The following is a 57,671-nucleotide window of genomic DNA, read 5'->3' as shown; positions in this document are numbered from 1 at the left end:
TAATGGGCAACGTAGCGAACTGAGTATTTCCCGTAAAGTTGATCCCGAAAAATGGAATACTAGAACGGGAAAAATGCGCGGAACAAACCTCGAATCAAACGAATTGAATTCGTATTTAGATGCTGTCAGAAACAAAATAAATAAGATTCATGCTCGACTTGTTGACGAAGGCAGATCCTTTAATTCTTCGGACATAAAAAACCTTTACGTAGGCAAAGGAGAAAAAATTAAAATGCTGGTACAGCTCTTTGAGGAACATAACCTGCAGATGGAAAAATTGGTCGGGGTTGAATTTGCCCTTGGTACTTGGAAGAGATATCACACCACCAAAAAACATGTGAAGGAGTTCTTAAGGACCGAGTACCGGAAGGACGATGTTCCAGTTCGTGATGTCAATTTAAGATTTATCAAAGGGTTCGAGTACTTTTTAAAAATAACCAAAGCCTGCAATCATAATTCGGCTTTGAAATATGTCAACAATTTTAAAAAGATCATCCGAATGGCAGTCGCCAATGACTGGATATCCAAAGATCCATTCTATAACTACAAAGTTCAATTTAAAACTGTGGAGCGTGATTTTCTTTCCAAAGAGGAACTTCAAGACTTAAAAGAAAAAGAAATAGATGGCGATCGTTTAAATGTAGTACGTGACATGTTCGTATTCTGTTGCTACACCGGACTTTCCTATATTGATGTGCAAAAGTTGAATCAGGATAATATCGTTCGCCATATTGATGGTAGTTTATGGATTCAGGCGGAGCGCACCAAAACCAAATCGAAGCTGGGTATTCCAATTTTACTAACTGCAGAAGCTATTTTAGAAAAGTATAAAAACCATCCTAAAGTTGTCAATGGAGAATGTGTGCTTCCCGTTTTGAGCAACCAGAAATCCAATGCTTATCTAAAGGAAATAGCAAACTTATGTGGCATAGAAAAGAACCTTACGACACACCTAGCTCGGCATACCTTTGCTACTACTGTTACCCTTTCTAATGGGGTGCCAATAGAGACTGTTGGTAAAATGTTAGGTCATAAGAATTTGCGGACCACGCAACATTACGCTAAAATCATAAGCAAAAAAGTAGAGTATGATATGGGGATTTTAAAAGAAAAGTTGGCAGAGATGGATAATAAGCACATCCAAAAAACAAGTGAATCGTAAAATTCTTTTTCAACTAGAGCTTTATCAAGGAATCATTTCACCCCAAATCTTACCATAACTTAACTGCGCATGGATCCTGTGAAATTTTTGTAGCGTTCCGGCAGATAAGCGTCAAGCAAAAATTCCATAGGGCGCAGCCTACTTTCGGTTTGAAGTACTATCCTTTTTCGCTAACCATTTCCGGTACGATTCGTAATGACCGGGATTCTGGTCAAAATACCCTCTCAGGTTGGATATTACTTCCTGCTCTCCCTCGGTAAATGCCCTTTCCTGGACTTCCCCGATTCGGGAGAACTGGAGTGAAAGGTATCCTATGATGACCAAGGAAATGAACCAAATCGAGTAATGAATCAATAACTGTATTTTTGGTAGAAGTCTTGCTTTCGAAATCTGATTGCTGATATCCTGAACCGACTCCTGAAGCCTTTCGGCATTCACCTTTTCGGAATTCAGATGCTCTTGGAGCAATCGTTCGATTTCCGAAGTATCGGGTATCACTTTGATGTTGTCCGTACTCTGGGTCAACCTTTCCAATCTACCGATGGACCTGTTGAACCCATCCAACTCGTCGGTGAGCAGTTCCATTACCCCGTCCAGTTTCTTATATCCCATAGCTTATTGTTTTTAATATCCGATTCCGGTATCGATGGCCCTTTTAATGGTTTTTTTGATGATGTTCTTAGCGATACTTGTGGCTAAATTGGTGCTCATTTCTACGGTTTTCCCCATAAGCTGGACCGATTTACCGACCTCTTTTGGTTTTACAATCCCTTTGTTCTGGAAAAGTTGTGCCATGATCCTTCCTCCGGACATGGAGCGGTGTACCTCACTGGCCTTGAAGTTATAACCTTGATATTGGAACCGGAATCCCTGTAACCTGTTCGCTTTGTTAATGGTCGGGATGACCTCCACGTTCCTTTCCTGCATGACCTTGATGTAGGAGTCCAATGTTTTTGGCCTTTCGGTCTCCATTACTTTATGATGGATGTCTTTTATTTCAAGCCGGACCTTTATGGAATCGATCTCCTTTTCGAATTGTACCTCCTTGACCGTTGTCAGCCCCATTTCCTTGGCCACGTTCTCTGCGGCAAATTGGCTCCGCTTGCCTATAAAACTGTCGTTATAAGCCTTGCCATCGAAAGCGATACGGTTCACGTACAAATGGACATGGATATGTGCCTTGTCCCTATGGACAAAGGCGATGGCCTGCCGTTCCTTTAACCCCATCTCCTTGATGAACCCCTTGGTCAATTCCCCAAATTGTTGCTTGGAAAGGTTCCTACCATCCTCTTGTGTCGGACTGAGGATAAAGCTCAGGGTGTTCTTTTGACAACGGGCATTCTCTTCCTGTATCAACCTGAACTCCTCGGTTATCTCTTGGGGATTATTACCGGCCAAATGTTGGCTGAAAACAATCTCCGCATCCTTCTCTTGGTTCCAACCGTAATCGATACTTGTGCCCGTATGCGCTATGGATGTTCCTTTGCCTATCATTACTTCTTTCTTTTGAAATTATTAAGATGGGTCCGTATTTCCTCCGCCAGTTGCTCCACCTCGCTGGTCAGTTTAGGGTTGTGTTTTCTGAACATATTACTGATGCGGGTAAAGTTCCCCTTGTACTTCACCAGCATTTTATAATGGTCTAATTGTTCCTCGGTCAGACGTTCGATGACGGCATTGCCGAAAGCGGAGCTGCGGCAATATTCGGAGAGGGAAAGTCCCGCCCGTTGCGCCCTTTTCTGGAGCAGTTTTTTCTCGTAGATGGAGCACCGGAACTTGATATAGGTCCTTTTCATTTTTCTTTTACTTTGCGACCATCGGGAGTAAAGCGAGTTTGTCTTTGTGGCAACAAAGACACATCTCGCGCTTCCTGACCAATTCCCTTCTTAGCAGTATAGATGAGCCATTCGTTCATGTCCTTGAATCCTTCATAAAACTTTGATTTGTCAAGGCAGTTATTGGAACTCGCCATCAATTTTTGGGTCGTCCTTCTTCCATTCGGATCGTTGTCCAGGTAAAGGTCGATTTGCGGATAACCTTTCATTATTTGGATTGCTTTCGAAACGAAGGCAGTGGAGTTCAGCACCAGAAAATCATACTCTGCTTCCAACATTTCATTATAGCTAAGAAGGGATAGTAAGTCGAACACGCCCTCGGTAACGATAAGTTTTCTATTCCCATTTTTGATGTGGGTGCTGTCCTTGGGCGAACTACAGTTCTTACGGTATTTGTTCCTCAGTTCCCATCCCCCGGAATCGTTTTTAAAACCGATGGCGAAGTAGTTCTTATTATTAAAACTATAATGGACCTCCCGAATGAATTCCTTGGCCGTTACGATTGAAATATATCTGGAATTCAGATAACCCCGCAAAGCGTCGTGGTTAAGTTCCTTGACTTCCCTTATGGTCATCCTATCTTGATGTTCCACTTTAAAACCGGGCCGCTGTTGAAAGAAAAAAGAGCTATTTTCATCTCCGATCATTCGTAAAGCTTCTTTTACGTTGCATTGGCCCATTATGCATACTAGGTCGATAACATTTCCACCTATTCCTTCACCATGGTCGTACCATCTGTTCAGTCTCTTGGACACCTTGAAAGAGGCTTGGGTCTCTGAGCGGAAAGGGCTCAGGAACCAAGCTTCTTTGTCGTTCTCCTTGGTCGGAAAGTGCCCTAGTTTTGCCAGCGCTTTTTCGATGGGAAAAGCTCGCGCTCTTTCACACGATAGTCTATTTGTTCTTTTTTCTTTCATCAGCCTCTTTTTATCGGATTTCGGTTACCTTCCTACCTACATCCGTATTTATTGGGGTTCAGGGCTTAGGTGGGTATTAATTTGAACTTACCCATCTTACCCAATTAGGTAGGTTAGGTAATACTTAGGTAACTAGTTGTTTATATATCTTACCTTAAGGTAGCTCCCGCTAGTGTGTAGATACAAGTCTTTGAGGTAAATAGGTAGCTCCATTTTCACCTTTTCTAAAGTTCAACCTCCCAAGGTGTCTTTCCAAAAATGGGTTTGGCCAGATATCCGTACACCTGTCGTTTGGGGTGCTTTATCCTTTGAAAGTTGAATCCGGACAATGCCCGTCCCAAGTTTACCTGGTTCAGGTGAAGGTTCAAGCAGCTGAGCTTGACCAGTACATCCGAGGCGGTAACGAAATCATCGATATCGTCCGACTTTTCAAAATATTTGGAAACCAGTTCCTCTTCCGTGGTAAGCTTCGTGCACTTCTTGTTCCGCTCCTCGTTCTCTTGAATATCACTTATCGACAGTTCAGGATTGAAATCAGGGTCGGCATAGGCGAGATGGTATGCCTGTGACCAAACCCTATTAATATCAACTTCCTCAGAATACCCGAAATCTATTTTCCCTTTAAGTTCAAAGCAAAGCCATCTCACGGAACCGGTCTCATCATTTAAAAATGACGCCATATTGGTAGAGCCTACAAAGGAACAGATCCTAGGTAGCGTAGTATTCTTTCTGTCATAGGGCAATCGTTCATTGATAAAGGTTTTGGAGAAAAAGGACTTTAACGCGTTCACATCCTTTTTTGAAAGCACCGCAAGCTCGTCCAGATTATATAGGAAATTCCGGCAAAGCTGTATACGTGCATCCTTGTCGTTACTGATGTCCTCGGCCATATATTCTGACAGCTCAGTGGGACATAGGAACCGGCACCAGGTCGATTTACCGGAATTCTGACCCTGATGGGAAAGGACAAAGGCCTGTTTGTTGAAATAGTGTACCTCCAACGCACATTTTATTGTCCGCACCAGCCATTTCTTGAAATGATATTCAAAGGCTTTCTTCTCATAGGTCGGTACATAGGAGGCTAATTTTAGTATATGATCCTGACCGTCCCACTTAGGTAGGTTTTCAAAATATTCCCGGATGGGATTGCATTTTGGGATCCATTCCGACCGGATAAGGGTTTCCAATTTTCCATTGGGTATATCGATGCCCGCTTTCGCCAGTTCGATGATCAGGGAATTCAGGTTAAGATACTGCTATTCCGTGGAATCCTTGAAGGCAATCTGGAAGTCGTGCGATATTTCGTTAAATGTAATATCATACTTGCTCTCCAAATATTCCATGGTGTAGTCATATATCGTTTTTTTCTTGGCGTCCTTTACATGGTAAAGTCGTTCGCCATAGCCAAGCGAGTCCATCACCTTCTATTTTTGAAGGTGTACTCAAGTGCATCGTCGCTTATTTCGGCATGCGACTTTCTGCTGTTCTGGAGCAGCCAATCGTTGAGTTTGCGTTTCTCGAAGAAGATCATCTTACCGTTGGGCTTTGAATGCGGGATATTTCCCGAGGCCGTTAGTTTATAAAGATAGCTCCTTGATATTCCGGTATAGTCACAGGTCTCCTCGAAGGTAAGTACCTCTTTATTGGCCGTCAATAGCCTTTCCAAACGATCAAGTCGCTCAAAGATTAAAATAGTGTCCATTTGTTTCTTTTTAAGATTATTAAATGAACAAAAGCGCTTTTGTTTTCCTTTGTAGAATTCTTTGGATAAAGGTAATTGGAGGGAGGTGGTAAAGCTTGTTTATGTACGAATTTTTATTCACAAAATATTGACAAACAATTACTTATACCAAATCAATACAAATCGAACCAAATAAAATTTTGATAGTTTCATTTGGTTCCAAAACGATTTAAATGATACCATTTGATTTTTGTTAAAAAAGGAAGGATTTTGAGTTATCAACAATTGACAATTTAATTATCAAGAAAATAAGGGTACTTAGAAGGCAAAAAGCTAGTCATCTGAAAATAGTTTCAATGTATTGTCCCAAAAAAGGTTCAATTCTTAAGACCATTTCTTAAAATATGAATCCGCAAATAATTGAACGCCTGACAATCGCTGTTTTTAAAAGGTCGCCCTCTAATTGTGATATAACCCCATTATCCTACTACTTCCTTTTTCGTTATAAATGGCTGACTATAATGCCGTTGCCCCGTGGCTTTATATAAGGCATTGGCCACCGCCCCGAAAACAGGGGGAAATGGAGGTTCGCCCATACCCGTTGGGTCGATTTCATTCTGCACAAAATGCACGTCGATTTCTTTTGGCGCTTCTTTCATGCGGATCATTTGATATTGGTGGAAATTGTTTTTTTGGGGCACTCCATCTTTAAAAGTCAATTCCCCAAAAAGGGCATTACCAACACCATCGGTTATGGCACCTTCTGCCATGTTCGTGGCTGCATCGGGATTTACCACTACCCCGCAATCAATGGCGCAAACTACTTTTTCCACCACAGGTCTACCGTTTTCCATCTTTAAGTCCAGTACATGCGCTGCATAGGAATTATGACAAAAATAGGCCGCGACACCACGATGTTTCGACTCGTCATTTTGTTTCCAAGCCGATTTTTCACGTACCAATTCCAAAACTCCGGCATAGCGCTCTGCGTCGTACTGATTATCTTCCCCAACCGGGTTTTCCTTGGCACGTTTTAGCAGGTCCAACCGAAATTGGATAGCATCCTTGTTCATGGTTTCCGCAACCTCGTCCAAAAATGCCTGTTCGGCACCGGCCATAAAATTTGAACGGGGAGCGCGGAAAGCACCAACCGTAATATTGGAATCAATGGACCATTCTTCGGCCAAATAATTATCAATGGCCCCTGCTGGAAAACGATTGGCGAACAATGGGCTTTCTGGTATACCGCCCGCCTTTATATGCAAGGCAGTTAAATTGTTGTTTTCATCAAAAGCCGCGCGATAGGTTGCGTGATAGGTTGGGCGATAAACACCGGTCGTCATGTCATCTTCGCGACTATACACCAATTTTATAGGAGCATTTACTTTTTGCGAAATTAAGGCCGCTTCTACCACAAAGTGGGCATAGCCCTTTCTTCCAAAACCACCTCCCATTCTTGGCAATTCCATTTCAATATTTTCCTTCGGTATTCCTAAACTACTTTCCAGCGTTGGAATGATGAAGGATGGAATCTGGATCGGTGCCGCAATTTTAACTTTATTACCTTCCACATGCGCAAAAGCATTTATAGGCTCCATGCTATTGTGGGCAAGAAATGGGGCCGAATAGCTTCTCTCCAAAATCTTTGCTGCATTCTTGAAGGCGGCCTCCGGATTGCCATCCTTTCGGACGATATTTCCAGGTATAGCCGCAAGGGCTTCCATCTGTGCTTTGTGGCCTTGAGTGGATTCCAGTCCCGCAGGGGTATTTCTTGTTTCCTGTCCAAAAAACCCATTGACAATTTCAGTATTTGCGGTGATTGGCTTCCATTCTACATTTAATTTCTTTTTGGCCTGCATGACTTCCCAAGTAGAGTTACCTACTATCGCCACCAATTCAGGAAAAGCATTGGTATCAAAACCGTGTTTTTTAAATCCCTCCTTGAAACTTTTGATGGTTATTACATCCTTGATTCCTGGCATGGCTTTGACCGCCTCGTCATCAACCGATTTCAAGGTCATTCCAAATGCAGTAGGATGTACGATCATAGCGATCAGCATGCCGTCCTTTTGATAATCCATACCAAACATGGGTTTGCCGGTTATAATCTTTTTCGCATCCACATTTTTATGGGAACGGCTGATGAGCTTAAAGTCTTTCACTTCTTTCAATTGCACTTCTACAGGCACGTCTAGCGTTGCGGCAACCGAAGCCATTTCGCCGTAACCGGCCGATTTTTCTGAAGCTGCGTGTTGCAATACTCCTCCGTTAGTAGTGATTTCTTCTACGGGTACCTGCCATGTTTTTGCAGCCGCGGCCATCAACATCTGTTTTGCTGTTGCGCCGGCCATTCGAAGAGGTATCCATCTTGCTTTTATTCCCGTGCTGCCTCCTGTTAGTTGAAAACCATATTTTTCTGCATGATAGGGTGCCTGCTCTACCACCACGTTTTTCCAATCCACATCCAACTCTTCCGCCACCAACATGGGCATCGATGTTCTAATATTCTGACCGAATTCCGGGTTTGGTGTGTAAACGGTCACCATCCCGTTATCCCCAATTTTCAGATACGAATTCATCTCGAACCATTCGTTGGGCATTTCTGTACCGGCCATCTCTTTTGCCTGTTCCGGCTTACAGGAATTTAAAAAACTGAATCCGAGTACCAATCCGCCACTTGCCAAACTTGTATTCCTAATAAAAGCCCTACGTCCAATATGCGTGTTTATCTTTGTCATCTTCTGATTTTTTCTAATTAAACGTTTTCGGCATTTACGGCCGTTTTAATTGCCTTTTTTATTCTGGTATACGTTCCGCAGCGACAGATGTTGCCGTTCATGGCCGATTCGATTTCTTCATCTGAAGGATTTGGGGTTCTTTTTAATAATGCGGAAGCTGACATTATCTGTCCCGCTTGACAATAGCCACATTGTGGCACATCAATTTCCAACCAAGCTTGTTGAACTGGATGATCGCCATTCTCGCTCAAACCTTCAATAGTAGTAATCTCTTGCTCACCAACCGCTGAAACCGGCAGCTGGCATGAACGAACTGCATTATCACCCAAATGTACCGTACATGCCCCACATTGGGCGATACCGCAACCATATTTAGTCCCTACCAATTTTACGTGGTCCCTTAGTACCCAAAGCATAGGTGTTGTTGGGTCGACATCAACTTCCTGTGTTTGCCCATTAATTTTTAGATTGAATTTTGCCATGATTTTAGTGTAAGTGGATGAATAGACTCAAATTACGAAAAATATGTAGTTCATATAATGTATTGTTTATTAGAACAATCTGAAATCAAAAGAATTAAGCTAGTTCCTATTTTCATTTCAAATGCCTTTCCAGAAACGCCATAACTTTAGTATGAATGTTTTCTACATCGAACATTTCTCCGAAATGCGGCGCTCCTGGAACGATTATTAATTCGTTTTTCACTCCCTTTACCGTTAACCAAGCACTTAATAATTGAGATTGTCTCGGGGAAACCAAATCGTCCTTTTCACCGTGTATAATTAAAAAAGGAGGGTCGTTCTCATCCACATAATTGGTAGGGCTAGCTGTCTTTGCAAGGTCTGGTCGGTCAAGCGGTGCGGCACCTATCAGCAATGCCTCAGGTGATTTGGGGTCAATTGCACCAGGAAATAGAATTAATTCAGATGGTCCATAAAAATCTACAACCGCTTTAAATGAAAAATCATGGGATGTGCCGGGCATAAAGAAGTCGTCAACTTGGTCATTGTTCGATAGGCCTTGAAACGAAGCCAAATGTCCTCCAGCGGAAAAACCCATCAAGGCAAACCGTTCTGTGTCAAAACCATACTTTTCAGCATTATCGAATAAAAAGGAAACCGCGCGGTTACAGTCCTGAATCTGAGCCGGAAAAATGGCCTGTGTTGCAAATCGGTAATCTATGGATGCCAGGGCATATCCCTTATTTATGATTTCTGCCACGGTATTTTTCATATAACCGATGTCGGCATACTTGTCGTTACCAATCCACCCGCCACCGTGAATAAATACAATCAAAGGAACTTTGTCCTTTACATTGGGCGGTACATATATATCCAAAAGGTGCTTCGGTAAGGTATCATTGTTGTAGGCTATGTTACCATGCAATACGGTACCCTTTGGAAACAGAGAAATCACAGGATTGGATTTTTGACTATAAGACGTTTGGGAAATCTGTAAGGCCAATAGGAAAATTAAGAGATTTATTATTTTCATTGTAAGAAAGTTTTCAGTTTATGAAATTATTCTAGTTGTTATTGAATGTAATGCTCAAATTTCCGGAGCCCAAGGCTTTTTCAAGTCCGGTTATATCATCGATGCTTCCCAGTTTTGTATAACTATAAGAGGTTGGAAAGGTTTTGTAAAACAGCACCAAAGTTTTTGAACCATAGAGCATCAAGTCTCCATTTTTAATCGACTCAGGATTGGTGGAATTTGTCGGTAAACTTTTGGGCAAATCATAATATTTCTCATTGCCGTTCAGCTCGTTCATCTGTATGGTCATAGGTAAAAGTTCCTTGAAAGCTTTAGCAGTAGTATTGTCCAAAAGCGTGGCGGTAAAAATTTGTGAATTTACCGTGATTTTGATTTTTCCGTTTGCCATTGTAACGTTGTTTTCCGTTTTGATAGGGGCATTTGCTTTTTCACAAGGTGATGGATTGCCTATTATAACTGAAGTAAATATTAAAACCATCAAAAGTACAGATTTCATGATATTTATTATTTTTAAAATTCCTAATCACCCAGTCAACCGTTCTCTAGCTTCGGTATATTTTGCGCCTTACAAGTCTTTAACAGATGGATTAGCACCTACTTGATAATCTCCATTTGTTTCAATTGTTAGATGTATACTGCTCATCCGTTACAGGCTCAAGCCAGGTAACGAATCCATTTTCTGTTTTCGGCAAAATATACATCTGTGTAAGACTGTTGTTTTCAGTAGCGCCATGCCAATGCCTTGTATTTGCTGGAACCTTGATGACATCACCCTTTTTCATGGTTTCCCTTGGCTGTCCCTCCAGTTGATGATATCCCAGACCATCGAGCACGATAAGGATTTGTCCGCTTGGATGTAAGTGCCAATTTGATCTTGCGCTTTTTTCGAAATAAACATTCCCCACGAGGGTGTTGTAAATAGAATCATTTGCAACTAAACCATAATTATAAGCGTTTCCTGTGAAGTTATCGGCATTCCCAGCTTCACCCCTAGGAAAAATTTCTTGTTCCGAAGGATTTGATTTTGTATTTTCTTGTTTTTCAACTTTTGTGTTGCAGGCCTGACCTATGAATAGTAGTAAGGCAACTGCAAGTGTGATTTTTGTTCTCATTTTATCTGTTTTAAATTTTCTTGATGATTTTTGCAGGAGTACCGCCTACAACTACATTATCGGGTACGTCTTTAGAAACGACCGAACCTGCGGCGACCACCGAATTCTCTCCTATTGTTACGCCCTGTAAAATGGTGGCATTGGCACCAATCCACGCATTCTTCTTTATATGAATGGATTTAGGAACAAGCCCATGTCTTTCGCTGGGCGAAATCGAATGTCCTTCAGTAAGTAAACTCACTTTCGGTGCTATGAGCACACCGTCTTCAATGGTTATTCCTCCTAAGTCCAAAAAGACACAATTAAAATTGATGAAAACGTTTTTGCCAATTTTTGTGTGCTTTCCGTAATTGATATACAAAGGGGTAAAAACCGCAACGCTTTCGTCAATTTGGCTCCCAGTAATCTTACTCAACAAATCGTTGATTTCTTTTGGGTCTGTAGCGTTGTTCATCTGTAAGAGCAACTTTTTGGTCAGGTAAGACTCTTCACGCAATCTATAGGCTTCAGGATCGCCGGGGAGAAGGATCTCTCCATTTTTTAATCGATAAAAAATATTATTAGCTGCCTGCTTTGGACTTTCTTTTTTATTATCTTCCTTTTGCATTTTTTTAGTTTTGACTATGACGTAACTTTTAAATTTTTCGTACCGGTTTTAGTCTATTTTCACCGCCAAAGCTATATACCAATGAAATATTCCTATTAAAATCATCTTTGGGAACTATTTCGGTATCTATTGCCTTATTTCGTAACCAGAAAATAAAGGTCCAAGGCTTACCTTCCAAGTCAAAACGCATATCCGGTTCAAAGCTTAATTTTCCCTTTGTAAATTTTAAATCGATTAGAAGAGCAGGTTCTCCCAAAGAAAAAGAGGGTACCAACGAAATTCCATTATGGGTAACACTTGCCGTTCCTCTGAAATCATCTAGGAACGGTTCTTTTTTCTCTTGCGCCCATGTATTCATACTGCAAAGCAAAACTAGCAACGGTACCAATGGATTTTTCAGAATACCAAAATCTCTCGTCATAATTAGTTTCGTTCCTTTACGTACAAAATTAAAAATCCTGAATCCTTATTTATTACACCAACTACTCACATAATGTCAAATATTGCTTATTTTAGAAAAAAGAAGAGCTGGAATGAAGGATTTGGATAAAAATAGGCCGCGCATTCTGTTTTTAGAACTATCTCAGGAAAAGAGATTTCCGGTGGATTTCAGCACCTATTATCACACCCATTTATATTGTCACCAAGGAAGCATATCCTTTTTGTTCAACAACACAGAGATGAAATGCAAGGGAGGTGAATTTTTATTTTGGTTCGCAGAAAGTCATTTAAAAGATTTGGAATTTTCAAGAGCGTTCAAAGCAACTATTTTGCTTATAGAAAAAGATTTTTTAAACCAAAATATTCCTGATCAAAGTTGGAGTATCGATGCCATCCTTCATTCCCGTCAATATCCCATAAAACAGTTGAACGATAAAAGTGACAGAAAAAGGGTTTTATCGAATTTTAAATGGTTGCACGATAAATTTCAAGATAGGGAACATCGCTTTTATGAAGAAGTCTTAAAACTGCAAATGCGGTTGTTCATTCTTGATATGTGGCATACCTTTGCAAACGAATATGAGCGCAGAAAACGCACCTTGCAAAGTGGCTCATTGTACGAGCGTTTTGTTCACTTGGTCCAAGAACATTGTATGGCGGAAAGAGAAGTACGGTTTTATGCCAGTTTACTTAGTGTTACCCCTAAATATTTGAATTTTGTTTGCAAGCAGAACTCAGGTGCCACGGCGTCTGAATGGATCCAACGTTATACCAAGGAGCGTATCATAGTTTTTTTGCAGAACAAAAATCTGAACATTTCCGAAATTGCGGATAAAATGATGTTTTCAAGTCGGTCTTTTTTTACGCGCTATGTGAAAATGGTGTTGGGAATTACCCCGACGGAGTACAGAAGTCGATTGGAGTGATATTAAAATGTCTTCCCCGTCTTAATTCTATTGGTAGTCATGGTTTGGATATGTTCATACTCACAAGTGCTTTACGTAAACAGCCACAAATCAATTCAATAGTTGTTCTTTTAAATGGCCGTTTCACAGTACTATATTTAAAATATAAAAAACCTTTTTAGAGGCTGTCCTGTTCGTAGTCTATTTTATTATTTTCGTTAATTGACCTTTTACGGGACTCAAACTGTTTGTAAAAATTCAAAATATTACAACCCTAACGTTCTACTTGTCAGAGATGCGTATTCTCTTTAAATGCAGTTTAATTAATTACTACACTTTCCTTCAAAATAAAAAGATGGTGAATGGTAGATATCACCAACAATTACTGTTAACTCTTATAATTTTAGTGTCAAAATGCATCATTAGTTTACTTGGGGTCAACATATCTAGCCTCAATTTTTAATTATTTACAGCTATAAATCTGTTTGGGTTGTTAAAAAGTGAGCTATTCGGTGAGTATAAAAACTATAGGCTCTCAAAACCCCTATACATAGGCGTTTAAAGAGAAAGGTTCTAGACCCTCCGGCTCCACTTCATAAAACCACCTTTTGGGTGGTTTTTTTCGTTAGGCCTTCGGGAGTCTTACTCACACATACTCTATTATTAGAGTATAAACTGATTAATTAAAAAAAAACCTATGAATCTAGGATTCACAGGTTTTTTGTTTTAAATACTGCTTGTAATTAGGCCTTAAATTTAGGTTTACAGTTTTAAATTTAACATTATTTCATGGGTACCATTATCCATATACCTCACTGCACTATGTGTTGCAACCTCATAAGCATAACCTATTTTTAAGGAATTAGAAACTTTAAAAATTGCTAAACCACTAACGCTCTCATTTACCCTATAGGCTACTCCCAAATTAAAATACTCACCAAATTCTAACATGGAGGTAATATCAACAGATAAGGGGGAAGCATTTACATATCGCATTAAAACACTAGGTCTTAAAACCATATTTCCGTTTAAAGAAATGTTATAGCCTCCACCAAGATAAATATGTTGCATATCGGACCCAGCCCTAGCCGTACCATTTTCCTCTTCTAATCGGTCGTTTGATAAAATTTTAGGTATAGAAAGTGTTAAAAAGTATTTTTCATGGCTAAAATATGCACCTGCTCCAAAATTGGGATTAAATCGACCACTTAGGTTCATTAAATTAGGATCTTCTTGAATCCCGTACGTCACTAACCCCTCTGTATTGGCATTATAAGAATTAAACCCTGCTTTAAAACCAAAAAATAAATCATGATTTTCTGAAAGTTTTAAATGATAGGAAAAATCTGCCGCAATAGAAGTTTGTTTTTCTATAAAAGTTTTATCACTAATAATGGATAAACCTACTCCTAAATTTTTACCTACGGGAGTTCCAAAGATAAAGCTTTGCGTTTCTGGTGCTCCTTTCACATTAGACCATTGACTGCGAATATTAACACCCAAATCAGTGGAATTATCTGCCCCTGCATAGGCTGGGTTTATTAAATTCATATTATACACGTACAAGGTGTAGTTAGGATCTTGTTGAGCCGAAACCTTTATCGCCATCAAAAAGACCAAAATAACTATGATTTTATATAAATACTTCATTTTATTACTTTATTATGATTAATAATTGATAAATATCCAGCCTTTTAATGGAGGTGTACCATTCCCTAGATCTATAGTATATAGATAAGAACCTGGTGGTAACATATCGGAATTTGATTTATGTTTACCGTCCCAATTATTCTGATATTTACTTGCAATAAATACTTCATGTCCCCAGCGATTATATACTCTCACCAAATTATTTGGATAATTATTTATCCCTGGAACAACCCATGTATCGTTAATACCATCGCCATTTGGCGTAAAAGCCTGAGCTGGTATTAAAGTAGGTTCTTCTAATGTTGGGAAACTATCATCAACATCATTTACCCCGTCATTATCATCGTCTAAGTCTGTACTATCTGGAATGCCATCATTATCGTTATCATTAGGAAAATCATTTAAGTTAACAGCATCAGTACCCTCTGCTGCCTCAACCTCATCTGAATATCCATCATTATCATCATCAGTATCCGCATTATTACCAATTCCGTCGTAATCGGTATCGATTGTTTCACTAGGATCATTAGGGAAAACGTCTGCATTATCCCCAACATTATCCCCATCGGAATCAGTGTCTTCATTTGGGTCATTAGGGAAGGCATCCGTATAATCTCCTGTGCCATCACCATCGGTATCCATAATTTCATTAGGATCATTGGGCAAATCATCGGCATTGTCGCCCGTTCCATCACCATCAGTATCCGTATCCTCGGAATCGTCCAATGGGAAGGCGTCCTCCATATCGGGGGTTCCATCATTATCATCATCGGTATCGGCGTTGTCCCCAGTTCCATCACCATCGGTATCCGTATCTTCTGAATCATCTAACGGGAAGGCATCCTCCGTATCGGAGGTTCCATCATTGTCATCATCGGTATCGGCATTGTCCCCAGTTCCATCACCATCGGTATCGGTGTCCTCGGAATCGTCCAATGGAAAGGCGTCCTCCATATCGGGAGTTCCGTCATTGTCGTCATCGGTATCGGCGTTGTCCCCAGTTCCATCACCGTCGGTGTCCGTATCTTCTGAATCATCTAACGGGAAGGCATCCTCCGTATCGGAGGTTCCATCATTATCATCATCGGTATCGGCGTTGTCGCCCGTGCCGTCGCCATCGGTATCCGTATCTTCTGAATCGTCCAATGGGAAAGCATCCTCCGTATCGGGGGTTCCGTCATTGTCGTCATCGGTATCGGCGTTGTCCCCAGTTCCATCACCGTCGGTGTCCGTATCTTCTGAATCATCTAACGGGAAGGCATCCTCCGTATCGGAGGTTCCATCATTATCATCATCGGTATCGGCGTTGTCGCCCGTGCCGTCGCCATCGGTATCCGTATCTTCTGAATCGTCCAATGGGAAAGCATCCTCCGTATCGGGGGTTCCGTCATTGTCGTCATCGGTATCGGCGTTGTCCCCAGTTCCATCACCGTCGGTATCCGTATCTTCTGAATCATCTAACGGGAAGGCGTCCTCAGTATCGGGAGTTCCATCATTATCATCATCGGTATCGGCGTTGTCGCCTGTTCCGTCACCATCGGTATCCGTATCTTCTGAATCATCTAACGGGAAGGCGTCCTCAGTATCGGGAGTTCCGTCGTTGTCGTCATCGGTATCGGTATTGTCGCCTGTTCCATCACCGTCGGTGTCCGTATCTTCTGAATCATCTAACGGGAAGGCATCCTCCGTATCGGGGGTTCCATCATTGTCATCATCGGTATCGGCGTTGTCGCCTGTTCCGTCACCGTCGGTATCCGTATCTTCTGAATCATCTAACGGGAAGGCGTCCTCAGTATCGAGGGTACCATCATTGTCATCATCTGTATCACAAACATCTCCCTCTCCATCTGTATCAGTATCCAATTGGTCTGCATTTGCGATTACTGGACAGTTATCAACAGAATCCTTAATACCGTCACTATCGGCATCTTCATCTACTTCATCGGTTATGGTAATTGTTAAATTTCCTTCGTAGGTGTTCTCATCCTCGTCCGTTGTTAATATGCGGATGCTGTAAGATGATTTAGTCTCAAAATCAAATATTTCACTCGCCAATAAGTTAGTTCCAGAAATACTAAAACTATCATTATCGGTGTCGCCAGCTCCTGCAATTAATTGAAAAGTATGTGAATCACTAACATCAGCATCTGTAGCTGTTAAACTACCTACAATATCATTAATAACATTATTTTCTTCAATACTTGATGGAGTACTATTTATAGCTGTAGGCGGATTGCTAATAACAAATTCTGGCCCCATTGTAAAACTATGGTATAAGGTGCCAAAACTACCCGCCGAACCACCGTCAGTACCACCGGCACAATCAATTGAAATTTCCTGATCTCCTGTCATTGGAGGGTTTGTACCAGAACCAACAAGTACAATATAATAATCTGTGTTTTCCAATAAATTGACATCACTATCAAAAGTAAAGGTTACTTCAGATGAAGTTGTATTATTTGCTATGGTTGCTACCTGTGAGGTCTCAATTGAATTACTAAATTTTATACTGGTATCTGCCGAACCAGGTGCATTATCAACATCATATACTTCTAAAAATAAATCATATGAATTCGTTACATGTGTGTTTTCTAATTTTAATGTAACCGTTTTTAATGTCCCTGCAACCGGTGTGGTAAGTTGCTGCCATGCAGAAGTCCAATCTGAAGTACAAGCTGCATCATTATTACCTTCCCCATCAGAATTATTTGATGCCGTACCACTTTCGTTGGTTATGGTAATGGTAAAATCTTGTACATTATTTGGCACTATAGCTTCAATAGTTTGGGCATCAATTACTGTATAAGTCGCATTTAAACCTCCAATTAAAACCTCATTGGTTGTTAAGAAATTTGTACCTGTTAGCGTTATTGTCTCGCCATATGCCGCTGTAGAAGGGTTTATTTGTGTTAATGTTGGCGGAGCTTCTTTCGTATTTAATTCTTCATCAATTATTTCTGTATAAACATCAGAAACGCCATCAAAATATTTTGAAACAAAATAAAAGTCATACGTTGTTAACGCTGACAAACCTGTTAAATTAAATACATGTTCTTGGTTGGCAAGCATTGCAGCATTATCAGCTAAAACAACTGACACACCATTATAATCAACCCCTGCTTCTATTTGAGCCTCGGTAGGTGGTGTTGAGCCACTAGGTACCAAAACATAATATCCTGTGCCGTCTGATACCGTTGTTGCGGCATAATCGGCAGAATTGTAAGTGATATTGTCAAATGCACCTATAGCTGCACTTGCAACTCTACTAATAATTTCATCAATTTCCGGTAATGTACCAGCACCATAATACCAAATAAGCTCATCGCTTTCGTTTACGGCTAAATCATTAAATCGAACATAAAGGGCATAAGACCCATCCCCTGTTTGCGTTATAGCATTTGTTGATGGGTTTTGGTTGGTTGCATTTGTAAATGAACAACAACTATTAATTGTAGAATACGCTCTGTCCGAATTACTAAAAAATAGAATTGCTTCTTGCGCGGTCGATATTTTAATTGCCTTCGCCTGGTCTGCTTGATTTGCTATTTGGACAAATTCTTCATCCACCAAATTACCTCTTTCTTTGGTTGGACCATCAGATCCACCTACATAATCATCTCGTGTACCAACCCATAAACGAACGTTCGTTGCAGGGGAAGCACTAATATTGGTAATTTTTACTTTTATTGCAATGTACCCTTCGGGCTGTAACAGTTCAAAAATGTTCTCAACTCTGAACAACTGTCCATTGACCGTTATTTCGCCTGTGGTTTTTATTTGGCCATAACCTTCACCTGTGGTATTATTGGTAATGGTAAAACCTGAATAATCGTATACTTGATTGGTTAAAACAGGGTTTTCATTAAAATTTCCGTTAATATTCCAGCTAGCGGACCCGTCACCACCTACACCCCATCTAATGTCTAATGGGTAATTACTATACGTTAGTTGTCTATAAGTAGAACCATTATAATAAAATGGTTGCTGCATATTTCCTGCATTGTTTATGGAGTTTTCTGCTCCACTGCCAATTCGTAATCGGTTGTTGTTCAACACCCGATTGGTTTGTGAGTGAACAGTATAGATATTGGTCAAAAACAATATGACCAACACTAGTTTTAAGGTACTAAATTTCATATTTAAAGGTATTTTGTAGATTAAAGTTGGTTGTTGGTTATTTCCCAGCCATTTTGGGTTTTTAGAAAGTATATTTCTGTATTATTGGTTTTTCTTTTTCCATTAATATCAAAAGATAAATAGAGGCGAACAAAAGCTTTTGAGTCATCTATTTTTAACGTGTGAAATAGGAAATATGGAGGATTTTCTAGGGCATAGATATCACCTTTATTTATAAGTACTACAGGCTTTCCACTTACAATCGTATTTGTAGGAATATCTAAATCTACTCCATGATTTAATACATATAAAGTAGAAGTGGTATTGAAACTTAAATTGGATTCCTTCCATAGATTGGGATTACTTAAACTTTGAGTGATAATTTCATTGGGTAATTGGTCTAAATCCCCATTTTTATTATAATCCTGAGCTTTCATGGTAGTAATGCATGAATAGAAAATAAATAAGATTAAGATAGATTTGTTTAGAACCATTTCACTTGTTTTCATAAAATAATAGTTTGAGGGTTTTTAATGTTGATTAGGATAACTTTTAAACGTTTTAAAAAGTACTATTTTTCTTACGTTTGTTGTGAAACACCAATTATCGTATGTGAAATCTGTCAAATTATAAGTGTAATTTTATATCTCATTAAAATTTCATTAAATGAGGCTTGTGAAGACTTTGTTGTCTTAGGTAATGCTGTGCGATTGTTAATTCCTGTGGATTATAAAATAATAGGGATATTAATATGCGATAACTGCTATAAAACTAACGAAGACTCCCCTTCCACTATTTTAGACAATAGATTCTTCATAACAACGAGTAAATTTGGGTTTATATGATTGTGCTTGCAAATTTCAAGGCTAGGCCTGCGTAAGTCAAAAGCCAGCGCTAATGCTCACACCATGCTAAAAAGGTCAACAAGACCTTTTATGAACGCAAGGTAGTCTCCGGCTCCACAAAATAAAACCACCTTTTGGGTGGTTTTTTTCGTTATATCTCTTTATATCTCTTTAAGTTTTTCGTAAGTATCTCAACTACAATGACAGTTAATTCCTAAAATACGGGAACACGTTAACAAGATCTTAAAACATTTATAATTTCCTTAAGGGTTATAAAGAATAAAAAAATATAATTTCAAGCGTTTTGTTTATTAATTCTAAAATTTAGATAAACAATTATCCGGTTTTAGGTTAAAAAATCTATAAAATTGCAGCGCTACAAAAAGAAGAAATCTGTTCTCGTCTCCATCTTGATCGTTACCATTTTTGGTTGTTCCCCAAAAATGAACAACGTAACCCTTCCTATAGCTGATATTACAGCGTTCTCCAATACTGGAAATAACGCATTGGAAGACAAATGGTGGACCACCTTTAACGACAACACGCTTAACACATTAATTGACAGCGCGCTACGATCCAACTATGACCTTGAAGCCACTTGGCAGCAGTTTCTGGCTGCTAAAGCCACGGTTTCACGAACGACATCGGACAAATGGCCACAAATAAACGCTTCTGCTCAGACCGCAGAAAATTTTCCTATCAATGATTTTACAGGAGGTGAAAATACCCAGTTGGGAATTACTGCAGCTTATGAAATAGATTTATGGGGGCGTATACGCTCTGCTGTACAAGCGGAAAAATATAGAGCCGAAGCCAGTCTTTTTGATTATCGAACAGCTGCCATAACGCTCTCTGCAGAAATTGCCTCTACTTGGTACCAACTGGTAGCGGCAAGGAAACAATTAGAAATCACGGAAAACCAAATCGCCACGAATGAAGATATCATTAAATTGATTCGTTCCCGTTTTGTGGGCGGACAAGTAAGGGCCGTGGATATATTACGCCAAGTACAACTACTGGAAAGCACCAAGGAACAAAAAATCATATTTTCTACCAACGTACAACTTTTAGAAAACCAGTTGGCCGTTTTATTAGGTCGCCAACCACAGGAGAATTTGGAGCTGCAAAACGCCAACTTACCTAATCTACCAGAATTACCGTCTTCCGGTCTACCGTTAGAACTTGTTAGAAGAAGGCCCGATCTACAGCGATCCTATGCCAATCTTCTTGCTGCCGACCGTGATATGGCATCGGCCGTTAAAAATAGGTACCCCCGTTTATCCCTTAATGCAAGGGGGCAATTACGGGCTAATAATTTTCAGACTTTGTTCGATAATTGGGCATATTCCATTGCAGGCAATCTTTTTGCACCCTTGATCAACGGTGGCGCGTTAAAAGCGGAGGCCAAACGTAGAAGCGCCATTAAGGAACAACGGTTATACGAATTTGGCCAAACCACTCTGGTAGCCTTCCAGGAGGTAGAGGACGGCCTGGTACAAAACCAAATGCAAAAACAACGGACAGAAAATATAGCAAGACAATTGGAACTTGCCGAAAAAAGTAACAACCAGTTGCGTGTGGAATTTTTGAACGGATTTAGTCCATACTTGGATGTATTGATAGGCCTCGACCAAGAACAACAATTACGACGCGATTATGTTGCCGCACAATTACGGCAAATACAAGCAAGAATAGGATTGTACAGAGCTTTGGCAGGCAGTTTTGAAACGGATAGGAACATAGAAAATTAAAAAGGACGATGAGCAGTAAAAAAATACTTTGGATTTGTTTGGCGATAATTGGTGGTGGCATTCTTATTACCACCCTCATATTTTCCACAGAACCAGAAGCGCAAATGGAGGGTGCCAGTCTAGAAACGGCTATGTTGGTAGATGTAATGCCCGTAAATAAAGGAACCTTTGAACCGGTTATCGTAGCAACCGGGACCGTACAACCCTTGGAAGATGTAAATTTGAGTCCCTTGGTATCTGGGCAGATCATTCGTCGTGATGCTGCTTTTACCCCGGGCGGATTTGTCAAGAAAAATCAGGTATTGTTACAAATAGACCCGGCGGATTATCGCAATACCTTGGCCCTTAGGGAAAGTGAACTGTTACAATCGCAAACCACATTGGACACCGAAATGGGCCGTCAGCAAATTGCCCAACAAGATTTAAAGTTAATTGTGGACGATTCCCTATTTGGCAACGACCCCCTTTCTGAGGAAGAGCGGCAATTAGTGTTAAGAAAACCACAACTGAACGCGGTAAATGCAACTATTGGAGCTTCAAAAGCCGCCGTGGACCAAGCTAGGCTCAATTTGGAACGCACCACCATAAGAGCACCTTTTGATGCCCATATCTTAAGTCAGAATGTAACCAAAGGTTCTTTGGTGGCACAAGGGGATGTTCTGGGGCGTATAGTGGGTATCAATGCATATTGGGTAGTTGCTACTGTGCCCGTCTCCAAATTACAATGGTTAAGGTTCCCATCCAATGAAATTAAAAAAGGGGCACCCGTACGCATAGAAAATTCATCGGCTTGGTCAGGAGACGCTTACAGGGAAGGCTATCTAGATCGGCAGATAGGCGCATTGGACGGGCAGACCAGATTGGCCCGTGTATTAATAAAGGTTGAAGACCCCTTAGCCATATCATCTACTAATGAGGGCTTGCCCAAACTTATGATCGGCACTTTTGTAGAAGTCCATATACAAGCGGAACCAATTGCCAATGTGGTAAAATTAAGTAGGGATTATATACGCAGCAATGAAACGGTTTGGGTCATGAAAGAGGGGAAATTGGAAATTAGAAACGTTGACATTTTATTAACCGATGATTCTTTTGCCTACGTTAAAAATGGACTGGAAGATGGGGACCAAGTGGTAATTACGGACTTAAGTACGGTTAGCAACGGAATTGGGCTACGTACCAAATCCGAAGAAGGGGAATAAAATAAATATGGCTGGCATGGAAGAGCAAAAAGACGAGAAAACAATTAGGAAAGAAGGCATCATCGCTTATATGGCAAAAAATTCCATTGCCACCAACCTGTTGATGTTATTGTTATTGATTGGCGGACTTTTTACTATGTACACCATTCAAAAAGAAGTATTTCCAGAATTTCAATTAGATTTTGTAGAGGTATCCGTAGCCTATCCAGGAGCATCACCGGCAGAAGTGGAGCAAGGTGTTCTGCAACCGGTTGAGGAAGCGGTACGGGGTGTTCAGGGAATTAAGGAAATTGTTTCCGAAGCAAACGAAGGGTCCGGTCAGGTAACCATAGAACTCGTGGCCGGGTCAGAGCGCATGAAGGCATTTCAGGATATTGACCAGGCCATTAACAGAATACGCACTTTCCCGGATGATATTGAACGGCCCGAGGTGCAATTACAATCACGCCAACGCGATGTGCTTCAAATTGGACTATACGGCGCTGCAGATATTTGGACCTTGCGCCAATTGGCAGAACGTCTACGGACGATACTTCTTAGCAATCCCTCTATCACCCAGGTAGAATTAGGCAATGTGCCGGATTATGAAACCCGCATAGAAATTTCCAGCAGAACGCTTCAAAAATATAATTTGACCCTAGGCCAAGTGGCCGATATCATCCAACGAAGCAGTAATGATGTACCTGCCGGAGCTGTACAGACACAAAGTGGAGAAATCTTACTGCGAATGCAGGAAAGAAAACAATGGGCCAAGGAATACGGGAATATTACCATAGTGTCATCCGAAGACGGAGCAAAAGTAACGCTCAACGATATTGCGACCATTACGGATGGTTTTGTAGAAACCGGTTTTCACGGACAATTCAATCAAGAAAACTATGTTGAACTCCGCATATTTAGAATAGGGAACCAATCGCCTTTAGAAATTGCCGATGTTACCAATGACATCCTAAAAGATTTTCAACTTCCTCCAGGTATTAACTATAGAACAGACAGTAACCGGGCAGCGGATTATAGGGAGCGACTTTCCTTATTAACGGAAAATGGAATTTTGGCCATTGTCATTGTCTTGATCATCCTTACCCTTTTTTTAGAATACCGTTTGGCCTTTTGGGTCATGATGGGTATGACCGTTTCGTTTATTGGCGGAATGATTTTACTGCCCCTAATTGGTATAAGCGTTAACATGATTTCCATGTTCGGGTTTTTGGTGGTCCTAGGCATTGTGGTAGATGACGCTATAGTAGTAGGAGAAAATATTTATGAATACCGCCAAAAAGGGTTAAGTCCTATGCGCGCGGCAATTGAAGGTACTAAAGATGTTTCCCTCCCAGTTATTTTCAGTATTGTTACTACTATTATTGCCTTTGTACCCCTACTCTTTATGCCTGGCGAAACGGGTAAATTCTGGCAACCGTTACCCGCTGTGGTAATTGTAATATTAGCGGTTTCATTGCTGGAAGCTCTTTTGATACTGCCATCGCACCTGGCCCATTTAAAGAAAAAATCGCCTAAAAACAAAAATAAATGGGTCCTAAAATTAGAAAGCTGGCAACGTGCTTTTGCCACTAGTTTTGATTCCTTTGTAGAAAAGAAGTACCGTCCTTTCCTTGATCTCTGTCTTAAATACCGATACATTACACTTAGTGCGGCCGTAGCTTTGTTACTTATAGTGGGTGGCTATGGATATAGTGGACATATGGGAATGATCATGATGCCCGAGGTTGCTGCAGATGAAATTGAAGCAGGGGTTAGATTACCCGTAGGAACTACCCCGGACCAAGCGGCAAAAGTAGCGCACGCCATATCAGAATCTACCCAACGTATGTTCAATGAGCATAACCTTTACGAAGTGGCAGAAGGTATAAAAACCAATGTCCGTGGCCAAAATTTTATAGATGTTGAAATTGTAATGCTGCCACCGGATCAGCGGGATATTACGGCGGCCGAAGTAATTGCCCTATGGCGCGATAATATTGGGGATATTGAAGGGGTGGACCAAATTACTTTTGAGGCGGAAAGAGGTCCCGGTGGTGCAAGACAGGATATTAGTGTGGACCTAAGCCACTCGGACATTAATGTTCTGGAACGTGCCAGTGCGGCATTTGTAGAACGTATGGACGCTTTTTCCAATACCCGTGATGTTACGGATAACTACAATAAGGGAAAAATGCAGTATGATTTTAAACTGCTGCCCCAAGGACGTAACCTTGGCCTAACATCCGATGAAGTAGGTAGACAAGTACGTGATGGTTTCTTTGGTGCATTGGCCATGCGTCAATTGCGCGGAATGAATGAAATAGAAGTCCGTGTAAAACTACCCTTGGAAGAACGCAAGGACATCAAAAATTTAGAGAAGTTTTTAATTCGAACACAAGATGGTATTGAGGTACCCCTTATGGACGTGGTAGAAATAGAACAAAGGGAAGCGTTTAGTAGTATTAACCGTAGAGACGGCAGAAGAGTGGTCAATGTTGGTATGGATGTAGAACCTGCCAATGCCGTAGGCCGTGTAATTGCTACCGTACAAGAAGAAACCCTACCTCAACTACGAGCGGATTTTCCCGGTATTACCTGGAGTTTTGAAGGGAGTCAGGCCGATATGCGTGAAAGTACCAATACCTTAAAAGCAGGGTTCTCCATAGCCATGTTATTAATATATGCTCTATTGGCCATTGCCTTTAGTAGTTATATTCAACCATTAATTGTAATGACGGCAATCCCCTTTGGGATCGTAGGAGCCGTAATTGGCCATATACTTTTAGGTTATGACCTCTCCCTTGTAAGTCTTATGGGTGTCATTGCCTTATCTGGCGTCGTGGTCAACGACTCGCTGATTATGATAGATTTTGCCAACAAAAGGCGAAAAGAAGGTCACCCTATTTATTATTCCATTCATGAGGCGGGCTTACGACGATTTAGACCTATAATTTTAACTACCATGACCACTTTTGGAGGTTTGGCCCCTATCATTTTAGAAACATCAAGCCAAGCATTTTACCTGATACCCATGGCCATTTCATTAGGGTTCGGTATTGTGTTCGCCACTGCAATTATATTGGTCATAGTACCCTGTTTGTATTTAACCTTGGAGGATATTAGGCTCTATATTCAAAAAGGTAGAACGGTAAGAGAGGTCGATGTTTCTGAGGAAGAATTGCCACAAACTACCGTTCTTACGGACAAATAAATTCATTCCATAAGTCTATTTTTTTTCGATGTCCGGCCCGCCATATATCTTAAGGGAAACATCCCAAACATAATAGTAATCTTTGATAAGGAATTGCTCCCACAGTCATAGAACGTCAACACATGGTAGGCCACAAGAAGCCTTTTACTCAAAAAGAATTACTTCAACACAAATTCATAGCTACCTGGCCTCACGTTTTTAACCACTAAAAAGTTCCTGATACGTGCTGCTTTCACCCGTTTATTGTTCATGAGCAACACCTTTTTATTCTTTTTTGCCGGTACCCAAATTTCTGATAATGTATTGGGTGGCACCACAACGGACATGGCTAACCCTTCTGCAGCATCGTTACGTATAGCCACCTCTATAGTACCTTTCATGGTAGGGTGTTTTATACTGGCCCATTCTAAACTTCCAATTTGTGGTTTAATTCTTATTTCCTCAAAACCGGCTTTTAAAGGTTCTATTCCCATAACTCTTCTAGGAATAATATTTGCGGGTGCCGCACCCCAGGCGTGGTTCCAATCTTGGTTGGGTTTATATTTATTATCCCATGCTTCCATAGAAATGGTCGTTCCCACATCATAAATGGCATGTGCCCAACCTCTATCGGATTTTGAGGTTAACAATTCCAAACCATAGGCAGCATCTTCCCCTATGTAAACGGCATCCAGCAAATGTTGAGAGCCGTACACACTACAGGCCATTTTTCTACTTTTAGTATATGCCGTAACCTTCTCCACATAATTTCTAGGCACAAGATCAAACGCCAACGCAAACATATTAGAATGTAAGGCGCTATGATCTGTAGAAATCCCATCTCTATACCTACCTCTTTCCTTATCCAAAAAATTATCGTTGAACGCTTTTTTGTGTGCCTTGGCCAAACTGCTGTAATTTTCACTATCCTCAGCATTACCGACTACCTTGGCAATTTGAGCCATTGCCTGTAATGATGCATTGTAATAGGCATTTACCACCGCATTATAATCGGTAAAAACAAATCCGTCGGTTTCGCCGGTATCATCATCACTCAAGCCTAAAATTCCTTTGTGAGGCCAATCTACGATATCACGCAATGATTTATTTTCATCATTATAGTGAACGGCCTGGTGCACTTCTTTGGTCAATTTACCGGTTCTTGTACTTATCAATCCGTCTTTATCGGCAAGCATGGTCAAACTTTTATTTTGTAGTTCATCATAATAATGTTCAAGAAAATCGCTGTTGCCCGTATACATATAATCTTGATATGCCATAAGGACCGATGTCAAAATCCATTCGGTAGGCCATGTGGCATTAAATAACATGTACTCTTGGCTTTTACGGGACATGGTATATTCATTGTCAACCCCATAATGACTTAACTGATTTATATACGCATCTGCTTCATAAGGTATACGCTCACGGTCCCCATCTACATATACCCCCGTAAAACTGGTTGCCTTTATGGAATACTTACAAAATTCCCAGATATCGTTCAGCAAAGAATTTGATGATTCAAAGTGCGAGCTGTACTCATTAAATACGTAGGTAGCCATTATTCTTTCTATATGTACTATGGAACTACCTCCCTGTATCTCACAATATCTAAATGGATAAACATCACCAATATAAGTTGGCATCAGCACGGCTCCCGGCCTTGTGTTTTTAGAATCCTTTTCTATATTGATGTTATAGGTATTTACTCCTTGTTTAAGGGGTATTGTTACCGAGCGATATCTGCGCGAACCTCCTGGTTCCGCCTCCAACCTATTCTCATTATTTAACACTTCCCCAAAAGCTACGGTCAACGAATCATTTTTCTTTTTAGAATCTATGGTCACCTCTATCCTACCAAATGCTGCCTTCCCAAAATCGTAGAAGTGTAAACTTTCATTTATTTTCTTCTCCGCAACAGGGGTTTGTGTTGTTGTTACCAATGGGTATTGCGCACTATCATACGCCTTTAATTGTGCCCCAGTTCTAAACCCTTTAATCTGTGACCATTCTGATGCATCCGTAGTGTTGGTCCACACCCGTACCCGCCAAAAATATGTGGTATGCACATCTAGTGGTTGTCCGGCGTACTGGACCATTGCGTTTTTACCCAATTGCTGTTGACTATCCCACATATTGGCCGTATTGTTCAGTAATGCCGCTACCGATGTGGCCACTTGAATATGGTAAGCAGTTTGCATATCACCAACAGGGTCAATTTGTAAAGCCCAAGAAAAGGTAGGCTGCTTGCTGTTGATGGTCGCTAGTTGAACTGGCTCTATAAGATTGTTAATATCGGTTAATGCAATATGGGATAATTTTCCATTGACAAAAACTTGATCGGTATGTTCCAAGAGATTACATCGCAAATTTACTGGAGGTAATGTTTTTTGTGCGTATACAATGGTAACAGCTATAAGACAAAATACCAATACAACTGTTTTTGTAATTTTTTTCATTTTTTACTAGGTGTTAAAATAGCCACTTAAACCGATGTGCAAATTTCGCCAGGAAGCTAAAATGCCAACCAAATGCCTAAATGCAAAGTTTATTTTTTCTAAACTACTACAAAAACCATAAAACTAGCCGAAACACTTATAACTATTCCAATTTATGATATCGCTAGCTTTTGAAAATTAGACAGTTAAATAAAAGAAAAAATAGTATAAGAATTGTTTAGTCCAAGCTTTAACGAAAAAAACCACCTTCAGGGTGGTTTTTTTCGTTATGCCTATGGGTGTCTCACGCCAGCGCTACTACGAGCACCTATGCTAAATGCTTTAAATAGCCAAGGGGGTATTCGTATTTAAACTCTTATAAATATTAGTCAGTGTATTGGCCAATAATGGCTTTGAAATAAAGTCCTTTACGGTACTATATTTTTTACTTCGCAAAATTTCATCGGCACCTATATAGGAGCTGACAATAAAAATTTGAGGTTTAACTTCCAAGGATAATTTTTCAAATTCATCCAAAAATTTCCAGCCGTTCATAACGGGCATATTTAAATCCAAAAAAATGACATCAGGCATGCTTTCCCCTTTTTCTGCGAGTGAAGTAAGGTTTATCAAAGCCTCATAACCATCTTCAAATACCATAATATCCGAACCAAAATCTTTATTATGGTTCAATAAAATTTTAGTCCCATACACACAAATGGGATCATCATCAATGATACAAACCGTTTTAATTTTCATAGCACACACTTTTTTTTAATTACATACAATTTTCTTTCTTATAATTTAACAGTATAAAACTTACAATTACCTGACAATGTATTGTAAAATATTTTATTAGTCGATGATTTTTTTACTAAATTTTACTACAACGTTGTAAATTTTAAGATAATTCGACCAACGGTAACTAATTCATTCTTAAATCATTGGAAATTGTAATCCAAAAATTCGTACATGTTCAATTAAAATGAAATGTCGTTAAACTAATATGGTATCATATATTTTAAAAACGCCTTGCATGAAACAAACACATTTGTTAAAATTTCATTCCCATCTAATTAATTGTAAAATTCACACTTACAATTAATTTAAAATTCTTAATATTAAGATTGCGTATTTAATTCGCAGTCAAAAGTGATTATAAGTCCATATTTTAAATAATTTTCCCAATAGCAATGCGCCCAAGACAAAAGCTATTTAAATACCTCTTTACGGCCCTAGCTCCTCTCCTATTTTCCTGCAATAGCAGTTCAAAGAAAATAGATTTTAGTAGCCAGATAAAACCCATTTTAAACAATAAGTGCATTACTTGCCATGGTGGCGTAAAAAAGAGCGGTGATTTTAGCCTACTTTTTAGGGAAGATGCTTTTGCGGCCACAGCCTCTGGAAAACCTGCCATTATACCGGGAGATGCCAGTGGAAGCGAATTCATAAAACGATTAAAGTCCAACGACCCGGAATTGCGCATGCCTTATGAAAAACCTCCGTTGACCAAGGAGGAAATTGAACTACTGACCCAATGGGTGGAACAAGGTGCGGAATGGGGTGAACATTGGGCATATACCTTACCGGAAAAAGTGGAAGTCCCTGCCTTGACGGAAAAGGCTGCAATGGTCAATTTTAGTGAAAACTATTTTCTACAAAATGATATTGATCGGTTTATTCTGGCCAAAATGAGCTATGACACCCTAGTGCCCAACCCACCTGCCGAACCCCATGTATTGATTAGGCGATTGGCCCTTGACCTTACGGGCCTACCTCCGTCAGATGCACTGTTCAATGCATTTGTATCTGGAAAGACTACGTATGAAGAAGCGGTGGACCTACTATTGGCGCAACAAAGTTTTGGGGAGAAATGGGCCAGTTGGTGGCTAGATTTGGCGCGTTATGCGGATACTAAGGGATATGAAAAAGATAAGGGAAGGAGCATGTGGCGCTACAGGGATTGGGTCATCAAAGCCTTAAACGATGACATGCCCTTTGATCAGTTTACGACGGAACAATTGGCCGGCGATCTATTACCGGAACCCTCCGTTGATCAGTTGATAGCCACCGCGTTTCACAGAAATACCATGAACAATGATGAAGGCGGTACCGAGGATGAAGAGTTCAGGGTAGCTTCCGTTCTGGACCGGGTCAATACCACATTTTCTGTTTGGCAGAGCACGACCATGGAATGTGTTCAGTGCCACAGTCATACCTATGACCCCTTTAAACATGAGGAGTACTACAAGGCCATGGCGTTTTTCAATAATACCAGAGATGAGGACACACCAGATGAGAGTCCCACAATTCGTTTCTATTCTGATGCGCAAGAGCGCCAAAAAGAGGAAATCGTACAATGGGTACAAACGTATGGCTCTCAAGAAGAAGCCCGAAACTATGTCGATTTCCTGACCTTTATGGAACCCAAATACCTGGCCCATAACGCCACTGATTTCGTGAACGGCGAACTCGCCGACACCAAATATTTGGCCCTTTGGGACGATGGTTCCTGTGTTATGAAAAATATAGATACACAAGGAGCCTCTTCGGTATACCTGTACTATAGGGGATTTATGGAAGGCACCACCATTACCATTAGGGAGCAGGATGCCAACGGTGCGATCCTATCCCGCTTTAAAGTGGGCAATACCAAGGGCAATACCATTGAAAAAATACCATTTAAACCCATACACCACATGGTGGACCTATATTTTGAGGCGGACAACAACTCCATTGCTCCACAGGTATCTACCAGTCATATTACGTGGCTTGCCTTTATTAAGGACCTTCCCGGAAAGAACAAGCCGGGTTATGAAAAAATAAGCAATGCGTTTTTAAATGTATTGAATTTGAAAACGCCTACGTTGCCAATTATGATCGAGAACAAGGAACAGATGGCCAGGACCACCCAAGTTTTTGATCGTGGCAATTGGTTAATGTTGACCGATACCGTAGAACCGGGCACTCCAAAAATACTCAATCCTTTTGACGATGCATGGCCAAGGAACAGGCTGGGTCTTTCCAAATGGTTGGTAAGCACCGAAAATCCGCTAACGGCTCGCACCACGGTGAACAGGGTTTGGCATCAGCTTTTTGGAAGGGGTATCGTATCGTCCCTAGAGGACATGGGTACCCAGAGCGACCCACCAAGTCACCCAGCGTTATTAGACTGGCTGGCGCTTCGGTTTATGCATGAACATGATTGGGGCATGAAGGCCATGATCAAGGAAATGGTATTGTCCGGCACCTACAGGCAAAGTTCTGTCGCCACCCCGGCCTTATATCAAAAGGATCCGCACAATACCCTTTATGCCCGGGGACCCAGGGTACGGCTTACGGCGGAACAGATCAGAGACCAAGCACTGGCCGTATCTGGATTGTTGAGCGATAAAATGTACGGCCCCGGGGTTATGCCACCCCAGCCCGATGGCGTATGGCAATCCGTTTACAGTAACGAATCATGGGTAGAAAGTAAGGGTGAGGACAAATATAGGCGTGCCGTATATACCTATCTAAAACGTACCAGCCCCTATCCGTCCTTTATCACTTTTGATGCCGGTAGTAGGGAGGTGTGTACCATTAGGAGAACCGTAACCAATACCCCTTTACAGGCCTTGGTAACCCTAAACGACCCCGTTTTTGTTGAGGCGGCTTTTGCTTTTGCTCAAGCTATGCAGCATGAAAACGTGGAAACCGGTATTTCCAAAGCATATGAGAAAGCCACACGTGCACCTATAGAAGAGGAACGCTTACGGGTATTGAAAACACTTTATGACCAGGCATTGGAGGAATTTACCTTAACCGCTGGTGAAAACACGGTTTTTATGGGCCTTGAGGAACAACCGGACCCAAAACTTGCCGCATTGACCGTGGTGGCAAATGCCATTATGAATTTGGATGAATTTTTAACAAAGGCCTAAGCCCTACATCAAAATGTACGCGCATGAAAAATAATGTAGAACGACTTATAGCAGAAAAATTACAACGGGAGGTAGCCGCAAAGACCCGTAGGCATTTTATAAAACAATGTGCCACGGGTATGGGCGGGTTGGCCTTAGGCTCCATTTTTATGGGTTGCGACCCGCTACGGCCCCAACAAGCAGGGACAGGCACACAGAACGGGTTTACCGAGCGTGACCTCAACCCTTTGGCGACCCTTCCCCCACCATTTTCCCCAAGGGTGAAAAATGTCATTTACCTGCATATGGCCGGGGCACCCTCCCAATTGGAAATGTTCGATTATAAACCGGAACTGGCCAAATTGAACGATCAAGCCTGTCCGCAATCCTTTCTTGAAGGCAAAAAATTCGCTTTTATTCGCGGTACGCCCAAACTTTTGGGACCGCAAGCCACGTTCAAACAGGAAGGGGAAACGGGGAATTGGGTATCGGACAACCTACCCCATTTTAAGAAGGTAGTAGATGAAGTGGCCTTTTTAAAAGCGGTACATACCGATCAGTTCAACCACGGACCCGCACAATTGTTCATGCATACCGGCAGTCCGCGTTTGGGCAGGCCCAGCATAGGCTCGTGGGTAACGTACGGTCTTGGTTCCGAAAACCAGAACCTACCCGGTTTTGTAGTCCTCACCTCGGGCGGTAAGGCCCCCAGTGCCGGAAAAAGTGTTTGGGGCAGCGGCTTTTTGCCTTCGGTTTACCAAGGGGTCCAATGTCGCTCTAAAGGAGACCCTGTACTCTACATAGAAGACCCTGAGGGTATTTCAAGGGACCTAAAAAAGAATACCATCAAGGCCATCAACGAAATCAATAAAAAGGAATATGCCAAATATGCCGACCCGGAAATATTGGCCCGCATCAATCAATATGAAATGGCCTACCGCATGCAGATCGCGGTTCCGGAGGTCATGAATATCAATAACGAGCCGGACCATATCAAGGAAATGTATGGCGTGGAGCCCGGTAAGGAATCCTTTGCCAATAACTGTCTGTTGGCGCGTAAATTGGTAGAGGACGGCGTTCGCTTCGTACAATTGTTCGATTGGGGGTGGGATGCCCATGGCACGGACCCAAGCACCGCCGTGGATTTGGGGTTAAAGAATAAATGCCGCGAAATAGACCGACCCATGACCGCCCTTTTGCTAGATTTAAAGCAGCGCGGCCTCCTAGAGGACACCCTAGTGGTCTGGGGAGGAGAGTTTGGCAGAACCCCAATGCAGGAGAACAGGGAAGGAAAGACCATGGGCTTTAAAGGACGTGACCACCATGGTGATGCCTTCACCATGTGGATGGCCGGTGGGGGCATTAAAAAAGGTGCCTCTCACGGAACAACGGACAGTATTGGGTTCGCCGGGGTAGATGGCAGGGTGTCCGTACATGATGTGCATGCCACCATTTTACATTTACTGGGCTTTGACCACGAACAGTTTACCTATGATTTTCAAGGTAGACCGTTTAGGTTGACCGATGTGGAAGGGGAAATCATTAGAGAAATATTGGCCTAAAGAAAACTAACCCTATGGTAGCATTACGAACGTTTTTACTAGTTACAATCTTATTGTCCGCCAACGCCCTTTGGGGACAGTCAACAAAATCGATACAGTTTTTTCAAACGGATTGGGGGCGCACGGTGTCATGGGATGCGTTTTGCGAAAAAACAAAATCCGCTGGTTATGACGGTATTGAAGTTTGGTTTCCAAGCACCAAGGAAGATGAGGAACAATTAACAGTCGCCTTGCAGCGTCATGACCTGCAGGTTGCCTTTTTAAACGGTACCAACAAGAACGTCCCGTTTGTTAAAAGTTTACGTGCCTATGGCGAACATTTAAAAAAATTGGTGACCTGGTCCCCTGCGTATATCAACTGCCATACGGGAAGCGACTTTTTTACCTTTGAACAGAACAAGGCCTTCATAGCGGTGGCCAACGCCATTGCCAAGGAACATAACATTCCCATTTATCATGAAACCCATAGGGGTCGCTTTAGTTTTAACCTGCCCGACACCCAAACCTATTTAGACCGAATTCCCGATTTACGCTTAAATTTGGATATCAGCCATTGGATGGTGGTACACGAATCGTTATTGGAACGGCAGGAGCAAGCCCTTTCCCAAATTATTCCGCGTACCGGGCACTTGCATGCACGGGTGGGACATGCCGAAGGACCGCAGGTCAACGACCCCGAAGCACCGGAATGGAAAAAAGCCATAGACAGGCATCTGGATATTTGGGAAAAAGTTATTCGCCACCATTGGAAAACTCACGATACCTTTACCCTAACGACAGAATTTGGCCCTGCCGGCTATATGCCTACTTTGCCCTATACCCAAGTACCCGTGGCGGACCAGTGGAAAGCCAATCTGTATATGATGAAGGTGATCAAAGAACGGTTAACCATTGAATAGCCCTTTATACGCATGGATATTTTAAAACAACTTTTAGGAAGACTGCACCCCCTTGTCGTGCATTTGCCCATTGGTTTTATCATTGCGGGATTGCTCTTGCAGTTTGTAGATCGCAAAAAGAAAGAATTTACCAAGGTCATATCCCTCATTTACCTTTGGGGAGCGTATGTGGCCGTATTGGCCTGTATTACCGGATATCTACAATATCTGGGCGAAGGCTATTCGTTCAATTCCGTTAAAATCCATTTATGGTCCGGGATTGCTACCGCCCTGTGCTGTTTTATACTGTGGGCCAGATTAGCTACAGTTTCATTTGCCGCTATGCTTCAAAAAATTCCCGTTTTGGTTATCTCGGGATTGCTTTTTGTGCTGATATCCTTTACCGGTCACCAAGGCGGCAACATTACCCACGGGGAGGACTATTTGGTAGAGCCATTGCCCAATACCCTTAAAGCGGCCTTGGGGTATGCTGTTTTTGAGGAAAAGGAAATTGTACTTTCGGAAACGGATTGGGAATCTGCGGTGTTCTATACCGATGTTATTGCCCCTATTCTCAACAATAACTGTGTAAGCTGCCATAACCCTAAAAAGGCAAAGGGGGAGTTGTTATTGCATTCTGAGGAAGGCATCCTTACCAGTGGGGAAAACGGACCGGTACTGACGGCACATCATCCAGAGAAGAGCGACCTTTTTCTACGGATGGAACTGCCCAAATCCAATGACCGGCACATGCCGCCCGATGGTAAACGTCAACCGAGCAAGGAAGCCATTAAATTGGTAGAAACGTGGATTGCGAAAGGACATCCGTTCACTACGACCATTGGGGAGCTGAAATTACCCAAATCGCTTTTTGCACCTTATTTCCCGAAATCCGAGGTGATGGACTATCCCCCAACCGAAATAGCCGCTGCCGCTACGGACAGTATCCACTATGTAAAGAATTTTGGATTGCACGTGGCCCCGATCAGTGAGGGAACGAATTACCTAAAAGTATCGGCACTTAACTTGCCCACGTTTACCAATGCCGATGCTCCTTATTTAAATGCCATAGCACCTCAAATTGCCCTGTTGGACCTTGGCGGCACCCAAATAACCGATGACATATGTACAGCGCTTGCCAAGTTGCCCAACCTTACACGGGTACAATTAGATCATACCCAACTAACCGGGAGCCAGCTGGAACAATTGAAATCACTTCAATATTTAAAAAGTATCAACCTTTCCTACACCAATTTTAAGGAGGAATATCTTTCCGTCCTCACTGAATGTAAGGCTTTGGAAAAAGTAGTTTTGTTCAATCCGGAGCATCATAAAACAGGTACTGAGTATTTGAACAATGGAAAAACGGCCGTGGAGTATGGCAATTATACGCTACCGGTCATCGCATCGGATAGTATTGTATATTAAGGTTGAAAGGCTTTGTGTGTTGAAGACCTACACGTTCCAGACTTGGAAATTCGTGCTGTTTATTTTAAACTCTTTTTTATTCCAGAAGTAGCGGCTTTGCGGTAATCTTTTTTGTGTCCCATTTTACATGTAATAGTTTACAAATGGTGGGTGCAATTTGGTTGGTGTACAGCTGTACATTATCGGTTTCCCCCACTGGTTTTACCTTAGGTCCCAATATGGCTAACCATGTATGTTCCGCTCCTTGCACGTCTTTGCCATGGTCGGTCCATTTTGAATGTTCACGTACACCTTCTCCCCTGCCGTGGTCCGTGGTGATTATAAAATAAGTGTTGTCCTTATAAAAGTCATCTTGCTGTACGTATTGCCATAAATCCGCGATTAGGGCATCGGTGTTATGTAGGGCCTTCACGTACATATCAAATAATCCGCCGTGTGCAAAATCATCGGTTTCCCCATATGCTATATACACCAGTTTGGGATGGTTCTTTTTTACATACTCCTTGGCAAAATGGTGGGTAAATACATCTAACCGCACACTTTCCCAAATAACCGGGGCTTGGCGTTGCATTTCATTTAAGAATTCCTCCCGTTCGCTTAAAGCTCCCTTAGCGTTCATGTACCCCGCATTTACGGGCACCCCACTTCTTTTGTCATTAATGATAAACGGAAAGACGTCCCAACTGGCAAAGGCAGCAACCTTTCCTGTATATTTCTCTTGGCTATTTGCCAACTCCAATACCGTTATGTTCGTATTATAGTTTTTATCGTTATTATCAATATGGGCGTCATCTGCCCTACCCGTTAAAATCTCATTATACCCTGGATAGGAAAACAGCATTGTATTGGTCAGCTCTACCTTGCTCCCATTATTTCTATTGCCATACAGCTGACCGTGTTGGGCAATGGTGTTCCAAAAAAACGGCATAATCTTTTCCCTACTTTCTTCATTTGTACTCCCCACAAACTGTTGTGTAAGTTCTTCCTTGTGCTCAGTGTAACTACTATTCAACAAGGCAGTATCCATCCCCGTAAACACCTCCTGCCAACGCACCCCATCTAGGGTAATTAAAAATACATTGGGATGCTGTGCTTCCTGCGCCGATCCGAGTATAGAGAAAAGAAAAAGCGCAACCGATATTGTTTTTACACCGTTCATTTGGGTTTATGTTGTATTAGTGGATAGGGAACCATCACAATTAAACATACCTTGTTTATTCCTTTTCCTTATAGGCATAGGAATAGGTTTTCTTGCCATTGATTTTAGCATCGTTCAAGACAAAGGCCATGTTCTTCAATTTATCACGACGGTTCAGTTCATTTGCCTCTTCCAAGACCGATTTTTCCGTAACCCCAGCTCTAGCCACGAATAAGGTAACATCGGCATTATCCGCAATCAGTAAGGTATCCGTCACTGGTAAGGTTGGTGCGGTATCCACGATTATAATGTCATAGTAGGCTCTTGCTTTTGCCATAAATTCCTCAAACGCGCCACTGGACAATAGTTGCGGGGCATTGGGCGGAATGGCGCCACTTAAACATACATGGTGATTTTTACTGCCATCTATTCCCGTATAAATGTATTCCTGCCAGTTAGAATCCGGGTCCTGTAAATAATCCGTTAAGCCTTTGGTATTTAAGCCCATGCCAAAATAGTTGTGTTGTTGTGGACTTCTTAGGTCTGCACCGACCAATAATACTTTTTTGTTGATACTGGCATAGGCAACCGATAGATTATAGGATACTAAACTTTTGCCCTCGTTTACTTTCCCCGAGGTCACGAACACTACACTACCTTCCGTTTTTTTCCCTCTAGGCAGCATGTAATTAATGTTGGTCGCCAAAATTCTGAACGATTCCCCTAAAATGGAACGATCGTCTAGATCCTTGAAAATTTTATTTAATTTAAAGTGTGGTATTTCGGCCAAAATAGGTAAGGATTTTGAAACGGTTTCGATATCTGACTTGGATTCAACCTTATCGTTCAAGGTAAACTTCATGTATAAAAAAGCAAAAGGTAAAAACAAGCCCAAAAGTCCTGCTATACCCATTACCACCATCCTTTTTGGAGACCGAGGTTTTACCTCCGTAATTCCAAAATCCACCACTTTTACTGAAGGTGCCGTTACCGCCAAGTTTATGGCCGCTTCTTCGCGCTTCTGCAATAGTAATAAAAATAAGTTTTCCTTGATGCTTTGTTGACGTTCTATAGCACGCAACCTTTTCTCTTTTTCCGGTAATCCTGAAAATATGGAACTTGCCTTGTTCTTTTCTTGATTTAAACGGCTCAAAGAGGTGCGCAATTGTGCCTGGTACACGTTCACCGTTTTAATAATATTGACCTTGGCGCGTTCCAATTGTCCTGAAATGGTGACCAAAGTAGGATGGCTTTCCCCTACACTGGCCATTAATTTTTCTCGCTCCAGTGCCATTTCATTGTAATTGGCTACCAATGCGTTTAGGCTCGCGTTTTCCAACCCTATATTTACAGGCAACAGCATATACTGGCCTTGACTTAAAACCGTTTCCTTAAGCACTTTGGCTAAAGATATTTGCGTTTCCAAATTGTTAACGCTTTCTTCAGTTTCAGATTTGCGGATCAACGAATTTCCCGCATCGGCCTCAATATAGGATAGGTTGTTCTGTGCCTTAAAACTTTGCTTGCCCCCTTCAATGGAATCCAGTTCTTGGGTTAAATACCCAAAACGCTCATCAATAAACTCCAATGTTCTTTTGGACACCTGTTGGCGATCTATAATACCATCGTTATTAAAAACCTCAACCAATTTGTTCAATACCGTTTCTGATTTTAACGGGCTTTCCCCAAACAAATAAATAACTAAAATCTCACTTTTCTTATTAAGTGCTTGAATTGATAGAGACTTCATTAAATTAGTAACCGCCTCTTTAAATGGATAAAGTTTAATTAAAAACTTTTTATCTTTAAATTCATTAATTTTTACTTCTTCTTTTAATGAAATTTCAAATGGCAACCTTGTTTTAACAGAATCTTCCACAAAGTATGGCACATCAAATTCCTCATTGTTTTCATCAATAATTTTAAATCCTGAAACTTGTAGTTTTATATTATAAGATTGAGTTTTGGAAATACTATCGAATTTAGTATTATATAATACTTTAAATGGAGCGTCCCATATTTCTGACGTTTTGATGCTACCTACATTATAATAGGCTACATTTAAATCCAGCGAATCAACAACCTGTCCTAATAAGCGATAAGATTGCATTACTGCAATCTCATTGTCCATATTGATTTTAGAGTCCGACCATACCATGGACAGGGGATCCTTGGCAATATCTGTTTCGCTAGAATCGTCTATAATTTTCACTTTAGTAACAGACGCATAGACAATAGGTGCGTAACGCAGATACAAATAGCCAACAAACAATGTAATTAAAACAGATATTAAAAAAAAAGGCCAATACGAAAGAAAACGCTTTAAAAACTTAATAAAATCGAATGAATTTTCCTTGTCTATATTACTTAATTCAAGATCAAAGGCAGTATCTTTCATATGATTTTTTCATTATAATGTTTAGCTCAAAAATACTAAAAAGTAAATGAGTATAAAGGAGGATTAAATGTAGATGGCACAAAAAATTTAAATCAACAATTAGCTTTAACTAATTGGATAATAAACTTCGTTTAAAAAACTTTCTAGAAAGGACCTCAAATATAAATTTTGGTGTAGAAACCAAATTACGTTTTGCCAATCTAACGGGATCTTTCACAAATCTAGGCAACCATTCCAGGCCAGAGCTTATCCAAAACTGGGAAGGTCTTTTAACGGTACCGGCATAAAAATCAAAAACCGCTCCAATACAACAAGTAATATCCACATTTAAGGCTTCTTTATGTGCATGTACCCATTTTTCTTGTTTAGGTGCGGTCATGCCTACAAAAAGTACATCTGGTTTAAAATCATTGACCTGCCTGCACATTTCTGCACTATCGTCCTCTGAAAATTTATCCTTGAACGGTGGGGAGTATAATTCTATGGTCACATTTGGGTACTCTAACAAGGCCTTGGCCTTTATCAAATTCAAGGCTTCTTGAGATGCTCCCAAAAAAAAGCATTTCCCCTTAATTTGTTCCAAATACTGTAAAAGATGGATAAAAACATCGTAACCGGCAATTTTATTCACCTTTTCATGTCTGAGCATTTTACTGGCCCAAACAATACCTACACCATCAGGCAATAAAAAATCCGAGCCCAAAAGGGCCGTCTTAAATTCATTATCCTGCTCCGCAATACAGTAACTATGCGGGTTAATGGTATTAATCACCGTTTTCTTTTGTACCGGTAACTTAGGTAGGCTGGTTACAATATCATAGTCCAATACTTTCATAGTGCCCCGATTTTCAAAACTAGCTGTAAATTACTTCCATTTTTTTCAAAAAAAGCGCCTTTATCGAGTTTTAATTTAACTTTTTAAAAACTTTTAGTTACAAGATATGTTTAAATGTAATTATTTAATTAAATAAGGATTTAAATATGATATTAATAAAATATACTTTCTAACAATTTATTCTTTCTCAACCAACAATATTAATATGGCATAACGAAAGATAAAAATTATAAACAATAGCACTTTTACCCCTACTATTATCCAATAATAATTATTCTACTTATATTAATTATAAAACTTATTTTTGAAACGAAATATTCAAAATATTCCCTTAAATTTTATAGTATAAAATGCTTTTTAATTCTATTGATTTTGCAATATTCTTACCAATATTTTTTTTTATTTATTGGTTTGTTGTAAACAAAAATTTAAAACTTCAAAATTTTTCAATAGTAATAGCCAGCTATATCTTCTATGGGTGGTGGGATACACGATTTTTAATTCTAATACTTTTCAGTACAATTGTTGATTATTCAATAGGTATAGCTTTAAAAAAGGAAGAGAGAGAAAAGACAAGAAAACTATTACTATTGATTAGTATTTTAATTAACCTTGGTTTTTTAGGTTTTTTTAAATACTACAATTTTTTCCTTGAAAATTTTGTAGCTGCGTTTTCATTATTTGGAACAAATATTAATGCCAATACCTTAAATATAATACTTCCTGTAGGCATAAGTTTTTACACTTTTCAAACTTTAAGTTATACTATTGATGTATATAAGAGAAAACTTGAACCCATAAATGATTTTGTAGTATTTTCTGCATTCGTTAGTTTTTTCCCGCAATTAGTTGCTGGTCCTATTGAGCGCGCAACCCATTTATTACCACAATTTCAAAAGCAAAGAACTTTTAACTATGCGCTAGCCGTAGATGGTTTAAAACAAATGTTATGGGGATTATTTAAAAAAATGGTTATAGCTGATAATGCTGCACAAAGAGCAAATGAAATATTCGATAATGCCGCTGACTTTCCTGGAAGTACCTTAGTCCTTGGTGCGATTTTATTTGCATTTCAGATTTATGGGGATTTTTCTGGATATTCAGATATTGCAATAGGATGTTCCAGATTATTTGGTTTTAATTTAAAACAAAATTTTGCGCATCCATACTTCTCTAGAGATATGGCAGAATTCTGGAGACGTTGGCATATCTCTTTATCTACATGGTTTAGAGATTACCTATATATTCCATTAGGTGGTAGTAGATATGGAATGTTGATTAGTTTAAGAAATACTTTTGTGATTTTTATAGTAAGTGGATTTTGGCACGGGGCAAATTGGACATTTATAGCTTGGGGTATTTTAAATGCTATATATTTTACACCTTTATTATTATTTAAAAAAAATAGAGTAAACACAGATATTGTTGCGGAGGGAAAAAATCTACCAAGTTTCAAAGAGCTAATACAAATGCTTACCACATTTTCATTAACAGTTTTTGGATGGATTTTTTTTAGAGCAGAAAATATTGAACATGCTTGGTTATATATTACTGGAATTTTTTCTAAATCTTTTTTTTCTATACCTTATTTAGCAGGTATACAAGCCAAGTATACTATGATTTTAATTCCAATTTTTATAATAATAGAATGGATAGGGCGATCTGAAAATTATGCAATAGCTAAGCTGTGTACTAACTGGAAACTTCCTTATAGATATGCTTTTTATTATTTAATAATTCTATCTATATTAATATTTATGGGAGGACAACAAGAATTTATTTACTTTCAATTTTAAACCTTTGAAAAGATTTATATCTAAAATATTACTGTTTCTGACAGTTCCACTTATTTGTATTTTGTCTATGGATTTATTTCTAAGAGACATCAACTCCTTATCATCAGAAAAATATAATGGATTATTAAATCAAAAGGACTCCATTAATGTATTATTCTTAGGAAATTCTCATGCCAACTACGCCATAAATCCTTGTAAGATTGATAGTTTTAAAACTTATAATTTGGCTAATGTGAGTCAAAAAATATATTTTGATAAGAGACTGACAATTAAAGCGATTAATGAAGGGGTTTCAAATTTGGAATATGTTTTTATAAGTGTAGATTATCATTCCTTATTTACTTCTACACAAGGTATACGAGATAATTGGACATATTATGCTAATGGAATAAAATATAAGGACAAAGATTATACTAAGGTTAATTTATCTCCTTTTTTATGGGGATATACTCCGAAAGTTTCACTTAGCCTATTAACCAAAACAATAAGTAGAAAAATTAAATACAGAGAAAATAATGTGTTAAATTTCGATGTTGAAAAATTTGTGGATATTAAAGATACATTATGTAATGGTTTTATTGGCATTAATGGTACAGATATTTCATCATTCAATGATGCAAGTTATTTGTCTAAAGCAAGATATTTAGGAGAAAATACGGAAACCTCTGAAAGAAAAGAAGTTATTCAAGATTTAATGGAATTCATTGAATTTTTAAAAAAACAAAATATAAAACCCATTTTATTTTCATCACCTACATATTCTGAATTCAACAAATATCTTGATACTATAACTGTTAAACAAAATCTTGCGGATATTCATTTTTTATCAAAAAAATATAATATTCCGTATTGGCGTTATAATGATGATGCAAGGTTTTTAAAGGAAGATTTTTATAACCAAGACCATCTAAATAAGAAAGGGGCAGAAAAATTTAGCAAACTAATTAATGCTAGATTAAATGCATTATCTAATTAAGTCATCAAAAAGCGTATTATCGGGACCTATTTATCGTACAAAATTAATCTAGATATCAAATTTGATTTAAAATTTTTACTAACCTAGTTTCAAATAAATCTATAGTAAATTCTTTATCAAATTTTTCTTTGCCTGCTTTACCCATTTTTAAACGCATTTCTGGTGATGTTATTAATAACCTAAGTTTCTCGGAAAGTGATACTATATTATTTTTATCCGCCAACAAACCAGTTCTTCCTACGTCTATTATGTCCTTTATACCACCTTCATCTGTGGTAACAACAGGTAAACTCCATTGCATGGCTTCTAAAATCACCAATGGAAAACACTCATTGGAATAATAAGTTGGTAATACAAAAATATCTGCTTGTGCATATACATCCTCTTTATCTTGACCATACATTTTACCTTTATACTCAACAACATTTTCAATTTGCAATTCCTTAACTTTATCTATAAAAGTTTTTGTTGTAATATCTCCTTCTCCTCCTATGAATAAGCAATTAAAATTCAATTTTTGCTTTTTTAAGAGTTTACATGCTTCTAATAGAAGTATTACTCCTTTAGACTCTATTAAATTTGAGAAAAATAACAGCTGTACTGTATTCTTTTTGACGCTTGATTCTGAATTAACAATATTTTTAGGTATACCATTAGCACAGTAATAAACATTTTTTATAGAAACATATTTTTCTATGTCAGAATACAGATATTTTGAAAGTAAAATTACTTGTGCATTGTGAAATATAATTTTATACAAGATATTATTAAACCAGTTATGTTGTGCTTTTTGTACACCCTTATTATGAAAATGATAGACAATATTTCTACTGAATAGTTTAGCAATTATTGCAACTAAGGCATCTTTATAAAAGCCCGTACCAGAAGCCGTTAAAGTTAAATAAACAGTGTTTGGTTTAAAACTCAAAAGTCTATTAAGAGTAATTGTTAAAATTTTAATATATCTAAACCATTTTATCAAACCAGTTTTACCAATTTCGTCGACACTATTTGATGTGCTTAAATTAATGTAATGACAATTAAATGAAGAGTTTACAAGTTTACTTTCTCGTATATATTGGCCCATCATGGATGCTCCATGAATAGGTGGCGGATAATGTAATATGAATAAAATATTCTTCAAATTTAAAATTTATAAAGGCTGTTAAAATTAATTAAGTACTGAAGCATATATATTTTCTATCTGCTCACGTCTTTTATCCCAATTATATTCAGAATTTATCCTCAAAATTGCATTTTTACTAAAATTAGAATACATTACTTCATTTGTTGCCAATATTTTCAATGCCTTGGCTATATCTATTGCAACTTTTTCATTAGAAGTAATATCAATTAAAATCCCGCATTTTTCAGTAACCATATCTTTGGGCCCACTTGTATTAAGACATATAACTGGCAAACCATATGACATTGCTTCCATAATAGCCCAACTACCTCCATCTCGAAAGGATGGATGTAATAGAACATTTGCAATTTCCATTTTCCTTTTTATAACTTTATTATCCACAAAACCTCTTACAGTAATAAACTGTTCAAGATTATTAACTTTTATATATTTAATAATTTTAGATTTTTCGGGGCCTTCTCCAAATAATTCAAGTTTACCTTTTCCTCCTTGATTTATATAATAATGAAAACCTTTAACTGCATAATAAAAACCTTTCCAATAATTCATTCTTCCTACACAAACAACGTGTAAAATATTTGATGGTATTTTAGGTTTCATTTCAATTCTATCTGAACTAGCAGTCTCTGAAACTATACTTAATTTCTCCTTTTTATTATTAAAAATTGAATCTACTCCGCTTTCAGTTCTAAAAATAATTGCTTCAGCTTTATTCCTAGTTAAATAAGAAAATATAGAAAACTTAGAAATCTGATTAATTAAAAAATAAATAATTTCTTGAATCATAGATTTAAAGTTCATATTTCTTAAAAAACTTAATGGAACAAAATCACCACCACCTATAGGACCCCAAATAAAAGGCTTATTAATTAAAAAAGCTGGAGGAGCAATCCAAGATATTCCAAAATTTAGATGATGGATAATATCAATTTTACATTTATTTCTTTTGATATATTTTTTCAAAAAAAAATAAGCACCCCACTGCCATAAAATGTAATACAATTGAGTACCTAATGGTAGTATTTTTTTTAGTTTTAGAAAAAAATTGGGCAGATCATAATATAAAAAATGCCTGTTATCTTTCTTCACATTTTCTATAGCTTCTTGATTATTGGCCCTAGTTAAAACAATTGTATCTATAATATTAGAAATTTCTTTAGAAAAATGCCAACCTACACCAGGCTCTGAAGTTTTATTAGGTTCACATGCATAAGCAACTATTATAGCTTTTTTGTTATTTTGAATCATCTAAGAATATGAATATTGAAGAAGCAATTTATATTGATTTAGCATACTATTAACCCCTTTCTTTTTTTCCGAATTTATTTTTATTTCACAAAAATGTATTAAATACAATTTCCAATCTTTAACACCATATTTATGGAAATATTCAAGAATAAATAGTTCATTTTCCTCCAAAATAACACTAAATATTTTTTCAGGATTTAACAAAAAGTTAGTTTGATATATAAATGTAAAAAGATCAAAACCGAGCGGATACACCCCTGCCATTTCCCAATCAAAAATTTGAATATTACCGTTATAGTCCATCATATTCCAAGGACAAAAGTCTCCATGAGCAAATGAGTATTTTATTTTCTTATACTTATTACATAAATTATCAATGTTGACTTGAGCTAAGTCATATAAACGATTCAAAATTAATTGATTGATTTTTACAGTATTAACCCTTTCTCCTTTTAATACACTTGTTTTTAATAATATCTCATTTTTATCTTGATAGAAAGAAATAATTTTAGGGACAAAATCATAAATTGCCAGTCTATTTAAAATGTTATATTCATTTGACACTAATTCTCTTGAAATTTGAGTTTGTGCATACTTGATAAAAAAATATTGTTTTTTGTCAAAGCCTAAAGCCGTTATTTTTTGTTCTCTTCCTTTTGTGCCCATATTAAAAGCCATAGGTGCTTCTGTATTTAGAATTTTCCTAATATGGATTTCTGGAATATAATTTTCTATATTTCTTTTTAGAAAAAATAAACGATATATTCCAATATTACGAAATAAGAACCATGATATATAACCAAATGGTGAGTAAGGTTTATAAAATGAGATAAAAACTTTATGTTTTATAAAGCCTTTAGGAAAAAAGAACTGAGGCCTTAATGGATGAATATAAAAATACTGCATATATTAAGATAATTCAACATTTTCAAAACGTTTACCCATTGAATTAACTAGATTTTCTAATACTATTGTAGTTGCTACACTAACGTCTTGTGATGTATCAATCCAAACAGCATTTTTATGATGCTGACAAAATTTTTCCAATTGTTTAACCTGACGATCAACTTCCTTCAAGGATAATTCAGGTTTTCGATTATAAATATGTTTTGAGTCAGCCCCAAGGCAAAAAATTATATCTGGTTCCGGTATTATAATTTGTCCTAATTTAATAATCCATTTAGGTAATTTTATCCTAGCTCGTACTGGGTCAACTAAATAGTCATAATAATAACGGTCAAAAATCCAAACACAACAAGTTGTGGCTTTACTGCGATAAATTTTAAAATAAAAACCAAAAGTATAATCAAACATATAATATAACCAACGTAAGAAAGAACCAATAAAACCAGAAGGTTTTCCTTGATGAGGGTTGGTTACCACTTTATCAGTTTTATTTTTACCGGTAAGTTGCGCAATACTTCTTATAAAATTTGGTCTCATATGCTCATAGAAAACTTTTTTATGAAAAGCTTCGTTTAATGGTAAATTGATACTGTTTATTAAAGTGGTTTTACCTGACCCATCAGTTCCTAAAAATGCAATTGTAAATCCAGGTTGGCTAAATAGTCGGTTAAATTTTTTAACCTTTTTAAATAAATTAACACTTTTCTTGGGAAATGCTTTGTTCAACTCATTGACCAGTCTGTTAATTTCTTGATTGGAATAATTAATGTTTTTACACTTCAATAATTCTGCGGTTAACCATGATTTATTTAAGTCTTTAAATATATCATCTAAAAATTCTTTGTCAAGCGCTAATTTTTGAAAGTCTAGGTAATATTTTTCTGTACAAGTTTCATTATTTAATAATTCTTTGAATAATCCAATCAGTGCATCAGCCTTAGGGTTTAAAGCGGTTATAATTTTGTTATATTGAAAGGTATTAAGCCAAACATTTTTATTGGATAATATGGTATAACCGCGATAGGTTATTATATCATAATGCAAATCAACCATTAGACCCCAACCATTGCAATCACTTCCCAAAATGCATATTCGGGGACATATATCCGAATCTATATATGAAACCACTTTACCGTTGAAAGTTTTGGCTGTGTTAGTTATTAGATTGGTAAATTCTATGGCATCAGTACTATTAATTAAAATATCCAAATCACTTTCACCAGCAGAATATGGTAATAGATTATAATTACGAAGTACGCAATATTTTATACTCGAATTATTTAAATTAAAGAAGAAGTCAGATAAAAAACTAGACTCTTTATTCATAAAATCAATTGGATTAATATAATTATTAAAAAATCTAATGATTATCTAATTAAACTAAAATGACCTTTTATAGTTTTATTGCTAAAAGAAATGGCTACATACCAATAATCAGTTGCTTCCAATTGCTGTCCATTATAATTTCCGTCCCATCCCTTAGATTTTGGATCAATATTTGCCACAATCATTCCTTGTCTATTAAAAATATGTATTGTTTTGACTTTAATATCACCATATGAATAAATAGGATTGTATTGCCAATAATCATTAAATCCATCTCCATTAGGAGTGAAAAACTTTGGAAAACTTTCAATACTTAATTCAGGGTCTATTTCAATCCTTTTTTCAACCAACCCGCAACCATTTTTATCTTTAACGTATATCGTAACAAAACCAGAAGATACCTTGTTGAAAATATTCAAATCTTGAAATGAAACACCATCTAACGAATATTCATAATCACCATTACCCACCGCTTCAATTTCAATTGTATTATCTTCTGAAAGATCATTAACTATGATATTTAAAGTTGCTTTATTAGAAGGCTTCACTTCAAACTTAACACTATTTATACATTCTATTTCTTTAAATAAACTAATTGTTTTAGCTTCAAGTATATATTCACCAATTGAAAATATTTGAACATCTTTTTCTGAAGAAATTAAAATTTCATTATCCTCTTCAATTTTCAACCATTTATAGGAATCAAATGTATTAGGAGCATTAATTTCTAAAATATCACTATCACATAAATAATAAGTTTTTTGAAAATCTATAGATGGAATAGGCTCAACATTTATTTCTATTTCACCTAAACTTTCACATCCGGAACTATTATAAAACTTATAAAAAATTATTTGGTTAAAAGCTTGTGCGTTTCTATAATTTTCAGGATTTGTTATAAAATTATTCTGACTTCTATCCTCAATAGATTCATAAAAATAATATTCCAAACCTAAATTATTATGAACTTGTGTTAGATTAATTTCTGTTATACCATCAACTGAATTATCTAAATCTATATCACATACAGATATGATTGGACTGGAAGGCTCTATCAATTCTTCAATTTGCACATTAATTTCCTTAATTAAATCACAATATTTTATAAATGGCTTACTTATCAAAACGCTATATTTTCCGGAATCATAATGATTAACGGATTGGATCGATAACTTGGATGAAATTGCATCAGGGATTATCTTATCATCTTTTTTCCAATAATAATTTGCGCCAGGAATAGAATCAACTTCTAAAATCAATGTTTCCCCACTACAAGGATTATTACTTGTTAAATGAATATCTTCTTCGAAAAACATAGGAGTTAAAAAAGGTAATCCCTGAGTCGCATTATTACCGTCTAAATCAATTGCATTATGCTCATAATTTGCCAATGAACCTTTTTCGTCTGGATTTGTTATAACACCTAAGTAAGGTGTACCATTATGATAATTATATGGGAGAGTTCTATATATTTTACCATTAATTCCCATTTGTAGTGCACCTCGAAATAAATCTCTATGTTCAATTAAAACTTGAGAGTCGGAAATATTTTCCGTCCATAAATCATATTGCAATAACGATGATTTATGTCCATCCCTACTACTTAATCTATTTGAAGCATGTACATATAAAAATTGCCCACTTGGCGAAAATTCAATACCATAGGCGGCATTAGCGCCGTCAGCAGCAGAAATGTTGATTTTTTTTTGATTAAAAACCTTGCCTGTCTCTTTATCAAAATCATATACATATAAACTATCCTTAACATTAGCGCTTGCTAGTTTAGAACCATCTAATGATGCTTTTAAATAACCTCTATCATCAATAATTTCTAAACTTTCAAAAGTTGATTTAATAGAATTATTTGACACACCTGAACTATCGACTTCAAAAGCATGAAAAGTATTAAATACATTGTCATCACCATTTTCTGAGGCAAAAGTAATTATCCAACTTGATTTGGAGGAACAACTTTTCACTACTTGAGTTAGCTTTTCTGAAGTATTCGTCAGCAGATTAATATTTTTTTGAATAACAGCACCTTTACCGTCATTTAAATTTATATCAACTACAGAATAACTAAATCCGTCATCAATACCAGAAGCTGTATTAGTATCGACTGTGAAAATAAAATAGATATTTGAAGAATTTGGTTTTGCAACAATTAAAGAAGATTGAGTACTTGACGAACTACCATTTAAATTTTCTCCATTTAGCATGATACTATGTGAACTATCATACACTGTTTCCCCATCAGTATAAAAAAGTAAATTACCCAGCTTATCCGAAATCACCGAACAACCTTCAATACTAAATAATTGACTGTTATTTAAAACCGTTGTACCGCCATTTATATCAAATTTAATTCCTGCTCCATTTCCAAAATACCAATTTTCATTTTCGCCTTGGCCAAAAACTAGTATATATTTCGCGAAAAATAGAATTAAAAAAAAATAAATTTTATTGTTAAAAAACATATTTTTTAAATATTTCAGTATAAAATTAAAGAAGCTTGATACTTCTTAAAGTTTTAATTAAATTTTTTGCTTCACTAATTGGAGATAAAGCACTTTTAATTTCTTGAAAATTATATGTAGGCAATGGATTATTTATTAAAAAATTTAAGTAAGCGTAAATTTCATCATCATTATTCAATATTTTACCAGTACTTATTCTTTTATTCATTACATAGTTGAAATAATCATTTGGCAAAGATAAGATTGGCTTTTCATAGCCTATAGCATCTAATAATGCACCGCTAGCAGTAAATTTATAGGAATCGGTAGGATACATAAAAAGAATTATATCCTGATTTTCCATTTCATTATCCATTAGTTTCCTTGATAGGAAAAATTTATCTGCACCATTAATATAGTTTATGCCAAGCTTATTAATAATAGAAATATCAGTACGTATTCTTCCTATAATTGTAAATTTAATTTTGATGTTATTTTCAAATCTTTGCACTAATTTTAAAATTTGATCTATACCTTTATTATCCCTCATCGAACCTAAAAATGCTACATTTAAGCATTCTGAATCCTTATACTTTTTTAACATCCTATTTTTAAATATTGCAGTATGCTCAAAACTATAAAATCGATTTGTGAATTGTTTATCTACGAGTCTAATAACATTTTTTTTAATGCTTTCTCCTAATACAAAAAAATAAATATCATTTGATAAATTTAAATTTGAATTAAGAAAAAAGGACTTCAACTTTCTACCACCAAACGTTTGATCTAATGGTTTACTAAGTGATTCCAATTCTCCATGACAAATGATAATCACTTTTTTCTTTAAATATCTATTAATAAAATTAATTGGCTTTAAGGATAAAATTGTATTATAATTAAACAAAACTACATCTCGTTTAGGTATTTTTATTAATAAATATATATTAACTATTGTAGCCAATAATTGTTTCAATAATGCCTTATAACCAGGTTCATAAGGAATTACCGGTATATTATGGATTGAAATCGTTGTGGGAAAAGGTTGAATTATTTTTTTTGTATTTAAAGAAGAAGTTTTACTAGCATAATACTCTACTCTATCATATAATTTTGAAAACATCATCAAGGATGATGAATTAAATAATTCATGTAGCTCTTTTGTTGAATACGAATCGATAAAATGTAATTTTCTCATTTTGTAAAGTCTAAAGTTAAAGCAATCAAAGCAAGCTTTTCTTTAAACTTAAATCTAGACCTCAAAAATAAAGGCAATCTCAAAATAAAAAGCAATCTGAAAAATAAATAAATTAGTAAACCATATCTTTTGCGCATATAAATAAATAAACCTTCATGATACATTTTTTCTCGTATAAAAGAATAATGTTTAACCGTTGTTTCCGAAGATTTGTTTTCTAAATGAATTATTTTGGGTCCAGTTATAATTTTCATTGTTAAGTTTTGCAATCCATAATAATATTGCAAATATGAATCTTCGAAATACATAAAAAAATCAGAATCAAATAAACCGTAATTTTCTACAACATTTTTTCTTATAAATAAATCTGCTCCTATAATATATTCAACATCAAAAGATTTCAAATCATCAAATGCCCGTTCATTAAATGATTTAAATCTAATATTGAATATTCTTAAATAAGTTTCTGCTATACTTTTTAAAATACCCTTCATGGAAGGCAATAAATTAAAAGAATGATTATATTCTAGTTTTTCAGATAATAATCTAGTTCCAATACAAGCCACATCAGCAGGCATTAAATCCATTTCATCCTTGAAAATTTTAATTGCATTGTTAAGCAGTATTGTATCTGAATTTAACAGGAAAATATATTTACCTTTTGAATTTGCATAACCCAAATTATTAGCTTTTCCAAAACCCAAATTAGTGTCTGAATATATAAAGTTAATGCTAGGGTAATTAGCAAAAAATTCTTTACTGCCGTCTGTAGATCCATTATCAACTAAAATTACTTCATAATGTATATCTTTTGTAAATTTTTTTATTGAATCCAAACAGTTTTTAGTAAGAGTAAGTGTATTATAATTTACTATAATTACTGATACTTCTATATCTTGTTTTTCTAACATAAGAATTATAAAAAAGATAAAGGTAAAAATAAAGAGAGAACAAAAATGCACCTGAGCTTGAATCAAAAGTAAATATCGTAGGAACAATAAATAAATGACACGTAAAAATCTTTAAGTAATTGGAAAAGGTTTTTTTAAAAATTATTTGCCCTCCTATTACTATAATCACAATTATTGGTATTACACCATATAAAAACCAATTACCTATAAGTCCAATATCAGAAACATATGCTCCTCTTTCAATTACAGCACGACTAAGTTTATCTATATAATCGCCAACAAAAGTTGGTTTACCATTTCCAAATATTTGACGAACAATATTTCCTTCATTAAATTCATACACAAAGAATTCAATAGCTTGCCATCTATTATAATTAGAATCTTCTAACTGAGATATGGTTTCTTCTAGTAAATAATTAAAAATTTTATTTACGAATGAAAGCGCAAAGCTAAATACAAAAATTGCAAATAAATAAACCCCTATTTTTTTTATACCTTTTATTTTAATAGCTGTAAAAACATATACCGGAACAACTAATATTAAAACACTTCTGTTTTGAAGAAGGATAAAATATAATAATATAATCGTCAGAAAAGCAAATAATTTTAATGAATTATATTTCATAATTTTATTTGCCAAATAATAAAAATATAGCAAGGAAATCAACATTCCAGTTTGCACATATCCTAAATCCATATTTTCAGCATCGATTCTACTATCGATATAATCGTTACTAACAAATATATGTGGAAAAAAAACTGATAATCCAAAAAATACTATTGTAAAAAATACCCCATATTTTAAAGAATACATCAATTCCTTTTCAGTAGGGTGAACAATTAAAAAAACAAAAAAATAAATAAAATTATAAATAGCTCTTTGGGAAATCGCTGTATTTAAAAGAGCTTGTTCATGATAAATTAAAGCAGAAAACATTGAGAGAACAATACCAATACAAAATAAATAGAAAAAAAATTTATTTTGTACAGTGTTTACTGCGTTCTTACGATTATCGTTATAATAAACAATACCAAATAGAGCCCAAACCCATTGTAGTATAAGGAAAAAATCAGCTGAAACTAATGTTGTAAAAATATTTAACTCAAAAAAACCACAACACAATAAAATAGATATTATTAAAAAGGTAGTTTTTTTCATTTATGCATTTAATTTCTCCAAAAGTCAACACTCCTGTTATTCAAAGAATTAATAATATATGTATTCACTAAAATTTTATTCGCAATTTTTGTTAGTTGAATTAATGATTGTTTTTATTTTCATTAACTGTTTATCATCCATTGTTTTGTAAAACTCCCCTATATTATTAATTATAGTGGAAAGTTCTAAATCAGAAAGAAAAACATCTTTTAAATTATTCCTTAATTCCTCGTTAAACCTGTATTTTATTAATCTAGCGGGATTTCCACCAAAAATTGCATACTCTGGCACATCCTTTGTTAAAACAGAACCCGCAGCTATAATTGAACCTTTCTTTATTCGTACTCCAGATAGTATTTTAACTCCTGTTCCAATCCAAACTTCATCTTCCACTATAATTGCTCCTTTTGTTTGAGCATCAATATTTGGATTAAGAGAAATCAATTTTGAATAAAGTGGATAATTTGCCAATGAATATATCTGGTGATTACCTCCAAGTATAAATTTAACATCATCAGCAATTGAGACAAAATTGCCTATGATTAATTGTTCACTTGAATGGTCAAAAAAATTCACATCCAATATTCCATAGGACATCTTACCTACCTTTACTTTTTCTAAAGGAAAAATATTTTTTGCAATCGTTTGGTTATGTGCGTTTATTTTTCGCCATTTACTTCTGAATTTTTTTTTCCTAAAAAGAAATTTTAAATAATTATACATTGTTTATTATTTTAAAATAAATCTGAAAAAGAAATTTTTAAATCTTTTTTCACTTCCAATGGCCATTTCCATCCTTGATAACAAAGATTTACTATTAAAGGAACGAGTATCATTGATAAAATACCTAGGTCTGTAATATTAAATGTAATCAACAACCCAATAGTGATAAAAATACCTGAAATAAGAGACGCTTTAAAAAATGGAACTTTATTAAGTGTTAATAAAATATTTCCTGCAATTGTTAAATTTGTTTCAACCAGTGATAGAAATAAAAGTAGAATCAAAAGTTCGAAACGAAGTAATTGAGTTTGACTGCCAATTAGATTTAAAAACCAACTTCCTAATACTAAAATAAAAAAACCGATAATTATATAAGTAAGCACAAGTATAAATTGACCTCTAATATAAATTTGTTTTATCTTTTTATAGTTTTGTAAAATTCTTAATTGAGATATTTTAGGTATGAAAGTTGAAGTGTAAATTCCACCTAAACCGGCAACGATTCCAACAATTTGTACTGAAATGCCATATGAAGCAATTTCTTCCAAGGTGATATATAAGGAGCCTATTATTATAGCTGATTTTGATACTAAAAACCCCCCAAATGATGTTAATCCGATTTTTAAAGCGTTTGGAGTTATCGCTTTTAAAATTTTAGTTTTATCTCTTGTTACGGCTATTTTAATGTGATTTTTCATTTCTTTATTAAAAAAATGAATATATGACAAATATCTTTTTATAATGACAGATACAAGTTGCGCCATCACTATTGCAATTAAGCCATATCCCATTAAAATAAAAATGACAGCAATTAATAAATAAATTAATTGCCCAATAATTATGATTTGTTTTGATTTTTTAATCAGTCCGCTTCCTTGTAATAACGAGTCGTAATAAAGGGTATATAAATTATAAGTAGTTATTAAACATAAAAGTGACCAGGCAATATAAACTTCTAATTTATCACCTGTATAATTATCCATTAAACTATAAATATAATATGTTCCAAATGTTATTAAAAGGAAAAAAAGAGCAATTGCTATTCTTGAATAAAACCACTTCATAGAAAATATTATACCTTTCAAAAGTCCATAGTCAATTATTACATTTTGCTCTGTGTTTTTTTCAAAACCCTCCACATGCAAATTTTTAACTCCGCTAAAAATATAGGACACATTTCTTGCAAAAGATGGATTGAATCCAAAATCTAATAAAGCTGCGAAGGCCGTTATCGTTATAAATATAGTCCATATACCGACCATTTCAGCAGGCATCATTTTCAAAATGAATGGGAATAATAAAGCCGATGATGCAATTCTTAAAAATGTTGCTGCATAATTCCAGAGAACGTCTTTTTTTGTTATATTCATTTCAGAATAATAAATAATTTGTTCATATACATATATAATATTGCCCCTTATGATTGAGGTAAACTTAATACAAATGTTAAATCTAAGAAATAGAGTTTATTAAAAGCAACGGACTTAGTTTTCAAAATTCATAAATTTAAAACTTAGGCACTTCAATATGAATTTTTCCATTGCGTTGTACAAGTAAAAACGGGAATAAGCAAACCAAAGGCAAAACTACACTTATTATATACAATTGTACGGTAAGATACAGATCGCTTAAAACAAAGGCCATTTGTATAATGAAAATATTGCACAAGGCAATGATCAAAGTAGCCCTTACATGCGAAAAACCGCTATCCAATAATTTATGGTGAATATGGTTACGATCGGCCTTAAAGGGACTATGCCCTTTGGCCATTCTTAAAATACATACCCGTAGCGCATCCAAAATAGGATAGGCTAAAATTGCCAATACCATAATTGGCGCATTAGAAACACTAAATTCAGTCTGTGGCAATTGGTTTACACTTAAAAAGCCAATAGCCTGGTATGCCAATAAAAAGCCTAAAAACATAGATCCGGAGTCTCCCATGAACATTTTTCTTACGCGAGACAGGTTATACCTTAAAAACCCGATCAATACCCCAATAAGACTAAAGCTTACCAATACATGCAGGTATTCTCCATTCATGGCAAAATAGACGCCAAAAGAGGTATTGACAATAATGGCAATTGAGGCCGCCAACCCATTTATACCATCAATAAGGTTAAAAGCGTTAATGATAAATATAAAGACCAACATGGTAAAAATTACGGACACGGCATAGTGCAGGTCCCCTACGCCAAAAATGCCGTAAAAGCTTTCTATCCTGACATCGGTACCCAAGACCACCAATGCCGAGGAAAATATTTGACCGGAGAATTTTTTATTTGGGGAAAGTTCGATCAAATCATCCTTAATGCCCAGAAATAATAATATAATGGTCCCCCCTAAAACGGACAATAGCTTTACCAAATCCACTCGGTCAAGATCAATAAAAATACCCATGATAATTATGGCCAAGGAAAAGGTGATGAACATACCTACGCCGCCCAACGTGGGAGTTTTCTCTACATGACCACTGCGATGCACCGGTTCATCCATTAATTTTTTCTTATGTGCCAAGTATATGATGACCGGATATATACGTAGGGACACTAACAAGGAAAATACCAAGGAGAAAAATACAATGAAATAAATGTTTTGAAATAAATCACTGAGCATATTTGGCGTTTTGTCTATTGCAATTTGTACTATAGAACAATAGAATGTCCAGTGTAATAGCACCACTACCTAAACTTGACGATATAAAAAATCATCACCTTAGTATGGTTCAATTTTGTTTGGTTGTTTCTAGTGTTCTACCACAAAAGTATCCTTTAATTTTACAATTAATTAACACCAAGCCTATCTTTATCGCTAGATTTCGACGAAATGCACACTTTATAATAAATAAGGAGGTAATATCAAGGTTTTTTTAATTTTTAAGGAAAAATGTATGAATTCTTCAATGTTCAACTATTTGTAAATAGTACAGCTACCCCAATTGTTTTTACCCTTTAAAATCGTACTATCCAACCTTTAAAATTGTCCATTCTATTTTAATTCAACCCAAAAATCTACCGCAGGTTCCCCATGTAATTGCTTAAAAAAAATTTGCATGAACCGTTGCAGTTCCGTCAATGATGAATCCGTGGTATTTTCATGGAGTACCTGCTTCAACAATGCATAGGCTTTTAGTCGCGGTGCGGGAATATCCGTTAGCGCCAATTGGTCCGCATTCTTTATCCGGTAGAAATCGGTGATAAGGTCCAGCCCTGTCCATTGGGTCAGTTGCGCCGTGGTAAGTTCGTGCTGTGCCATGAGTTCCTGCAGCTTGGTCATGGCCATTTTTTCCTCCGTGGTCACCATTTCCGTATCCAATATCCCCGCCGCACGTTGCAGGATTTGCCAAAGGTTATGATCCAAAATTTGTTCTTTTAGGGAGGTAGGCCAATCTTCCTGCAAGAAGCGCATGGAGACCAGACCGGCTAAATGAGCCTTTGTAAACTCAGCATATGAGGTAGCGGATAGAATGTCCTTGTTCCATACCTTTTCGGGAAAATGGGTTCGTAAAAATTCATGTTCCTTTTGGTACAGCTCAAAAAATGTATTGAACCCCGGCACCTCATCCATACGAATGGTCTCTACCCGCATCACTTGGTTACCGGTTACCGTAATAAGTTTATACCCGGG

General features: G+C 37.2%; 45 protein-coding genes (2 of these 45 cut by a window edge). 11 read left to right on the top strand and 34 right to left on the bottom strand.

From position 1 onward, the window contains the following. A protein-coding gene (locus JM81_RS15950; RefSeq protein ID WP_144804874.1) for a site-specific integrase crosses the window boundary here: on the top strand, positions 1 to 1,162 show its 3' portion. 89 nt of this gene lie to the left of the window's left edge; only the last 1,162 of its 1,251 coding nucleotides appear in the window; its start codon lies beyond the left edge, outside the window; it ends in the stop codon at positions 1,160 to 1,162. A 138-nt stretch (positions 1,163 to 1,300) separates the two neighbouring features. On the opposite strand, the gene JM81_RS15945 is transcribed toward JM81_RS15950, so the two are convergent. From JM81_RS15945 to JM81_RS15885, 14 genes are all read right to left on the bottom strand, one after another. Continuing rightward, complete coding sequence (locus tag JM81_RS15945; protein ID WP_144804872.1) at positions 1,301 to 1,774, bottom strand: DUF6730 family protein; 474 nt, start codon at positions 1,772 to 1,774, stop codon at positions 1,301 to 1,303. 12 nt (positions 1,775 to 1,786) lie between these two features. Then, on the bottom strand, positions 1,787 to 2,656 hold the full coding sequence (locus JM81_RS15940) for a relaxase/mobilization nuclease domain-containing protein (protein ID WP_144804870.1): 870 nt from the start codon (positions 2,654 to 2,656) through the stop codon (positions 1,787 to 1,789). After that, positions 2,656 to 2,958, bottom strand: a complete 303-nt coding sequence (mbpA, locus tag JM81_RS15935; RefSeq protein ID WP_144804868.1) for a mobilization protein MbpA — start codon at positions 2,956 to 2,958, stop codon at positions 2,656 to 2,658. The genes JM81_RS15940 and mbpA overlap by 1 nt, the downstream gene beginning before the upstream one ends. Further along, on the bottom strand, positions 2,955 to 3,911 hold the full coding sequence (locus JM81_RS15930) for a toprim domain-containing protein (protein ID WP_144804866.1): 957 nt from the start codon (positions 3,909 to 3,911) through the stop codon (positions 2,955 to 2,957). Before JM81_RS15930 ends, mbpA begins: the two co-directional genes overlap by 4 nt. Positions 3,912 to 4,135: 224 nt before the next feature. Continuing rightward, positions 4,136 to 5,098 carry a virulence-associated E family protein gene (locus tag JM81_RS15925; protein ID WP_261375098.1) on the bottom strand — a complete coding sequence of 321 codons (963 nt, stop codon included), beginning with the start codon at positions 5,096 to 5,098 and terminating at the stop codon, positions 4,136 to 4,138. Positions 5,099 to 5,167: 69 nt separating this feature from the next. Further along, entirely contained in the window at positions 5,168 to 5,329 is a 162-nt protein-coding gene (locus JM81_RS18645) for a hypothetical protein (protein ID WP_261375097.1), read from the bottom strand. Continuing rightward, the gene (locus JM81_RS15920) at positions 5,329 to 5,613 is read right to left on the bottom strand and encodes a helix-turn-helix domain-containing protein (protein ID WP_144804864.1); all 285 of its coding nucleotides are present in this window, start codon (positions 5,611 to 5,613) and stop codon (positions 5,329 to 5,331) included. The genes JM81_RS18645 and JM81_RS15920 overlap by 1 nt, the downstream gene beginning before the upstream one ends. 458 nt (positions 5,614 to 6,071) lie before the next feature. Then, a complete protein-coding gene (locus JM81_RS15915; protein ID WP_144804862.1) occupies positions 6,072 to 8,330 on the bottom strand; it encodes a xanthine dehydrogenase family protein molybdopterin-binding subunit in 2,259 nt (752 codons plus the stop codon). Positions 8,331 to 8,347: 17 nt separating this feature from the next. Beyond that, a complete protein-coding gene (locus JM81_RS15910; RefSeq protein ID WP_144804860.1) occupies positions 8,348 to 8,812 on the bottom strand; it encodes a (2Fe-2S)-binding protein in 465 nt (154 codons plus the stop codon). 112 nt (positions 8,813 to 8,924) lie between these two features. Further along, positions 8,925 to 9,824 carry an alpha/beta hydrolase gene (locus JM81_RS15905; protein WP_144804858.1) on the bottom strand — a complete coding sequence of 300 codons (900 nt, stop codon included), beginning with the start codon at positions 9,822 to 9,824 and terminating at the stop codon, positions 8,925 to 8,927. A gap of 31 nt (positions 9,825 to 9,855) precedes the next feature. Next, positions 9,856 to 10,320 carry a cyclophilin-like fold protein gene (locus JM81_RS15900; protein ID WP_144804856.1) on the bottom strand — a complete coding sequence of 155 codons (465 nt, stop codon included), beginning with the start codon at positions 10,318 to 10,320 and terminating at the stop codon, positions 9,856 to 9,858. Between the two features lie 121 nt (positions 10,321 to 10,441). After that, the gene (locus JM81_RS15895; protein WP_144804855.1) at positions 10,442 to 10,936 is read right to left on the bottom strand and encodes a cupin domain-containing protein; all 495 of its coding nucleotides are present in this window, start codon (positions 10,934 to 10,936) and stop codon (positions 10,442 to 10,444) included. A 10-nt stretch (positions 10,937 to 10,946) separates the two neighbouring features. Continuing rightward, positions 10,947 to 11,543 carry a sugar O-acetyltransferase gene (locus JM81_RS15890; protein ID WP_144804853.1) on the bottom strand — a complete coding sequence of 199 codons (597 nt, stop codon included), beginning with the start codon at positions 11,541 to 11,543 and terminating at the stop codon, positions 10,947 to 10,949. 28 nt (positions 11,544 to 11,571) lie between these two features. After that, entirely contained in the window at positions 11,572 to 11,964 is a 393-nt protein-coding gene (locus JM81_RS15885) for a hypothetical protein (RefSeq protein ID WP_186435592.1), read from the bottom strand. 82 nt (positions 11,965 to 12,046) lie between these two features. On the opposite strand from JM81_RS15885, the gene JM81_RS15880 reads away from it, so the two are divergent. After that, positions 12,047 to 12,910, top strand: a complete 864-nt coding sequence (locus tag JM81_RS15880; protein ID WP_261375096.1) for an AraC family transcriptional regulator — start codon at positions 12,047 to 12,049, stop codon at positions 12,908 to 12,910. Positions 12,911 to 13,651: 741 nt separating this feature from the next. On the opposite strand, the gene JM81_RS15875 is transcribed toward JM81_RS15880, so the two are convergent. The 3 genes from JM81_RS15875 to JM81_RS15865 are packed head-to-tail and all read right to left on the bottom strand — an operon-like array spanning position 13,652 to position 19,164. Further along, complete coding sequence (locus tag JM81_RS15875; RefSeq protein ID WP_144804851.1) at positions 13,652 to 14,539, bottom strand: type IX secretion system membrane protein PorP/SprF; 888 nt, start codon at positions 14,537 to 14,539, stop codon at positions 13,652 to 13,654. An 18-nt stretch (positions 14,540 to 14,557) separates the two neighbouring features. Then, the gene (locus JM81_RS15870; protein ID WP_144804849.1) at positions 14,558 to 18,676 is read right to left on the bottom strand and encodes a thrombospondin type 3 repeat-containing protein; all 4,119 of its coding nucleotides are present in this window, start codon (positions 18,674 to 18,676) and stop codon (positions 14,558 to 14,560) included. Positions 18,677 to 18,696: 20 nt separating this feature from the next. After that, positions 18,697 to 19,164 (bottom strand): hypothetical protein, encoded by a 468-nt coding sequence (locus JM81_RS15865; protein ID WP_144804846.1) that lies wholly within the window; start codon positions 19,162 to 19,164, stop codon positions 18,697 to 18,699. 704 nt (positions 19,165 to 19,868) lie between these two features. On the opposite strand from JM81_RS15865, the gene JM81_RS15860 reads away from it, so the two are divergent. From JM81_RS15860 to JM81_RS15850, 3 genes are read left to right on the top strand one after another with little or no spacing between them, the layout of a single operon-like run. Then, the gene (locus tag JM81_RS15860; protein WP_261375095.1) at positions 19,869 to 21,251 is read left to right on the top strand and encodes an efflux transporter outer membrane subunit; all 1,383 of its coding nucleotides are present in this window, start codon (positions 19,869 to 19,871) and stop codon (positions 21,249 to 21,251) included. Positions 21,252 to 21,259: 8 nt separating this feature from the next. After that, a complete protein-coding gene (locus JM81_RS15855) occupies positions 21,260 to 22,453 on the top strand; it encodes an efflux RND transporter periplasmic adaptor subunit (protein WP_144804844.1) in 1,194 nt (397 codons plus the stop codon). A gap of 16 nt (positions 22,454 to 22,469) precedes the next feature. Then, complete coding sequence (locus tag JM81_RS15850; protein WP_144804842.1) at positions 22,470 to 25,643, top strand: efflux RND transporter permease subunit; 3,174 nt, start codon at positions 22,470 to 22,472, stop codon at positions 25,641 to 25,643. Positions 25,644 to 25,801: 158 nt separating this feature from the next. On the opposite strand, the gene JM81_RS15845 is transcribed toward JM81_RS15850, so the two are convergent. Together JM81_RS15845 and JM81_RS15840 are read right to left on the bottom strand one after the other, a co-directional pair. Continuing rightward, positions 25,802 to 28,081: an alpha-L-rhamnosidase C-terminal domain-containing protein gene (locus tag JM81_RS15845; protein WP_144804840.1), complete on the bottom strand. Its 2,280-nt coding sequence runs from the start codon at positions 28,079 to 28,081 to the stop codon at positions 25,802 to 25,804. Positions 28,082 to 28,402: 321 nt separating this feature from the next. Further along, the gene (locus JM81_RS15840; protein ID WP_144804839.1) at positions 28,403 to 28,819 is read right to left on the bottom strand and encodes a two-component system response regulator; all 417 of its coding nucleotides are present in this window, start codon (positions 28,817 to 28,819) and stop codon (positions 28,403 to 28,405) included. A 434-nt stretch (positions 28,820 to 29,253) separates the two neighbouring features. On the opposite strand from JM81_RS15840, the gene JM81_RS15835 reads away from it, so the two are divergent. From JM81_RS15835 to JM81_RS15820, 4 genes are read left to right on the top strand one after another with little or no spacing between them, the layout of a single operon-like run. Further along, positions 29,254 to 31,983 carry a PSD1 and planctomycete cytochrome C domain-containing protein gene (locus JM81_RS15835; RefSeq protein ID WP_144804837.1) on the top strand — a complete coding sequence of 910 codons (2,730 nt, stop codon included), beginning with the start codon at positions 29,254 to 29,256 and terminating at the stop codon, positions 31,981 to 31,983. Positions 31,984 to 32,006: 23 nt separating this feature from the next. Then, entirely contained in the window at positions 32,007 to 33,524 is a 1,518-nt protein-coding gene (locus JM81_RS15830; protein WP_144804835.1) for a DUF1501 domain-containing protein, read from the top strand. Positions 33,525 to 33,538: 14 nt separating this feature from the next. Beyond that, complete coding sequence (locus JM81_RS15825) at positions 33,539 to 34,423, top strand: sugar phosphate isomerase/epimerase family protein (RefSeq protein ID WP_144804833.1); 885 nt, start codon at positions 33,539 to 33,541, stop codon at positions 34,421 to 34,423. A gap of 12 nt (positions 34,424 to 34,435) precedes the next feature. After that, positions 34,436 to 35,830 (top strand): c-type cytochrome domain-containing protein, encoded by a 1,395-nt coding sequence (locus JM81_RS15820; protein WP_144804831.1) that lies wholly within the window; start codon positions 34,436 to 34,438, stop codon positions 35,828 to 35,830. Between the two features lie 76 nt (positions 35,831 to 35,906). On the opposite strand, the gene JM81_RS15815 is transcribed toward JM81_RS15820, so the two are convergent. The 3 genes from JM81_RS15815 to JM81_RS15805 form a co-directional block, all read right to left on the bottom strand. Beyond that, positions 35,907 to 36,989, bottom strand: a complete 1,083-nt coding sequence (locus JM81_RS15815; RefSeq protein WP_144804829.1) for a phosphoglyceromutase — start codon at positions 36,987 to 36,989, stop codon at positions 35,907 to 35,909. Positions 36,990 to 37,044: 55 nt separating this feature from the next. Further along, a complete protein-coding gene (locus JM81_RS15810) occupies positions 37,045 to 39,366 on the bottom strand; it encodes a GumC family protein (protein ID WP_144804827.1) in 2,322 nt (773 codons plus the stop codon). A 109-nt stretch (positions 39,367 to 39,475) separates the two neighbouring features. After that, entirely contained in the window at positions 39,476 to 40,201 is a 726-nt protein-coding gene (locus JM81_RS15805; RefSeq protein ID WP_144804825.1) for a WecB/TagA/CpsF family glycosyltransferase, read from the bottom strand. 350 nt (positions 40,202 to 40,551) lie between these two features. Between JM81_RS15805 and JM81_RS15800 the strand changes: the two genes are divergently transcribed. Continuing rightward, entirely contained in the window at positions 40,552 to 41,997 is a 1,446-nt protein-coding gene (locus JM81_RS15800; RefSeq protein ID WP_144804823.1) for an MBOAT family O-acyltransferase, read from the top strand. Positions 41,998 to 42,001: 4 nt separating this feature from the next. Continuing rightward, positions 42,002 to 42,973, top strand: a complete 972-nt coding sequence (locus tag JM81_RS15795; protein ID WP_144804821.1) for a hypothetical protein — start codon at positions 42,002 to 42,004, stop codon at positions 42,971 to 42,973. Positions 42,974 to 43,028: 55 nt separating this feature from the next. On the opposite strand, the gene JM81_RS15790 is transcribed toward JM81_RS15795, so the two are convergent. The 12 genes from JM81_RS15790 to JM81_RS15735 form a co-directional block, all read right to left on the bottom strand. Then, the gene (locus JM81_RS15790; protein ID WP_144804819.1) at positions 43,029 to 44,117 is read right to left on the bottom strand and encodes a glycosyltransferase family 4 protein; all 1,089 of its coding nucleotides are present in this window, start codon (positions 44,115 to 44,117) and stop codon (positions 43,029 to 43,031) included. 27 nt (positions 44,118 to 44,144) lie between these two features. Then, on the bottom strand, positions 44,145 to 45,368 hold the full coding sequence (locus JM81_RS15785) for a glycosyltransferase family 4 protein (protein ID WP_144804817.1): 1,224 nt from the start codon (positions 45,366 to 45,368) through the stop codon (positions 44,145 to 44,147). Next, positions 45,369 to 46,274, bottom strand: a complete 906-nt coding sequence (locus JM81_RS15780; RefSeq protein ID WP_144804815.1) for a phosphotransferase — start codon at positions 46,272 to 46,274, stop codon at positions 45,369 to 45,371. Between the two features lie 3 nt (positions 46,275 to 46,277). After that, positions 46,278 to 47,600, bottom strand: a complete 1,323-nt coding sequence (locus JM81_RS15775; protein ID WP_144804813.1) for a hypothetical protein — start codon at positions 47,598 to 47,600, stop codon at positions 46,278 to 46,280. A gap of 41 nt (positions 47,601 to 47,641) precedes the next feature. Beyond that, the gene (locus tag JM81_RS15770; RefSeq protein WP_144804811.1) at positions 47,642 to 50,077 is read right to left on the bottom strand and encodes a T9SS type B sorting domain-containing protein; all 2,436 of its coding nucleotides are present in this window, start codon (positions 50,075 to 50,077) and stop codon (positions 47,642 to 47,644) included. A 25-nt stretch (positions 50,078 to 50,102) separates the two neighbouring features. After that, the gene (locus JM81_RS15765) at positions 50,103 to 51,251 is read right to left on the bottom strand and encodes a glycosyltransferase family 4 protein (protein WP_144804809.1); all 1,149 of its coding nucleotides are present in this window, start codon (positions 51,249 to 51,251) and stop codon (positions 50,103 to 50,105) included. Beyond that, positions 51,248 to 52,162, bottom strand: coding sequence for a glycosyltransferase family 2 protein (locus JM81_RS15760; protein WP_144804807.1), 915 nt, complete (start codon positions 52,160 to 52,162; stop codon positions 51,248 to 51,250). The genes JM81_RS15765 and JM81_RS15760 overlap by 4 nt, the downstream gene beginning before the upstream one ends. Then, positions 52,113 to 53,321 carry a hypothetical protein gene (locus JM81_RS15755; protein ID WP_144804805.1) on the bottom strand — a complete coding sequence of 403 codons (1,209 nt, stop codon included), beginning with the start codon at positions 53,319 to 53,321 and terminating at the stop codon, positions 52,113 to 52,115. The genes JM81_RS15760 and JM81_RS15755 overlap by 50 nt, the downstream gene beginning before the upstream one ends. Before the next feature lie 75 nt (positions 53,322 to 53,396). Continuing rightward, entirely contained in the window at positions 53,397 to 54,044 is a 648-nt protein-coding gene (locus tag JM81_RS15750; RefSeq protein ID WP_144804803.1) for a CatB-related O-acetyltransferase, read from the bottom strand. Positions 54,045 to 54,055: 11 nt separating this feature from the next. Then, positions 54,056 to 55,414, bottom strand: a complete 1,359-nt coding sequence (gene wzx, locus JM81_RS15745) for an O-unit flippase-like protein (RefSeq protein ID WP_144804801.1) — start codon at positions 55,412 to 55,414, stop codon at positions 54,056 to 54,058. A gap of 136 nt (positions 55,415 to 55,550) precedes the next feature. Further along, the gene (locus JM81_RS15740) at positions 55,551 to 56,660 is read right to left on the bottom strand and encodes a glycosyltransferase family 4 protein (protein WP_144804799.1); all 1,110 of its coding nucleotides are present in this window, start codon (positions 56,658 to 56,660) and stop codon (positions 55,551 to 55,553) included. Between the two features lie 372 nt (positions 56,661 to 57,032). After that, positions 57,033 to 57,671, bottom strand: partial view of a metallophosphoesterase gene (locus JM81_RS15735; protein ID WP_144804797.1) — the 3' portion only. It continues 1,194 nt past the right edge of the window; the window shows 639 of its 1,833 coding nt (coding positions 1,195–1,833); its start codon lies beyond the right edge, outside the window; it ends in the stop codon at positions 57,033 to 57,035.

It is taken from the genome of Maribacter sp. MAR_2009_72, assembly GCF_007827235.1.
GTDB classification, from domain to species: Bacteria; Bacteroidota; Bacteroidia; order Flavobacteriales; family Flavobacteriaceae; genus Maribacter; species Maribacter sedimenticola.
This window is presented reverse-complemented; position numbering and strand designations above follow the sequence as displayed.

Coding starts and splice junctions, on each gene's coding strand:
- JM81_RS15945 (WP_144804872.1), bottom strand. CDS start 1,774: ATGGGATATAAGAAACTGGACGGGGTAATGGAACTGCTCACCGACGAG.
- JM81_RS15940 (WP_144804870.1), bottom strand. CDS start 2,656: ATGATAGGCAAAGGAACATCCATAGCGCATACGGGCACAAGTATCGAT.
- mbpA (WP_144804868.1), bottom strand. CDS start 2,958: ATGAAAAGGACCTATATCAAGTTCCGGTGCTCCATCTACGAGAAAAAA.
- JM81_RS15930 (WP_144804866.1), bottom strand. CDS start 3,911: ATGAAAGAAAAAAGAACAAATAGACTATCGTGTGAAAGAGCGCGAGCT.
- JM81_RS18645 (WP_261375097.1), bottom strand. CDS start 5,329: ATGGACTCGCTTGGCTATGGCGAACGACTTTACCATGTAAAGGACGCC.
- JM81_RS15920 (WP_144804864.1), bottom strand. CDS start 5,613: ATGGACACTATTTTAATCTTTGAGCGACTTGATCGTTTGGAAAGGCTA.
- JM81_RS15915 (WP_144804862.1), bottom strand. CDS start 8,330: ATGACAAAGATAAACACGCATATTGGACGTAGGGCTTTTATTAGGAAT.
- JM81_RS15910 (WP_144804860.1), bottom strand. CDS start 8,812: ATGGCAAAATTCAATCTAAAAATTAATGGGCAAACACAGGAAGTTGAT.
- JM81_RS15905 (WP_144804858.1), bottom strand. CDS start 9,824: ATGAAAATAATAAATCTCTTAATTTTCCTATTGGCCTTACAGATTTCC.
- JM81_RS15900 (WP_144804856.1), bottom strand. CDS start 10,320: ATGAAATCTGTACTTTTGATGGTTTTAATATTTACTTCAGTTATAATA.
- JM81_RS15895 (WP_144804855.1), bottom strand. CDS start 10,936: ATGAGAACAAAAATCACACTTGCAGTTGCCTTACTACTATTCATAGGT.
- JM81_RS15890 (WP_144804853.1), bottom strand. CDS start 11,543: ATGCAAAAGGAAGATAATAAAAAAGAAAGTCCAAAGCAGGCAGCTAAT.
- JM81_RS15885 (WP_186435592.1), bottom strand. CDS start 11,964: ATGACGAGAGATTTTGGTATTCTGAAAAATCCATTGGTACCGTTGCTA.
- JM81_RS15875 (WP_144804851.1), bottom strand. CDS start 14,539: ATGAAGTATTTATATAAAATCATAGTTATTTTGGTCTTTTTGATGGCG.
- JM81_RS15870 (WP_144804849.1), bottom strand. CDS start 18,676: ATGAAATTTAGTACCTTAAAACTAGTGTTGGTCATATTGTTTTTGACC.
- JM81_RS15865 (WP_144804846.1), bottom strand. CDS start 19,164: ATGAAAACAAGTGAAATGGTTCTAAACAAATCTATCTTAATCTTATTT.
- JM81_RS15855 (WP_144804844.1), top strand. CDS start 21,260: ATGAGCAGTAAAAAAATACTTTGGATTTGTTTGGCGATAATTGGTGGT.
- JM81_RS15850 (WP_144804842.1), top strand. CDS start 22,470: ATGGAAGAGCAAAAAGACGAGAAAACAATTAGGAAAGAAGGCATCATC.
- JM81_RS15845 (WP_144804840.1), bottom strand. CDS start 28,081: ATGAAAAAAATTACAAAAACAGTTGTATTGGTATTTTGTCTTATAGCT.
- JM81_RS15840 (WP_144804839.1), bottom strand. CDS start 28,819: ATGAAAATTAAAACGGTTTGTATCATTGATGATGATCCCATTTGTGTG.
- JM81_RS15835 (WP_144804837.1), top strand. CDS start 29,254: ATGCGCCCAAGACAAAAGCTATTTAAATACCTCTTTACGGCCCTAGCT.
- JM81_RS15830 (WP_144804835.1), top strand. CDS start 32,007: ATGAAAAATAATGTAGAACGACTTATAGCAGAAAAATTACAACGGGAG.
- JM81_RS15825 (WP_144804833.1), top strand. CDS start 33,539: ATGGTAGCATTACGAACGTTTTTACTAGTTACAATCTTATTGTCCGCC.
- JM81_RS15820 (WP_144804831.1), top strand. CDS start 34,436: ATGGATATTTTAAAACAACTTTTAGGAAGACTGCACCCCCTTGTCGTG.
- JM81_RS15815 (WP_144804829.1), bottom strand. CDS start 36,989: ATGAACGGTGTAAAAACAATATCGGTTGCGCTTTTTCTTTTCTCTATA.
- JM81_RS15810 (WP_144804827.1), bottom strand. CDS start 39,366: ATGAAAGATACTGCCTTTGATCTTGAATTAAGTAATATAGACAAGGAA.
- JM81_RS15805 (WP_144804825.1), bottom strand. CDS start 40,201: ATGAAAGTATTGGACTATGATATTGTAACCAGCCTACCTAAGTTACCG.
- JM81_RS15800 (WP_144804823.1), top strand. CDS start 40,552: ATGCTTTTTAATTCTATTGATTTTGCAATATTCTTACCAATATTTTTT.
- JM81_RS15785 (WP_144804817.1), bottom strand. CDS start 45,368: ATGATTCAAAATAACAAAAAAGCTATAATAGTTGCTTATGCATGTGAA.
- JM81_RS15780 (WP_144804815.1), bottom strand. CDS start 46,274: ATGCAGTATTTTTATATTCATCCATTAAGGCCTCAGTTCTTTTTTCCT.
- JM81_RS15775 (WP_144804813.1), bottom strand. CDS start 47,600: ATGAATAAAGAGTCTAGTTTTTTATCTGACTTCTTCTTTAATTTAAAT.
- JM81_RS15770 (WP_144804811.1), bottom strand. CDS start 50,077: ATGTTTTTTAACAATAAAATTTATTTTTTTTTAATTCTATTTTTCGCG.
- JM81_RS15765 (WP_144804809.1), bottom strand. CDS start 51,251: ATGAGAAAATTACATTTTATCGATTCGTATTCAACAAAAGAGCTACAT.
- JM81_RS15760 (WP_144804807.1), bottom strand. CDS start 52,162: ATGTTAGAAAAACAAGATATAGAAGTATCAGTAATTATAGTAAATTAT.
- JM81_RS15755 (WP_144804805.1), bottom strand. CDS start 53,321: ATGAAAAAAACTACCTTTTTAATAATATCTATTTTATTGTGTTGTGGT.
- JM81_RS15750 (WP_144804803.1), bottom strand. CDS start 54,044: ATGTATAATTATTTAAAATTTCTTTTTAGGAAAAAAAAATTCAGAAGT.
- wzx (WP_144804801.1), bottom strand. CDS start 55,414: ATGAATATAACAAAAAAAGACGTTCTCTGGAATTATGCAGCAACATTT.
- JM81_RS15740 (WP_144804799.1), bottom strand. CDS start 56,660: ATGCTCAGTGATTTATTTCAAAACATTTATTTCATTGTATTTTTCTCC.